The organism is Amycolatopsis vastitatis (assembly GCF_002234595.1).
Lineage (GTDB): Bacteria > Actinomycetota > Actinomycetes > Mycobacteriales > Pseudonocardiaceae > Amycolatopsis > Amycolatopsis vastitatis.
Map to the genome: position 1 here is coordinate 283,327 of NZ_NMUL01000016.1, position 52,496 is coordinate 335,822.

The 52,496-nt window shown below is 71.5% G+C and carries 54 protein-coding genes (1 of these 54 running past the window's edge); 14 read left to right on the forward strand and 40 right to left on the reverse strand.

Annotated elements, in window-relative coordinates:
- Together CF165_RS19455 and xrtP are read right to left on the reverse strand one after the other, a co-directional pair.
- Positions 1 to 202: the start of an XrtP-associated glycosyltransferase gene (locus CF165_RS19455; RefSeq protein WP_093948947.1), read on the reverse strand. 1,175 nt of this gene lie to the left of the window's left edge; 202 of the gene's 1,377 nt are visible here — the first part of the coding sequence; the start codon lies at positions 200 to 202; its stop codon lies off the left edge, out of view.
- Complete coding sequence (gene xrtP, locus CF165_RS19460) at positions 199 to 708, reverse strand: exosortase P (protein ID WP_143268615.1); 510 nt, start codon at positions 706 to 708, stop codon at positions 199 to 201. Before xrtP ends, CF165_RS19455 begins: the two co-directional genes overlap by 4 nt.
- A 361-nt stretch (positions 709 to 1,069) precedes the next feature.
- On the opposite strand from xrtP, the gene CF165_RS19465 reads away from it, so the two are divergent.
- From CF165_RS19465 to wecB, 3 genes are all read left to right on the forward strand, one after another.
- Positions 1,070 to 1,840, forward strand: coding sequence for a choice-of-anchor protein CoaP (locus CF165_RS19465; RefSeq protein ID WP_093948948.1), 771 nt, complete (start codon positions 1,070 to 1,072; stop codon positions 1,838 to 1,840).
- 11 nt (positions 1,841 to 1,851) lie between these two features.
- Positions 1,852 to 2,031: an LAXTG motif-containing small protein gene (locus CF165_RS19470; protein WP_093948949.1), complete on the forward strand. Its 180-nt coding sequence runs from the start codon at positions 1,852 to 1,854 to the stop codon at positions 2,029 to 2,031.
- A gap of 94 nt (positions 2,032 to 2,125) precedes the next feature.
- Positions 2,126 to 3,277 carry a non-hydrolyzing UDP-N-acetylglucosamine 2-epimerase gene (gene wecB / locus CF165_RS19475; RefSeq protein ID WP_093949017.1) on the forward strand — a complete coding sequence of 384 codons (1,152 nt, stop codon included), beginning with the start codon at positions 2,126 to 2,128 and terminating at the stop codon, positions 3,275 to 3,277.
- Between the two features lie 19 nt (positions 3,278 to 3,296).
- Here wecB and CF165_RS19480 read toward each other — a convergent pair whose 3' ends face one another.
- From CF165_RS19480 to tsaB, 4 genes are read right to left on the reverse strand one after another with little or no spacing between them, the layout of a single operon-like run.
- Positions 3,297 to 4,226: a glycoside hydrolase family 5 protein gene (locus CF165_RS19480; protein WP_093948950.1), complete on the reverse strand. Its 930-nt coding sequence runs from the start codon at positions 4,224 to 4,226 to the stop codon at positions 3,297 to 3,299.
- 1 nt (position 4,227) lies between these two features.
- Positions 4,228 to 5,274, reverse strand: coding sequence for a tRNA (adenosine(37)-N6)-threonylcarbamoyltransferase complex transferase subunit TsaD (gene tsaD, locus CF165_RS19485; RefSeq protein WP_093948951.1), 1,047 nt, complete (start codon positions 5,272 to 5,274; stop codon positions 4,228 to 4,230).
- Complete coding sequence (gene rimI / locus CF165_RS19490; RefSeq protein WP_093948952.1) at positions 5,274 to 5,753, reverse strand: ribosomal protein S18-alanine N-acetyltransferase; 480 nt, start codon at positions 5,751 to 5,753, stop codon at positions 5,274 to 5,276. The genes tsaD and rimI overlap by 1 nt, the downstream gene beginning before the upstream one ends.
- A complete protein-coding gene (gene tsaB, locus CF165_RS19495; RefSeq protein ID WP_093948953.1) occupies positions 5,750 to 6,430 on the reverse strand; it encodes a tRNA (adenosine(37)-N6)-threonylcarbamoyltransferase complex dimerization subunit type 1 TsaB in 681 nt (226 codons plus the stop codon). The genes rimI and tsaB overlap by 4 nt, the downstream gene beginning before the upstream one ends.
- A 99-nt stretch (positions 6,431 to 6,529) precedes the next feature.
- Between tsaB and CF165_RS19500 the strand changes: the two genes are divergently transcribed.
- Both CF165_RS19500 and CF165_RS19505 read left to right on the forward strand, forming a co-directional pair.
- On the forward strand, positions 6,530 to 7,954 hold the full coding sequence (locus CF165_RS19500; RefSeq protein ID WP_093948954.1) for an acyl-CoA synthetase: 1,425 nt from the start codon (positions 6,530 to 6,532) through the stop codon (positions 7,952 to 7,954).
- On the forward strand, positions 7,947 to 9,278 hold the full coding sequence (locus CF165_RS19505; protein ID WP_093948955.1) for a carboxyl transferase domain-containing protein: 1,332 nt from the start codon (positions 7,947 to 7,949) through the stop codon (positions 9,276 to 9,278). Before CF165_RS19500 ends, CF165_RS19505 begins: the two co-directional genes overlap by 8 nt.
- Before the next feature lie 15 nt (positions 9,279 to 9,293).
- Here the strand turns inward: CF165_RS19505 and tsaE are convergent, their stop codons facing one another.
- From tsaE to glmS, 8 genes are read right to left on the reverse strand one after another with little or no spacing between them, the layout of a single operon-like run.
- Entirely contained in the window at positions 9,294 to 9,758 is a 465-nt protein-coding gene (gene tsaE, locus CF165_RS19510) for a tRNA (adenosine(37)-N6)-threonylcarbamoyltransferase complex ATPase subunit type 1 TsaE (RefSeq protein WP_167441508.1), read from the reverse strand.
- Positions 9,755 to 10,852, reverse strand: coding sequence for an alpha/beta fold hydrolase (locus CF165_RS19515; protein WP_167441509.1), 1,098 nt, complete (start codon positions 10,850 to 10,852; stop codon positions 9,755 to 9,757). The genes tsaE and CF165_RS19515 overlap by 4 nt, the downstream gene beginning before the upstream one ends.
- On the reverse strand, positions 10,849 to 11,964 hold the full coding sequence (alr, locus tag CF165_RS19520) for an alanine racemase (protein ID WP_093948957.1): 1,116 nt from the start codon (positions 11,962 to 11,964) through the stop codon (positions 10,849 to 10,851). The genes CF165_RS19515 and alr overlap by 4 nt, the downstream gene beginning before the upstream one ends.
- Before the next feature lie 29 nt (positions 11,965 to 11,993).
- The gene (locus CF165_RS19525; protein ID WP_093948958.1) at positions 11,994 to 13,085 is read right to left on the reverse strand and encodes an ABC transporter ATP-binding protein; all 1,092 of its coding nucleotides are present in this window, start codon (positions 13,083 to 13,085) and stop codon (positions 11,994 to 11,996) included.
- A 3-nt stretch (positions 13,086 to 13,088) separates the two neighbouring features.
- Complete coding sequence (xylB, locus tag CF165_RS19530; RefSeq protein WP_093948959.1) at positions 13,089 to 14,519, reverse strand: xylulokinase; 1,431 nt, start codon at positions 14,517 to 14,519, stop codon at positions 13,089 to 13,091.
- Positions 14,509 to 15,345: a DeoR/GlpR family DNA-binding transcription regulator gene (locus tag CF165_RS19535; protein ID WP_093948960.1), complete on the reverse strand. Its 837-nt coding sequence runs from the start codon at positions 15,343 to 15,345 to the stop codon at positions 14,509 to 14,511. The genes xylB and CF165_RS19535 overlap by 11 nt, the downstream gene beginning before the upstream one ends.
- Positions 15,346 to 15,401: 56 nt before the next feature.
- Entirely contained in the window at positions 15,402 to 16,847 is a 1,446-nt protein-coding gene (locus CF165_RS19540; RefSeq protein ID WP_093948961.1) for an NAD(P)H-hydrate dehydratase, read from the reverse strand.
- Between the two features lie 16 nt (positions 16,848 to 16,863).
- On the reverse strand, positions 16,864 to 18,726 hold the full coding sequence (gene glmS / locus CF165_RS19545) for a glutamine--fructose-6-phosphate transaminase (isomerizing) (protein ID WP_093949019.1): 1,863 nt from the start codon (positions 18,724 to 18,726) through the stop codon (positions 16,864 to 16,866).
- A 273-nt stretch (positions 18,727 to 18,999) separates the two neighbouring features.
- On the opposite strand from glmS, the gene CF165_RS19550 reads away from it, so the two are divergent.
- The gene (locus CF165_RS19550; protein WP_093948962.1) at positions 19,000 to 19,824 is read left to right on the forward strand and encodes a dienelactone hydrolase family protein; all 825 of its coding nucleotides are present in this window, start codon (positions 19,000 to 19,002) and stop codon (positions 19,822 to 19,824) included.
- Between the two features lie 8 nt (positions 19,825 to 19,832).
- Here CF165_RS19550 and CF165_RS19555 read toward each other — a convergent pair whose 3' ends face one another.
- The 5 genes from CF165_RS19555 to CF165_RS19575 all read right to left on the reverse strand — a co-directional run bounded on the left by CF165_RS19555 (position 19,833) and on the right by CF165_RS19575 (position 25,179).
- On the reverse strand, positions 19,833 to 20,360 hold the full coding sequence (locus CF165_RS19555) for a hypothetical protein (RefSeq protein ID WP_093948963.1): 528 nt from the start codon (positions 20,358 to 20,360) through the stop codon (positions 19,833 to 19,835).
- Positions 20,361 to 20,374: 14 nt separating this feature from the next.
- Positions 20,375 to 22,777, reverse strand: coding sequence for a collagen-like domain-containing protein (locus CF165_RS51245; protein WP_093948964.1), 2,403 nt, complete (start codon positions 22,775 to 22,777; stop codon positions 20,375 to 20,377).
- On the reverse strand, positions 22,777 to 23,091 hold the full coding sequence (locus CF165_RS19565) for a hypothetical protein (RefSeq protein WP_093948965.1): 315 nt from the start codon (positions 23,089 to 23,091) through the stop codon (positions 22,777 to 22,779). Before CF165_RS19565 ends, CF165_RS51245 begins: the two co-directional genes overlap by 1 nt.
- 133 nt (positions 23,092 to 23,224) lie before the next feature.
- Entirely contained in the window at positions 23,225 to 23,503 is a 279-nt protein-coding gene (locus CF165_RS19570; RefSeq protein ID WP_093948966.1) for an acyl carrier protein, read from the reverse strand.
- A 26-nt stretch (positions 23,504 to 23,529) separates the two neighbouring features.
- Positions 23,530 to 25,179, reverse strand: a complete 1,650-nt coding sequence (locus tag CF165_RS19575; protein ID WP_093948967.1) for a fatty acyl-AMP ligase — start codon at positions 25,177 to 25,179, stop codon at positions 23,530 to 23,532.
- 14 nt (positions 25,180 to 25,193) lie between these two features.
- Between CF165_RS19575 and CF165_RS19580 the strand changes: the two genes are divergently transcribed.
- Complete coding sequence (locus tag CF165_RS19580) at positions 25,194 to 26,117, forward strand: cytochrome P450 family protein (protein WP_093948968.1); 924 nt, start codon at positions 25,194 to 25,196, stop codon at positions 26,115 to 26,117.
- Between the two features lie 34 nt (positions 26,118 to 26,151).
- Here the strand turns inward: CF165_RS19580 and glmM are convergent, their stop codons facing one another.
- The 3 genes from glmM to rplM form a co-directional block, all read right to left on the reverse strand.
- On the reverse strand, positions 26,152 to 27,486 hold the full coding sequence (gene glmM, locus CF165_RS19585) for a phosphoglucosamine mutase (RefSeq protein WP_093948969.1): 1,335 nt from the start codon (positions 27,484 to 27,486) through the stop codon (positions 26,152 to 26,154).
- Between the two features lie 195 nt (positions 27,487 to 27,681).
- Positions 27,682 to 28,266 (reverse strand): 30S ribosomal protein S9, encoded by a 585-nt coding sequence (gene rpsI, locus CF165_RS19590; protein ID WP_093948970.1) that lies wholly within the window; start codon positions 28,264 to 28,266, stop codon positions 27,682 to 27,684.
- A gap of 14 nt (positions 28,267 to 28,280) precedes the next feature.
- Entirely contained in the window at positions 28,281 to 28,733 is a 453-nt protein-coding gene (rplM, locus tag CF165_RS19595) for a 50S ribosomal protein L13 (RefSeq protein ID WP_004560141.1), read from the reverse strand.
- 260 nt (positions 28,734 to 28,993) lie between these two features.
- Between rplM and CF165_RS19600 the strand changes: the two genes are divergently transcribed.
- Positions 28,994 to 29,887 (forward strand): hypothetical protein, encoded by an 894-nt coding sequence (locus CF165_RS19600; protein WP_093948971.1) that lies wholly within the window; start codon positions 28,994 to 28,996, stop codon positions 29,885 to 29,887.
- 29 nt (positions 29,888 to 29,916) lie between these two features.
- Positions 29,917 to 30,600 (forward strand): DUF4333 domain-containing protein, encoded by a 684-nt coding sequence (locus CF165_RS19605; protein ID WP_093948972.1) that lies wholly within the window; start codon positions 29,917 to 29,919, stop codon positions 30,598 to 30,600.
- A gap of 78 nt (positions 30,601 to 30,678) precedes the next feature.
- Here CF165_RS19605 and CF165_RS19610 read toward each other — a convergent pair whose 3' ends face one another.
- The 5 genes from CF165_RS19610 to eccCa all read right to left on the reverse strand — a co-directional run bounded on the left by CF165_RS19610 (position 30,679) and on the right by eccCa (position 38,098).
- Positions 30,679 to 30,969 carry a WXG100 family type VII secretion target gene (locus CF165_RS19610; RefSeq protein WP_093948973.1) on the reverse strand — a complete coding sequence of 97 codons (291 nt, stop codon included), beginning with the start codon at positions 30,967 to 30,969 and terminating at the stop codon, positions 30,679 to 30,681.
- A gap of 57 nt (positions 30,970 to 31,026) precedes the next feature.
- Positions 31,027 to 31,356 (reverse strand): WXG100 family type VII secretion target, encoded by a 330-nt coding sequence (locus CF165_RS19615; RefSeq protein WP_093948974.1) that lies wholly within the window; start codon positions 31,354 to 31,356, stop codon positions 31,027 to 31,029.
- Positions 31,357 to 31,609: 253 nt separating this feature from the next.
- Positions 31,610 to 31,948: a hypothetical protein gene (locus CF165_RS19620; RefSeq protein WP_093948975.1), complete on the reverse strand. Its 339-nt coding sequence runs from the start codon at positions 31,946 to 31,948 to the stop codon at positions 31,610 to 31,612.
- 14 nt (positions 31,949 to 31,962) lie between these two features.
- Complete coding sequence (locus CF165_RS19625) at positions 31,963 to 33,969, reverse strand: type VII secretion-associated protein (protein WP_093949020.1); 2,007 nt, start codon at positions 33,967 to 33,969, stop codon at positions 31,963 to 31,965.
- Between the two features lie 112 nt (positions 33,970 to 34,081).
- Positions 34,082 to 38,098: a type VII secretion protein EccCa gene (gene eccCa, locus CF165_RS19630; RefSeq protein ID WP_093948976.1), complete on the reverse strand. Its 4,017-nt coding sequence runs from the start codon at positions 38,096 to 38,098 to the stop codon at positions 34,082 to 34,084.
- Between the two features lie 306 nt (positions 38,099 to 38,404).
- Here eccCa and eccD point away from each other — a divergent pair, with 306 nt between their 5' ends.
- Both eccD and CF165_RS19640 read left to right on the forward strand, forming a co-directional pair.
- Positions 38,405 to 39,769: a type VII secretion integral membrane protein EccD gene (gene eccD, locus CF165_RS19635; protein WP_093948977.1), complete on the forward strand. Its 1,365-nt coding sequence runs from the start codon at positions 38,405 to 38,407 to the stop codon at positions 39,767 to 39,769.
- 20 nt (positions 39,770 to 39,789) lie between these two features.
- Entirely contained in the window at positions 39,790 to 41,409 is a 1,620-nt protein-coding gene (locus CF165_RS19640; RefSeq protein WP_093948978.1) for a S8 family serine peptidase, read from the forward strand.
- A gap of 5 nt (positions 41,410 to 41,414) precedes the next feature.
- On the opposite strand, the gene CF165_RS19645 is transcribed toward CF165_RS19640, so the two are convergent.
- The 3 genes from CF165_RS19645 to eccB all read right to left on the reverse strand — a co-directional run bounded on the left by CF165_RS19645 (position 41,415) and on the right by eccB (position 44,500).
- Positions 41,415 to 42,485 carry a WXG100 family type VII secretion target gene (locus tag CF165_RS19645; protein ID WP_093948979.1) on the reverse strand — a complete coding sequence of 357 codons (1,071 nt, stop codon included), beginning with the start codon at positions 42,483 to 42,485 and terminating at the stop codon, positions 41,415 to 41,417.
- Positions 42,482 to 42,802: a hypothetical protein gene (locus CF165_RS19650; protein ID WP_240521666.1), complete on the reverse strand. Its 321-nt coding sequence runs from the start codon at positions 42,800 to 42,802 to the stop codon at positions 42,482 to 42,484. The genes CF165_RS19645 and CF165_RS19650 overlap by 4 nt, the downstream gene beginning before the upstream one ends.
- A gap of 63 nt (positions 42,803 to 42,865) precedes the next feature.
- Complete coding sequence (gene eccB / locus CF165_RS19655) at positions 42,866 to 44,500, reverse strand: type VII secretion protein EccB (RefSeq protein WP_093948981.1); 1,635 nt, start codon at positions 44,498 to 44,500, stop codon at positions 42,866 to 42,868.
- Between the two features lie 268 nt (positions 44,501 to 44,768).
- Between eccB and CF165_RS53425 the strand changes: the two genes are divergently transcribed.
- The 3 genes from CF165_RS53425 to CF165_RS19670 are packed head-to-tail and all read left to right on the forward strand — an operon-like array spanning position 44,769 to position 46,989.
- Positions 44,769 to 45,074 (forward strand): hypothetical protein, encoded by a 306-nt coding sequence (locus CF165_RS53425; RefSeq protein WP_167441511.1) that lies wholly within the window; start codon positions 44,769 to 44,771, stop codon positions 45,072 to 45,074.
- Positions 45,038 to 46,273 carry a type VII secretion protein EccE gene (gene eccE, locus CF165_RS19665; RefSeq protein ID WP_093949021.1) on the forward strand — a complete coding sequence of 412 codons (1,236 nt, stop codon included), beginning with the start codon at positions 45,038 to 45,040 and terminating at the stop codon, positions 46,271 to 46,273. The genes CF165_RS53425 and eccE overlap by 37 nt, the downstream gene beginning before the upstream one ends.
- Positions 46,270 to 46,989 carry a hypothetical protein gene (locus tag CF165_RS19670; protein ID WP_093948982.1) on the forward strand — a complete coding sequence of 240 codons (720 nt, stop codon included), beginning with the start codon at positions 46,270 to 46,272 and terminating at the stop codon, positions 46,987 to 46,989. The genes eccE and CF165_RS19670 overlap by 4 nt, the downstream gene beginning before the upstream one ends.
- A 52-nt stretch (positions 46,990 to 47,041) precedes the next feature.
- Here the strand turns inward: CF165_RS19670 and truA are convergent, their stop codons facing one another.
- From truA to CF165_RS19720, 10 genes are all read right to left on the reverse strand, one after another.
- Positions 47,042 to 47,983: a tRNA pseudouridine(38-40) synthase TruA gene (truA, locus tag CF165_RS19675; RefSeq protein ID WP_167441512.1), complete on the reverse strand. Its 942-nt coding sequence runs from the start codon at positions 47,981 to 47,983 to the stop codon at positions 47,042 to 47,044.
- Entirely contained in the window at positions 47,949 to 48,506 is a 558-nt protein-coding gene (rplQ, locus tag CF165_RS19680) for a 50S ribosomal protein L17 (protein WP_093948983.1), read from the reverse strand. The genes truA and rplQ overlap by 35 nt, the downstream gene beginning before the upstream one ends.
- A 44-nt stretch (positions 48,507 to 48,550) precedes the next feature.
- Entirely contained in the window at positions 48,551 to 49,621 is a 1,071-nt protein-coding gene (locus CF165_RS19685; protein WP_043781960.1) for a DNA-directed RNA polymerase subunit alpha, read from the reverse strand.
- A 105-nt stretch (positions 49,622 to 49,726) separates the two neighbouring features.
- Complete coding sequence (gene rpsD / locus CF165_RS19690; protein WP_093948984.1) at positions 49,727 to 50,332, reverse strand: 30S ribosomal protein S4; 606 nt, start codon at positions 50,330 to 50,332, stop codon at positions 49,727 to 49,729.
- A 23-nt stretch (positions 50,333 to 50,355) separates the two neighbouring features.
- On the reverse strand, positions 50,356 to 50,763 hold the full coding sequence (gene rpsK / locus CF165_RS19695) for a 30S ribosomal protein S11 (protein WP_004558885.1): 408 nt from the start codon (positions 50,761 to 50,763) through the stop codon (positions 50,356 to 50,358).
- 18 nt (positions 50,764 to 50,781) lie between these two features.
- Positions 50,782 to 50,967, reverse strand: coding sequence for a hypothetical protein (locus CF165_RS19700; RefSeq protein WP_093948985.1), 186 nt, complete (start codon positions 50,965 to 50,967; stop codon positions 50,782 to 50,784).
- Positions 50,964 to 51,344 (reverse strand): 30S ribosomal protein S13, encoded by a 381-nt coding sequence (rpsM, locus tag CF165_RS19705; RefSeq protein WP_034285908.1) that lies wholly within the window; start codon positions 51,342 to 51,344, stop codon positions 50,964 to 50,966. Before rpsM ends, CF165_RS19700 begins: the two co-directional genes overlap by 4 nt.
- 205 nt (positions 51,345 to 51,549) lie before the next feature.
- Positions 51,550 to 51,663, reverse strand: coding sequence for a 50S ribosomal protein L36 (gene rpmJ, locus CF165_RS19710; protein ID WP_004558882.1), 114 nt, complete (start codon positions 51,661 to 51,663; stop codon positions 51,550 to 51,552).
- Between the two features lie 37 nt (positions 51,664 to 51,700).
- A complete protein-coding gene (gene infA, locus CF165_RS19715) occupies positions 51,701 to 51,922 on the reverse strand; it encodes a translation initiation factor IF-1 (protein ID WP_004558881.1) in 222 nt (73 codons plus the stop codon).
- 270 nt (positions 51,923 to 52,192) lie between these two features.
- Positions 52,193 to 52,496: M24 family metallopeptidase (locus CF165_RS19720; RefSeq protein WP_143268612.1), on the reverse strand; the 304-nt coding region annotated here is incomplete at its 5' end.

The following is a 52,496-nucleotide window of genomic DNA, read 5'->3' on the forward strand; positions in this document are numbered from 1 at the left end:
GATAGCGGACGGTCTCGCGGATGACGGTCTGCTCGTCGCGGCACGGCACGAAGAAGTGCCAGGTGAAGCCGTCCGGGTCGCCGACCGGGGCGGGCTTGCGGCGCAGGTAGGGCACCACGATCACGACCACGTAGACGAGGAACGCCACGCTCATCGTGAGCGCGAACGCCTGCGTGATCGCCAGCAGGACCTTGACGCTCATGCGTTCTTCTTCCGGGTGGCCAGCCAGACGAACAGGACGATCGAGACGGCGCCGCCGAACACGCTGACCATCGAGCCGAGCAGCGTGTGGCCCCAGTAGTAACCCTCGTCGGTGCCGAACCAGTGCACGAGACCGACGATCGTGAGAATGCGCAACTGGTTCACCAGTACGACGACGACAGCGGAAATACCGAGCGAAAAGAAGAGCCGCCGCGCATTCGAAGGCCGGAAGTACATCATGACCATCGTCACAACGAACAGCGGGAGCAAAAGGAACGCCGAAGAACATTCCGGCGTCATTCTCAACCCGAATGGAGCAGCACTGGTCAACCCAAAGTAAACGGACTCCCGATCGGGGGCGACATAAACACCCGATGTAGTGAACAGATCGAGGATCGCCCCGGCGAGCCGCACTTCCAGTTCGCGGTAGAACCGCTCGGCCAGCACCACCACGACACCCGCGGCCGCCAGCGCACTCAACGCCACGACCAGCGGAAACCGTGCCATTCCTGAGTTCGGAGCGCTCGCTACGGCCACGACGTTCCTCTCGCTGTCGATTCTTCGATCAAGCTGCGGACCCCGGGCGAGCGTAGGACATGTGTGCCGCGCGTTTCCACTCGGCAGGGTGGAAACGCCGCCCCAATCGGCGGGAACTTCATCGAACTTGTTACGCCGTTCGAGTGACGTCGAACGCGACCTGCGAAAACGTCGGCAGGCCATACCCGATCCGGTGATTCGGGAAATATCGAGTGCTATTCGCGCCGCTCTTCGCGATAGTCGATCCGCGTGCCGAGTTCGAGGCAAAGCCGGTTCGATCCGCGCCGCCGTCACGCACCCCCCGATAAATCCAGCGAATTCGGAGGATCAGTTGAAGAAGAGCTCCCTCGTGCGCCGTGGCGGCTTGCTCGCCGCGGTCGTGGCGAGCGTCGTGCTCGCCGGCGCGGCCCCCGCGTCGGCGGCCCCCGGCGACGGGTCCGCGTACGGCGTCAAGGTCGACGTCAAGCTGCTCGGCCAGGAAGCGGTGCAGGCGGGCCCGTTCGCGGCCGCGAACACCGCCGGCCCGACCAGCAGCAGCCTCGCGAAGGTGGACCTGACCGGCATCCTCAAGGCCGGCGCGGTCAACACCGAGGCCAAGCGCGACGAGAACTCCGGTGCGGTGACGGCGAAGGCGAGCACCGCCGACGTCGGGCTGCCACTGCTCAAGCCGGCCCTCGGCGACGTCGGCATCAAGCTCGTCGAGGCGGTCTGCACCGCGACGCAGAAGGGCGTCGAAGGCAGCACGAAGCTGGTCGGCGCGAACCTCGGCAGCATCGGTGCCGTCGATGCCGCCCCGGCGCCGAACACGCTGATCAAGGTGGGCCTCGGCCCGGTCAACGTCGCGACGATCATCCTGAACGAGCAGATCGAGAACAAGGACGGCAGCCTCACGGTCAACGCCGTCCACGTGAAGCTGCTCGGCGCAGGCCTCAAGGCCCTCGGCTCGGGTGACGTGATCGTGTCGTCGGCGACCTGCGGGCCGGCCGCGCCGCCGATGCCGCTGGCGTCCGGCGCGGGCCTGTGGATCGGGCTCGGCCTGCTCGGCGCCGTCGCGGTGCCGGCGGGCACGCGCCTCCTCCGCCGTCGTTCCGCGCGAGCCTGAGCGAGGTCCGGATGTACAAGATGCCGGGCGCCGGAGTCGGCGTGGCCGGGGGCGGGGTCGGCACCCTCGCCGCCACCGGCGCCGACATCGGGTGGTGGCTGGCCGTCGGCGTGCTCCTGGTCCTGCTCGGGACCGGCGCGCTGATCGCCGTCCACCGCCGCAACCGCCGTCTCTCCCAGGCGCGGGATTGAGACACGGGCCGTCGGCGTGCGCCCCTCGCACGCCGGCGGCCCATCGGGGGACATTTCCTGGATACTCGACTATGTGGAGAAGGAGCACCGCACGGTGGATGTGATGGTGCTGGCCGGGACCCGGCCGGAAGCGCTCAAGCTCGCGCCGCTCGCGCTGGCGCTGGACAGGCATCCGGTGCTGCGGCCGGTCCTGGTGCACAGCGGCCAGCACGCGGGCATGGTCGAGCAGGCCCTGGAACCGTTCGGCCTGGCCGTGGACGAGTGGCTTGACGTGCCACCGCGCGTCACCGGCAGCCAGGCGGAGCTCGTGGCCGGCCAGCTGCCCGCGCTCGACGGCGTGCTGCGCCGGTACGCCCCGGCCGCACTGGTCGTCCAGGGCGACACCACGACGACGCTCGCGGGCGCGCTGGCCGCGTTCTGGCTGGGCGTCCCGGTGGTGCACCTGGAAGCCGGGCTCCGCACGCACGACCTCGCGGCGCCGTTCCCGGAGGAGGGCGCGCGGCAGATGGTGTCGCGGATCGCCGCCCTGCACCTGGCGCCGACCCTCGGCGCGGCGGCGGCACTGCGCACGGAAGGCGTTGCGCGGCAACGGATCGCCGTCACCGGCAACACCATCGTCGACGCGGTGCTGGAGGTCGCGGCCCGTGACGTCCCGGCGCGGGACACGGCGCTGGCGTTGCTGGAGATGGAGATCGCGGAGGCGGGTGAACGGCTGGTGCTCGTGACGTCGCACCGCCGCGAGTCCTGGGGCGAACCGCTCGAGCGGACGCTGGCCGCGGTGCAGCTGATCGTGGCCGAGCACCCGGACGTCCAGGTGCTGTTCCCGGCCCACCCGAACCCGCAGGTCCGCGGCCAGGTCGAGGCGACGCTGGGCGGGCTGCCGCGCGTGACGGTCACGGACCCGCTGGAGTACCCGGACCTGGTCCGCGCGTTGCGGCTGGCGTCGCTGGTGCTGACGGACTCGGGCGGCATCCAGGAGGAGGCCCCGACGTTCGGCACCCCGGTGCTGGTGCTGCGGGACGTCACCGAGCGGGCTGAGGTCGTCGAGGCCGGGTGCGCGTGGCTCGTCGGGACGGGCACCGCCCGCATCGCCGACACGGCGGCCCGGATCCTGAGTGGTGAGCTGCGTCCCGCGCAGGTCGGGAACCCTTACGGCGACGGCAATGCGGCGGTCCTGGCGGTGGCGGCGATCGAGGAGCTGCTCGGGGTGGCGTCCGCGGCCCGGCGCGAGGTCGCGGCTTCCTGAGTCCCCGGCCCGGCGCTCTTCAGCGCGGGGAATTCCCGTCGCCGAGCAGCGCCCGCCGCAGCGGCTCGCGCCAGGCGGCGAGGTCCAGGTCGAAGGCGCCGAAGTCCGTGCCGAACTCCCAGTAGGCCCAGCTCATCCCGAGCCGCTCGGCCTCGGCCCGGACGAAGGTCGTCCACCGCGCGCGAGAAGCCATGTCGGCCCCGGAGAAAGCACCGAACTCGCCGACGAACAGCGGAATCCGCCGGTCCCGGCTCCACGCCGCGACTTCGGCCAGCTCATCGCGTACGGCGTTCTCGTCTGCGGTGTTCCCCCAGGTACGGCCGAGCCATCGGTCCGCACCCTCGACCCATCCGGCGCCCTGGTGGGTGAACTCGAACGGGGCGTAGTAGTGGATCGTGGCGATCAGGTGGTCGTCGTCGGGTACGGACAGCTCGTTCAGCGCTTCGGGGCCGTTCATCTCGGCGGGCCCGATGATCACGGTGCGTTCCGGGTTCACCGCACGGACGACGGCGAGTGCCTCGGCCAGGACGACGTTCCACCGGGCCGCCGTGAGGTGTCCGCGCGGCTCGTTGAGCAGCTCGAAGCAGAGCCTGCCGGGGTGGTCGGCGTAGCGTGCCGCGATCTGCTGCCACAGCGCGAGAAAGCGTGGCCGGTGTTCCTCCGGCTCGGCGCAGAATTCGTGGTAGTGGTGGACGTTCACCACGACGTTCAGACCACGGCGGAGCGCCGCGTCCACACCGGCGTCGACGCGCTCGAAGAAGGCCGGATCGATCGAATACGGCGGGGCGGCCTCCGCGTGGGCCGACCACCGGACCGGCAGTCGGACGGTGTCGAAACCGGCCTCGGCCACTTCGTCGAAATACCGCTCGTCGAGCGGCAGCTCCGGACCGTCACCCAACGCGTCGAGCGCGTTGCCGAAGTTGATTCCCCGCCCCAGCCCCCGGTTCATGTCAGAGCGAGACCACCTCGACCGGCAACGCCGGGTTCGCGCTGAAGTCCAACGCCGCCGTCGGGCGCTTCGCCGCCACCACGTGCGCACCCAGTGCCGCGATCATCGCGCCGTTGTCCGTGCACAGCCGCGGGCGCGGGACGCGCAGCTCGATCCCCGCCGCCGCGCAGCGCTCGGCCGCCAGCTCCTTCAGCCGCGAGTTCGCCGCCACGCCACCGGAAATCACCATCGTGCCGATTCCCTGCTCCTTCGCCGCGCGGATCGCCTTCGCGGTCAGCACGTCCGCGACGGCCTCCTGGAACGACGCCGCGACGTCGTCCACCGGGATCTCCTCGCCGCGGCGAGCCGCGCCTTCGACCCAGCGGGCCACCGCCGTCTTCAAGCCGGAGAAGGAAAAGTCGAACTTCGCGTCGCGCGGGCCCGTCATGCCGCGGGGGAACGCGATCGCCGCCGGGTCGCCGTTCTTGGCCGCGTTGTCGATCGGCGGGCCGCCCGGGTAGGGCAGGCCGAGGACGCGCGCGACCTTGTCGTACGCCTCCCCCGCCGCGTCGTCCACTGTGGACCCCAGTTCGGTGATCGACGACGCGATGTCGTCGACGCGCAGCAGCTGCGTGTGGCCGCCCGAAACCAGCAGGGCCAGGCAGGGCGCAGGCAACGGGCCGTGCTGCAGCGTGTCCACCGCGATGTGCCCGGCCAGGTGGTTGACGCCGTACAGCGGCACGTCCAGCGCCGTCGCGTACGCCTTCGCCGCCGAGACGCCCACGAGCAGCGCGCCCGCCAGGCCCGGCCCGGCGGTCACCGCGATGGCGTCCACATCGGACAGGGTGAGCCCGGCCTTCTCGAAGGCGCGTTCCGTGGTCGGGACCATCGCCTCCAGGTGCGCGCGGCTGGCGACCTCGGGCACCACGCCGCCGAAGCGGGCGTGCTGCTCCACACTGGAGGCGACCTCGTCGGCCAGCAGCTCGACCGCGCCGTCGTCGTGCAGGCGGACCAGGCCGACGCCGGTCTCGTCGCACGAGCTCTCGATGCCCATGATGATGCGTGACATCAGCCTGCTACCTCGTCTCGCGCCCGCGCCGGGCGGACCATCGTGTACGCGTCGGCGCCGGAGGGCTGGTAGTAGCGCTTCCGGATGCCGAGCCGTTCGAAGCCGTGGCTCTCGTACAGCCCGAGAGCCGTCGTGTTGTCCGTGCGGACCTCGAGGAACACCGGTGCCTCGAACTCGTCGGCCCGCTCGAGCAGCGCCCGCAGCAGCGCCTTGCCGATGCCCTGGCCCTGGTACTCGGGCGCGACGCCGATGGTGTGCACGGTCGCCTCGTACTCGCCGCGGCGGCGCCCGACGACGGCCAGCCCGGCGTAGCCGAGGAGCTCGTCACCCTCGTCCGGGCGCGCGGCGAGGTAGAAGTTGCCCGCGTCCAGCTCGGAGTGGAAGGCGCGGGAGCTCCACGGGTCGTCGCCCGGGAAGAGGATCTGCTCGATCTCCACGCACCGGGCGATGTCCCTGCGGCGCAGCGGCTCGAGTCTCACGGGGCGGTCACCCGTTTCGGCGCCGCGGGCTCGGTGGCGTCGGGACGGCGCAGGTACAACGGCGTCAGCGGCGCGGGCGGTTCCTTCGCGAGCAAGGCGCTCCGAGCGGCCTTCACCAGCCCGGCGGGCGAGGGGAAGCGCGGCTCGATCGGCTGGACGTCGAGCACGGCGCCGTAGAGGAGGGCACCGTCCCCGGCCGCCACCTTCACGTCGGTCTCGACGTCGGCGGGGCGCTGGACGTGCGGGCCGTCGGTGCGCTGCCCATCGGCGTCGTAGGCGGCCCAGTAGACCTCGCGGCGGCGCGCGTCGGTCATGACGAGGAAAGCGCTGTCCTCGGCCGTGACGTCAGCGGAGGTGACATCGGCGGCCAGTGCGTCGAGGCTGCAGACCGGGTACACCGGGAGGCCGAGGGCGTGCCCGAGCGCGGCGGCGGTGGCCATCCCGGCGCGCAGGCCGGTGAAGGGCCCGGGACCGACACCGGCGACGATCGCGTCGAGGTCCTTCAGGGACACTCCGGCGGCTTCGGCGGCGGCCAGCGCGTGCGGGGTGATCAGCTCACCGTGGGCGCGGGCGTCGACCGTGACGCGCTCACCGCGTGTCTCGACCCGGTCGCCGTCCAGCGCGACGACACCCGCGGTCACCGCCGGGGTCGAAGTATCGATCGCCAGTACCAACACGGTGTCCCAGCCTACGACCAGCGCCTACGGCTGCTTGCTGCAGGGGATCGATCCGCGCGGTAACGTGCTGCTCGAGTCCGACACTGGGAGGTCCCCGCGGTGCCCGACCCCTTGTTCCCCAAGCTCGGCGACGGCGCCGCCAAAGAAGCCCTGCGCTTCGGCGACCACACGCTGACCTATGCCGAGCTGGCCGCGGTCGCCGGTGGTCTCGCCCGCGAGCTGCCGCGTGACCGCGTCGCGGTGTGGGCGACCCCGACCGTGCACACGAGCGTCGCGGTCGTCGCCGCCCTGCTCGCCGGGGTCGCGGCCGTGCCGCTCAACCCGAAGATCGGCGAACGCGAGCTCGCGCACATCCTGTCCGACTGCGAACCGGCCCTCGTCCTGGCCGAGCCGGGCGCCGAGCTGCCCGAGGGCCTGGCCGCGCTCCCCCGCCGTGACATCCCGCTGACCGGCGGCGACGCCGGGACGTGGGAAGAGCCGGACCCCGAGACGCCCGCGCTGATCGTCTACACCTCGGGCACCACCGGGCCGCCGAAGGGCGTGGTCCTTCCCCGCCGCGCGCTCGCGACCACTCTGGACGCCCTCGAGGACGCGTGGGGCTGGACCGGCGGCGACGTCCTGGTGCACGCGCTGCCGCTGTTCCACGTGCACGGGCTGATCCTCGGTATCCTCGGCCCGCTGCGCCGTGGCGGCTCGGTGCGTCACCTCGGCCGGTTCTCGACCGACGGCGTCGCGCGGGAGCTGGCGAACGGCGCCACGATGCTGTTCGGCGTGCCGACGATGTACCACCGCATCGCCGGCGAAGTCGGCGAAAACCCCGAACTCGCCGGCGCGCTGCGGGGCGCCCGCCTGCTGGTCTCCGGGTCCGCGGCACTGCCGGTGCGCGACCACCAGCGGATCACCGAGGCGACCGGTCAGCAGGTCGTCGAGCGCTACGGCATGACCGAGACGCTGATGAACACGAGCGTCCGCGCCGACGGCGAGCGCAAGCCCGGCACGGTCGGCGTGCCGCTGCGCGGGGTGGAACTCCGGCTCGTCGGCGACGCCGGTGAAGTGATCGACGACGTCGACGCGGTCGGCGAAATCCAGGTGCGCGGCCCCAACCTGTTCACCGAGTACCTCAACCGCCCGGACGCGACCGCGGCCGCGTTCGACGGCGGCTGGTTCCGCACCGGCGACATGGCGACGCGCGACGCCGACGGGTACATCCGGATCGTCGGGCGCAAGGCGACCGACCTGATCAAGAGCGGCGGCTACAAGATCGGCGCGGGCGAGATCGAGAACGCGCTGCTCGAACACCCGGGCGTCGCCGAGGCGGCCGTCACCGGCGAGCCGGACGACGACCTCGGCGAGCGGATCGTGGCGTGGATCGTGCCGTCCGGCGAGCCACCGGCCGCCGAGGAGCTCGCCGACCACGTCGCGAAGCTCCTCGCGCCGCACAAGCGCCCGCGGGTCGTCCGGTACCTGGACGCGTTGCCGCGCAACGACATGGGCAAGGTCATGAAGCGGGCGCTCGGTGCCTAGGCAGCCGGCCCGCGAGGTCCTCGCCGCGATTTCGAACGGCTTCGCGGAGTTCCCCACGCCGTTGCGCGAAGAACCGGCCGACGGCCCGATCCGCTGGCCGGGCTACCGCTCCGCCCGTGCCGCGGCGGAACAGCGCACCGGCGAGAAGGAGTCGGTCGTCTGCGGGACGGCGAAGATCGGCGACGTCGAAGCCGTGCTGATCGCCTTCGAGTTCGGGTTCCTCGGCGGGTCGTTCGGGCAGCGCACCGGCGACCGGATCGAAGCGGCGTTCGCCCACGCCCGCGACGCGCGGCTGCCGGTGGTGTCGCTGATCTCGACCGGCGGCAGCCGCATGCAGCAGGGCATGCGTGCCCTGATGCAGCTGCAGCGGGTGGCGCGGGCGTCGGCGCTGACGCGGGCGTCGGGCGTCCCCCGGATCTCGGTGCTGCGCGACCCGACGACCGGCGGCGGCTGGGCGACGCTGGGCGCGGGCGCCGACGTCATCCTGGCGCTGCCGGAGGCGCAGGTCGGGTTCGCCGGGTCACGCGTGCGGCCGCCGGAAGCGCCGGAGGCCTACACCGCGGAAGCGAAGCTCGAGTGGGGTCAGGTCGACGCGATCGTCTCTCCCGGCGAACTCGGCCCGGCACTGGAACGGTGGCTGCGGCTGCTGACGGCGCATTCGTCGGCCGCCGCTCCGCCGCCTTCCGCGCTACGACCCGTTTCGCCGCCTTCGACGGGCTGGGAGGCGGTCCAGGCGGCGCGGTCACCGTCGCGGGCCCGGGCGGCGGAGTACCTCGACGCGTACTTCGACTGGCGGGAGGACATCAGCGGCGACCGCGTCGGCGGGCTCGATCCCGGGGTCGCGTGCGGCTTCGGCTGGCGTGACGGGCGGACGATCGCCTACGCGGCACAGTGCGGCACACCGACGCTGCCGTCGGGATTCCGCACGGCCGCGCGGCTGGTCAAGCTGGCGTCACGGCTGGGGATCCCGGTGCTGACGCTGGTCGACACCCCGGGCGCGGCGAACGACGCGGCCGCCGAGCAGGCGGGCGCGGGCGGGGCGATCGCGGAGATGTTCGAGGCGGTCGCGACGGCTTCGGTCCCGGTGACGACGCTGGTGATCGGCGAAGGCGGTTCAGGCGGCGCGTTGGCGTTCGCCGCGGCGGAGTCGACGTGGGTCGCGCCGGACGCGTACTTCTCGGTGACGTCCCCGGAAGCCGCGGCGGCGATCCTGAAGCGCCCGGCTTCGGAGGTCCCCGCTATCGCCGACCAGCTGCACCTGCGGCCCCAGGACCTGGTGGACCTGGGGGTGGCGCGGGCGGTCGTGAGTGAGAAACAGGGTTAGAACACTGTTTCCCACTCACGACATCTCGACGAGGTCCGGGGTCCGGTCGGCCCAGGTGCCGTGCGGTTCGAGAGTCATCTCGCGGACGTCGTCCTCGCGGCGGTCCAGCCGCACCACGAGGTAGTCGTCCGACAGGCGCTCCGCCGAACCCTCGCCCCACTCGACCACGATCGCCGAGCGCTCCAGGTCCGTGTCGAGGTCGAGATCGTCCAATTGGGACAGATCGCCGCCGAGGCGGTACGCGTCCACGTGCACCAGCGGGACACCCGCCGGCCCCGCCGGGTGGACGCGGGCCAGGACGAACGTCGGCGAGCTGACGCGGCCGCCGACGCCGAGGCCGTCGGCGATGCCGCGCGTCAGCGTCGTCTTGCCCGCGCCGAGCGGGCCGGCCAGGAGCACCAGGTCGCCCGCGCGCAGCGCGCGGCCGAGCGCGCGCCCGAAGTCCATCGTGTCGTCGGGGGTCGGGAACACGAAACTCAACGCTGCCACCACCAGGTTCGCCGGGACGAGGTCACGCCGTCCACACCGGAACAGCGTTGCAGGAGATCGATCAGATGACTGTTCACCAGCTCGGGCTGCTCGAGCTGGACCATGTGGCCGGCGCCGCGGACGCGCACCAGCTCCGCGTCGGGCAGCTCGGCCGCGATCCGCTCGGCGTGCGCGATCGGCGTGAACCGGTCCGAATCGCCACCGATGACCAGCACTTCCGCGTGCTTCAGCCCGGCCAGCGCGGCGTAGCGGTTGTGGCTGCCGAGCGTGTCGACGAAGTTGACGAGCCCGCGCACCGGAGTCACTTCCAGCATCTCGAGCATGAAGTCGACGAGCCGCGGCGCGACGTCACGGCTGCCGAATGCCAGCCGGCGCACGGCTTGGCGCGTCAGCTGCCCGCCCGCCGCGCGGACGAACTCCACCAGTCCCGGCTGCCAGCCGGCGAGGCCGCCGGCGGCGCGCGTCAGCGGGTTGTACTTCGAGAGCAGTGAACGCGGCAACCCGCGTGCGCCGACTTCGCCCGCGGCCGTCGCGATGAAGGCGACTGCGCACACGCGGTCTTCGAAGATTTCCGGGAACTCGGCGGCCAGCTCCATGATCACCATGCCGCCCATCGAGTGCCCCATCAGCACGACGGGCCCTTCCGGCACCACGGACCGCAGCACGCAGTCGAGGTCCCGCGCCAGCTGTTCGATGGTCGACGTCTCGGCGGATGCCGCGCCGGACAGCCCGTGGCCGCGGTGGTCGTAGTACACCTGACGCACGCGAGGCAGGCGAAGCGACGCGAGGTCGCGACGCTGGAAATGCCAGCAGCGCCGCGAAAGCGCGAAGCCGTGTACCCCCACGACGGTCAGTTCGGGTTTCCCGCCGTCCTCCGGATCGATCTCCTCGACCGAGAGCGGTGTGCCGTCCTCGGCCGCGACCGTCGAAGTCCGGTCCGGCTTCAGTTCCCCCAGCGGCTCGTCCACGTACGGATCCTCACTGTGCCGCCGCTGCTGCGCGGCGACGGCGATGGCGGCGGCGGTCCCGGTGGCCAGGGCCCCGACCCCGCCGGCGATGGCCAGCAGTCGAGGTGAAGGTGTCACGAGCGTTCCCCCAGATACCGGCGCCGGACCCGCGGGCGGTACATCGACGTCACGATCTCGTAGTCGATGGTGCCCAGCTTGTCGGCCCATTCCCGGGCCGTCGGCTCGCCGTGCGTCCCGGCGCCGAACAGGACGACCTCGTCGCCGACGGCCGGTGCGTCGTCGCCGCAGTCGACCACCAGCTGGTCCATGCAGACCCGCCCGGCGACCGGCCGCCGCCGCCCGCCGAGGAAGACGTCCATGCGTCCGGACAGCGCTCGTGGCACGCCGTCGGCGTACCCGGCCGGGACGAGCGCGAGAGTGGTGTCGCGGGACGCGGTCCAGGTGTGCCCGTAGGACACCGATTCGCCGGCCGGGACCCGCTTGACCAGCGCGACGGCCGACCGGAAGGTCATGGCCGGGCGGAGGTCTTCGGGCTTCGGCACGGGGTTGAGCCCGTACATCGCGATGCCGGGCCGGACGACGTCGAAGTGCAGGTCCGGCCGGGTGAGCAGGGCCGCGGAGTTCGCCAGGTGCCGGATCGGGTCGAGCCCGGCGGCGCGGGCGACGTCGTAGGCGTCGGCGAAGCGCTTGGCCTGCAGGTCGATCGACGGGTGCCCCGGCTCGTCCGCGCACGCGAGGTGGGACCAGACCGCGACGACTTCGACCCGCGGTTCGGCGGCCGCCGCTTTGACCAGCCCGGCCCATTCGGCGGGCGGGCAGCCGTTGCGCGAGAGCCCGGTGTCGATTTTGAGGTGCACACGCGCCCGGGTACCCGGTCCGGTGGCGTCCGCGATGCGGCGTAGCTCACCCGGCGAGCTGACCCCGAGGTCGATGCCGGCTTCGATGCCCGGCGCGAAGTCGACCTCCGGAGTGTCCAGCCAGCTGAACAGCCGGGTCGTGATCCCGGCCTCGCGCAGCGCGAGGGCCTCGCCGAGTGAACAGGTGCCCAGCCAGCTCGCCCCGGCCTCGACCGCGGCGCGCGCCACCGGCAGCGCGCCGTGGCCGTAGGCGTCGGCCTTCACCACGGCCATCACCTCGGCGCCGGGCGCGCGGGCGCCCAGCAAGGTGAGGTTGTGGCGGATCGCGTCGAGGTCGATGTCAACCTGGGCGCGAAGGAAACTGGAGGACATGGCGCCCTCCAGTTTCCCATGACCCGAGGTCAGGGCAGGCGCGTCCCGGACGTGGCGGAGAACACGTGCAGTTCGTCGGGGCGGATCCGCAGGTGGAGCGTGTCGCCCATCGCCGGCGGCATGCGCGGGTCGACCCGGACGACGACGTTGGGCCGCGTGTCGTCGGCGTCGGTCTGGGCGAGCTTGCCGTAGACGAAGGCGTCCGAGCCGAGCTCCTCGACCAGGTCCACCTTGATCGGCAGGGCGCCGTCCTCGTTCGTCACGACCTCGAGGGCCTCGGGGCGGAAGCCCAGGGTCACCGTGTCGCCGTCGGCCGCGGCGATCGTCTCGCGGGTCAGCGGCACGCGCGCGCCACCTACCTCCGCGCCGTCCTGGGTCAGCTTCGCGGTGGCGAGGTTCATCGCGGGCGAGCCGATGAACCCGGCGACGAAAGCGTTTGCGGGCCGGTCGTACAGGGCGCGCGGGGTGTCGCACTGCTGCAGCAGGCCGTCCGACAGCACGGCGACGCGGTCACCCATCGTCATGGCCTCGACCTGGTCGTGCGTGACGTACACCGTCGTGACGCCGAGGCGGCGCTGCAGCGCGGCGATCTGCGTACGCGTCGACACGCGCAGCTTGGCGTCGAGGTTCGACAGCGGCTCGTCCATGAGGAAGACCTGCGGCTCGCGGACGATCGCGCGGCCCATCGCGACGCGCTGGCGCTGACCACCGGAGAGCGCCTTCGGCTTGCGGTCGAGGTAGTCCACGATGTCGAGCAGCTTCGCCGCCTCCAGGACCTTCTGCTTGATCTCGGACGCGGGGCGGCCGGCGATCTTCAGCGCGAAGCCCATGTTCTGCGCGACCGTCATGTGCGGGTACAGCGCGTAGTTCTGGAACACCATCGCGATGTCGCGCGAGCGCGGCGGCAGCTGGGTGACGTCGCGGTCGCCGATCCAGACGGCGCCGTCGTCGATGTCCTCGAGGCCGGCGAGCATGCGCAGGCTGGTCGACTTGCCGCAGCCGGACGGGCCGACCAGCACGAGGAACTCGCCGTCGGCGATCTCCAGGTCCAGCGCGTCGACCGCGGGACGCTCCGAACCCGGGTAGCGCCGGGTCGCCTTGTCGTAGGTGATGGAAGCCATCGGTCAGTCCTCTCCGAGATTCCGCCGGACCCCGTAAGCCGCTTCGCGGGCTTCGAGGTGGCGCTGCTGGATCCGGTGGCCCTCGGCGCGCTGCGCCTCGGTCGGCTCGTCCAGCTCGAGCCGAAGCTTCTGGTTCTCCTGCCAGGACGGGGGTTCCGCACTGGAAGCCAGTGCCCACGCCGCCTGCCGCGCCGCGCCGAGCGCGACGTACTCGGCGACTTCGGGCAGCTGCACGGGCACGCCGAACACCAGCGGCGCGACCGCGCAGACGGCCCGCGACTGCGCGCCCCCGCCGATCAGCAGCACGCGCTGGACGTCGAGGCCGTGCGCGCGCACCGCGTCGAGGCCGGCGGCGAGGCCGCAGAGCATGCCTTCGACTGCGCTGCGCGCCAGGTTCGCCGGCGTCATGTTCTCCCTGGTCAGACCGGCGAGGGAGCCGGTCGCGCCGGGCAGGTTCGGCGTGCGCTCGCCGTCCAGGTACGGCAGGAAGGTCAGGCCGCCCGCGCCGGGCTCGGCGGTCAGGGCCAGCCGGTCGAACTCGCTCAGCGTCGCCCCGAGCATCGCGGCCGTCGCGGTGAGGACGCGGGCGGCGTTGAGGGTGCAGGCGAGCGGGAGGAAGCGGCCTGTGGCGTCGGCGAACCCGGCGACCTCGCCGGACGCGTCGGCCGCGCCGGTCTCGGCGACGCCGAACACGGTGCCGCTGGTGCCGAGCGACACGACGACGTCACCAGGCCGCAGTTCGAGCCCGAGCGCGGCGGCCATGTTGTCGCCCGTGCCCGCCGAGACGAGCACGCCGTCCGGGGTGTGGCCGGCGGCGTCGGCCGGGCCGAGCACGGTCGGCAGCTCCGGCGTCCGGCCGCCGAAAGCGTGGCTCAGGACGTCGAGGCGGTAGGCGTTGTCGGACGGCGAGAAGTAGCCGGTGCCGGACGCGTCGCCGCGGTCGGTGACCGGGTCGCCGCCGGTGAGCTTCCAGGTCAGCCAGTCGTGCGGCAGCAGCACGCGCGCGACACGGTCGGCGAGCCGCGGCTCGTTCTCGGCCAGCCAGCGCAGCTTCGTCACGGTGAAGCTGGCGACCGGCACCGAGCCGACGGACTTCGCCCAGACCGACGGGCCGCCCAGCTCGTCGACGAGGTCGAGGGCAGCCTGGGCCGAGCGCGTGTCGTTCCAGAGCAGCGCCGGCCGGACCACGTCGTTGTTCTCATCCAGCGTGACCATGCCGTGCTGCTGGCCGCCGACGCCGATGGCCTTGACGTCGTCGAGCAGGCCCTTCGTCGCCTCGCCGAACGCCTCCCACCAGGCGTCGGGGTGCACCTCGGTGCCGTCGGGGTGCGGCGCGCGGCCGGTGCGGACGATCTCGCCGGTTTCGGCGTCGCACACGACGACCTTGGTCGACTGCGTGGACGAGTCGATGCCGGCGACCAGTTCAGCTGTCATAGGGCTGCCCCTCTGCGACGTGTTCGACGATCTCGATCGCGGTCCCCGCGTTCAGCGCGGCCTCGATCTCCTCGGTGGGCGTGGCCTGGCCCGTGATCAGCAGGTCGTAGTCGCCGACGTCGCCGTGCGCGTAGGTGGCGGTGCGGCCGAACTTCGAATGGTCGACGACGAGGACGTTGTGGTTCGCGATCCGCAGCGCGGCCTTCTTGAGCTCGGCGTAGTCGCGGTCGGGGTGGAAGAGCCGCCCGACGGCGACCGCGGTGACCGAGACGAACGAGACGTCGGCGCGGATCGAGTCGAGGAGGTTCAGCACCTCGGGCCCGGCGCACGAGTCGTACTCGTGGCTGTAGCGGCCGCCGGCGAGGACGACGTCGACCTGGGACCCGAGCAGGCGGGCGGCGTGCAGCGAGTTGGTGACGACGGTGAGGGCGTCGATCTCGGCCAGGCGCCTGACCAGCGGGAGGAGGGTCGTGGAGTCGTCGACGAAGACGGTCTGGCCCGGCTGGGCGTGCTTCGCGGCGGCTTCGCCGAGGGCTTCCTTCTCGCCGTGGTGGAGGGTGTCGCGGAAGCGGGCGGCGGTCTCGATCGTGAGGGCCGGGTAGGCCTCGACCTTGCCGCGGAGCTTGCGGAGGAGACGGCGTTCGGCCAGGTCGTCGAGGTCGCGGTGCATGGTCATCAGGCTGACCTTGAACCTCGACGTCAGGTCGTCGATGCGGGCTTCACCGTGCTCGATGACGTGGTCGAGGATGTCCTGCCGCCGCTGCTCGACGACAGCATCGGACGGCCGGGTCTTCCGGTCTCCGGATGCTGCTGTGCCGCCGCTCACACGGACTTCTTACCAGATTTATCCCGCGAAGTTAACAGAGAACTCGATAAGTCTTCTCAGGACGTTAGCGAGCGGATCGCGCGGATGGCCTCCGGGATGGCGTGGACCAGGCCGGATGCCGAGGTCGGGGCGTTCTGGGCCGCGATCGCTCCGGCCAGCGAGTGCACATCGGCCGCCGCGGCGGCGGCCAGCCAGGGGTCCGAACCGGCCGCCAGGAGGGCGCCCACCAGGCCCGACAGCACGTCACCCGAACCGGCCGTGGCCAGCCAGGCTCCTCGGGGACGGTTCACCGCGATCCGGCCGTCCGGGGCCGCGATCACCGTGCAGTGGCCCTTCAGCAGCACGACCGCGTTGTACTTCTTCGCCGCTTCGCGCGCCGCCGTCACCCGGTCCGGGCCCGGCTTGCGGCCCATCAACCGCTCGTACTCGCCCGCGTGGGGCGTCAGGACCAGCGGCGTGTCCGGGTCGCGCGCGTCGAGGACGTCCGGGGACTTCGCGATGATCGTCGTCGCGTCGGCGTCCGCGCAGACCGGGACGCCCTGGCCCAGGACGTACCGCAGCACATCCCGGCCGTCGGAGCCGGTGCCGATGCCCGGACCGACCACCCACGCCTGGACCCGGCCCGCGTCGGCCACCGTGCCGGTCGCGATGACCTCAGGCCACTGCGCGCGGACGATGTCCGCCGCGTGGCCCGCGTACCGCACGAGACCCGAGGTCGCCCGGACGGCCGAGCCCGCGGCCAGCACCGCCGCGCCCGGGTAGGTCGCCGAACCCGCCGCGATGCCCACCACGCCCTGGCTGTACTTGTCGTCTTCCGGGCCGGGCACCGGCCAGGCCGCCGCGACGTCCACGATGTCGAGGCGCCGCAGCTGCGGCTCCCCCAGTTCCGGCCGCAGCCCGATGTCGACCAGCACGACCTCGCCGCACCACGACGGCGCCAGCACGTGCACCGGCTTGAGGCCGCCGAACGTGACTGTGCGGGTCGCTCTGACGGCGGGCCCGTCGACCGCGCCGGTGTCCGGGTCGACGCCGCTGGGCAGGTCGACCGCCACGATCGGCGCCTCGACCAGGTCGACGAGCCGCGCGGCGTCCGGCCGCAGCGAGCCGCTGGCCGAGATGCCGACGATCCCGTCGACCACCACGTCGGCCCGGGCGATCCACTGTGGACCGTCCTCGGCGGACACCGCGCGGCCCCCGGCTCGCTTCAGCGCCTTGAGACCCGCGGGGTGCGCCTTCTCGGGCTTGAGCAGGATCGCCGTCACGGCCACCCCGCGGCGGCGCAGGAAGGCACCCGCCCACAGCGCGTCACCGCCGTTGTCGCCGGAGCCGACCAGGAGGACGACCCGGCGGCCGGACACGCCGCCGGTGTGGTCCTCGAGGAAGTCCGCGAGCTGCACCGAGAGCCCGAACGACGCCCGCCGCATCAGCTCGCCCTCGGGCGTGACGGCGAACAGCCGCCCCTCCGCTTCGCGAATCCGTTCCGTGGTCCAGATTCCCTGCACGGCGGCGACCCCCGGCTTACTCGACGGTGACGGACTTCGCCAGGTTACGCGGCTTGTCGACGTCGTACCCGCGGGCGCGGGCGATCTCCGCGGCCAGCACCTGCAGCGGCACGGTGGACACCAGCGGCTGCAGCAGCGTCGGCACCGCCGGGACCTCGATCAGCTCGTCGGCGAACGGCCGGACGGTCTCGTCGCCCTCTTCGGCGATGACGATCGTGCGGGCGCCGCGGGCCTGGATCTCGCTGATGTTCGACACGAGCTTCGAGTGCAGCACCGCGCGGCCCTTGGGCGACGGCATCACGACGACGACCGGCAGGCCTTCTTCGATCAGCGCGATCGGGCCGTGCTTGAGCTCGCCGGCGGCGAAGCCCTCGGCGTGCATGTACGCGAGTTCCTTGAGCTTCAGCGCGCCTTCGAGGGCGACCGGGAAGCCGACGTGGCGGCCGAGGAACAGGATCGCCTTCGAGTCGGCGATCCGGCGGCCGAGGTCCCGCACCTGCTCCACAGTGGACAGTACCTTTTGGACGGCCGCGGGCATGGCCTCCAGCTCGGCGTACTCGCGCGCGACCTCGTCCGGGTACTTCGTGCCGCGAGCCTGAGCAAGCGCCAGGCCGACCAGGTAGTTGGCCGCGATCTGGGCGAGGAACGCCTTGGTCGAGGCGACGCCGATCTCGGGCCCGGCGTGGGTGTAGAGGACGGCGTCGGACTCGCGTGGGATCTGGGCGCCGTTGGTGTTGCAGACGGCGAGGACGCGTGCCTTCTGCTCGCGCGCGTGCCGGACGGCTTCGAGCGTGTCCGCCGTCTCGCCGGACTGCGACACCGCGACGACCAGCGTGTCGCGGTCGAGGACCGGGTCGCGGTAGCGGAACTCCGACGCCAGCTCGACCTCGACCGGCAGCCGCGTCCAGTGCTCGATGGCGTACTTGGCGACCAGGCCGGAGTGGTAGGCCGAGCCGCAGGCGACGACGAAGACCTTGTCGACGTCGCGGAGGTCCTGGTCGGAGATGCGCTGCTCGTCGAGGATGATCCGGCCGGACTCGAAGTGCCCGCGCAGCGTGTTGGCCAGCGCCTCGGGCTGCTCCTCGATCTCCTTGAGCATGAAGTACTCGTGGCCGCCCTTTTCGGCGGCGGAGAGGTCCCAGTCGACGGTGAACGGCTTCGCCTGGGCGGCGTCGCCGTGGAAGTCCAGGACTTCGTAGCCCTCGCGGGTGATGACGACGAGCTGGTCCTGGCCGAGTTCGACGGCTTCGCGGGTGTGCTCGATGAACGCGGCGACGTCCGAGGCGACGAAGTGCTCGCCCTCGCCGACCCCGACGACCAGCGGCGACGACCGGCGCGCGGCCACGATCGTGTCGGGGTGGTCGGCGTGCGTCACGACCAGGGTGAACGCGCCTTCGAGGCGGCGGCAGACGGCGGCGACGCTGGCCGTGAGGTCGCCCTTGGTGTCGCCTTCGGTGTACGCGCGGGCCACCAGGTGGGCGGCGGTCTCGGTGTCGGTGTCGCTGGCCATCTCCACGCCGTCGGCTTCCAGCTCGGCGCGGAGGGCGGCGAAGTTTTCGATGATGCCGTTGTGCACGACGGCGACGCGCTGCGAGGCGTCCCGGTGCGGGTGCGAGTTGCGGTCGACGGGCGCGCCGTGGGTGGCCCAGCGGGTGTGCCCCATGCCGGCGGTGCCGCCGAAGTGGCCCCGGCCGACCTCGTCGAGCCGGGCTTCGAGGTTGGCCAGCCGGCCCGCCTTGCGCTCGACGGTCAGCGCGCCGGCACCGTCGAGGACCGCGACACCGGCCGAGTCGTAACCGCGGTACTCCATGCGCCGGAGCCCACCGAGGACGACGTCCAGAGCCGGGCGGTGCCCGACATATCCCACGATTCCACACACGCGCACCAGCCTAACGAGGGATATTCAGCGGGCCGACGGGGTCCGCAAACGCCCCTTGACCTGCATAGACGCGCACCGCCGTGGTCCGGACCAATGCGGGGTCACCCACACGAGTGCCGCGCGCCGAGCGCCCCAATGTGGCGTTGGTTGCGTTGGACGCACCCAATGTGGCGTTCGGTGCGTTGGACGCACCCAACGCCACATTGGGGCGTTTGAGACCTGCGGCGGGGCGGCGGCGAGCCACGGCAGGACGGGCACAGTAGGGTTCCCGCCATGGCCAGCAAGCCCAAGCAGCTGCTCGCGGAGTTGACGCACCCGGGTCCCCACGAGGTCCTGCGGGGCAACCTCGCCCTGGTCGGGCTGCCCGGTGTGGTGTTCACGCCGCGCGCCGGCCTCGGCCTGCCCGCCGTCGCCTTCGGGCACGGCTGGCTGCAGCCGCCCGATCGCTACCGGCAGCTGCTGCACCACCTGGCCAGCTGGGGCATCGTCGCCGCGGCGCCGGCGACGCAGCGCGGGCCGCTGCCTTCACACCGGCTGCTCGCCGCCGACCTGCTGACCACCCTCGACGTCGTCACGACGGTCCGGCTCGGCCCGGACGGCATCAGCGTCGACCCCGCCAAGCTCGGCCTCGCCGGGCATTCCTCCGGCGGCGGCTCCGCGGTCCTCGCCGCCGCGCAGGACGCGCGGTCCGAGAAACCGCGGATCAAGGCCGTCGCCACCATCACCGCCGCGCAGACGCTGCCGCCTGCCTCTGAGGCCGCGAAGGACATCACGGTCCCCGGCCTGCACCTCGCCGCGGAGGGCGACCTGGTCGCCCCGGCCGTCGCGCACGCCGAAGCGATCGCCGGCGCCTGGGGCGGCGACGACGTCCAGCTGCGTTTCCTCGGCAAGGCGTCCCACCTGGGCGTCACCGAGGGCAGGCACTGGTCCCAGGTGATCATGCACGGCAAGCCGCACCGCGGGACCCAGAAACTCACCCGCGCGCTGTTCACGGCGTTCTTCCTGACGCACCTGACCGGCACCGACAAGTACCGGCCCCTCCTCGACGCGGACGTCAAGCACGCGCCCATCGAGCGCGAAGAAGAGCCCGCCCACTGACGCTGCCGTCAGTCGACCAGCCAGGAGTTGTTCGAGAAGTCGTCGTCGTCGAAGGATTCAGTGCGGGCGTGCCGGGGACGGCGAGCCGGTGCGGGCTGCGCGGGCGGCGGCTCCGGCGTGGGCACCGGTGCGGCGTGCGCCGCGGGCGCCGGGTCCGGCACACCGGGCACGGACGGCGCGATCGGCGGCGGAGGCGGCGCGACGGCCTCGTGCCGCTGTTCCGGCCGCGAATAACGCGCGAACTCGTCGTCCGGGGCCACCGCTTCCTCGTCTTCGGGACCGAACGACATCGTGTGGTCGCGGTCGGCCAGCGCCTTCTCGGTCAGCCAGCCGCCGGACTGCTGGTGCCGCTTGTTCAGCTCCTGCATGCGCTCGATGTAGCGCGCGTGCACCGCCGCGTCGCGCTTCATCGTCTCCAGCGCCGCGGCCTTGCCCTCTTCGACGTGCCGCTCGCGCAGCCCGCGCTGTTCCTGCTGTTCCCGGGTGGCCGTGGCCAGCGCGTTCATCGCGGCCGCCAACCTGTCCGCAGCGCTCATCGGTGCCTACCCCCTCATCGCTCGTAGCTGATCGAACGGTCGCCGTCGTCGTCCAGCGACCCGCTGATCCGCCCGCCGGACCCGCTGGTCTCGAAGACCGCGCCTTCGACGCGGTACTGGCTCGGGCCGCGCTGCTGGTCGCCCCCACCGCCGCCGCCGGGCGACCCGCCCATCATGCCGCCCATCATGCCCATGCCGGGCATCGAGCCGGACGACGAGGCGCCGCCCATGGGCGCCGACGCCATCGCGTGGTCCATCCCGGTGGGTGCCACGCCGAGCCCGACGTCGGCCGAAGCCACCGGCGTGGTGGCCCCGGTGGTGGCGCCCGCTTCGAGCGCGGTGCCGTCACCGGTGATCGCGTTCCCGAACCCGGCCGTGGTGGTCGCGTCGGCTGTGGCGCCGACACCGACGTCGGCACCGCCTCCGGCCGATCCGCCACCGCCGACCGCGCCGCCGCCGTCGCCACCCGCGCTCGCGTCGACGGTCACGGCGCCGGCGTCCACGCCACCGGGGGCGCTGAACCCACCGGCCACGGCGGGGGTCGTCGGGACCGGCTGGCCGTCGGCGGACGCCGGCAGCGTGGTGACCTTCTCCGGCTTGCCGTCCGGGCCGGTCGCCTTGTCGCCGCCCTTGTCGCCGCCGGCGCCCTTGTCCTGGCCGTCGGCCTTGTCGGCCCCGTCGGCCTTGGCGTCGCCGCTCTTCTCGTCGTCCAGGGTGTAGGTGGTCGGCTCGCCCTTGCCGTCGTCGACCGTCACCACGGTGGGCCCGTCCGGGCCGTCCGGCTGCTCGGCGGTGATCTTGAGGTTGCCGTCCTGGATGTGGATCTTGCCGTCCGGGCCCGGGTGGTACGCGCCGTCCGGCCCCGGCTTGCCGTCCTTCGTGCCCTGCGGGCCGAAGTCGCCGGTCTTGCCGTCCTTGCCGTCGGCCCCGGCGGCGCCGTCCTTCGCCTCGCCGTCCTTCGGAGTGTCGAAGTCGAGCTTGTAGTCCTTCGGATGCCCCTTGCCGTCGTCGACCTTGACGTCCATCTTGCCGTCCTGGTCGGGCTCGGTCATCGAGATCTTGTTGTCGCCCTTCTGGACCGTGACGCTGTCGTGGTCGACGTCCTTGATCGTCTCGCCGGTCTTGGGGTCGATCGGGTAGGGCTGCCCGGTGTCCGGGTTGACCTCCAGCGGCTTGCCGGTGACGGGGTTCGTGCCGTCGCCGGGCTTGTGCTCCGGCTCGGCCGTCGGCGGCGGGGACGCCGACGGCGTCGTCGCGCCGCCGCCACCGGTCCCGCTGCCGCCGCCCGTGCCGCTCCCGCCGCCGGTGCCCGTCCCGGTTCCGGTGCCCGTGCCGGTACCGGTCCCGGTGCCGTTTCCGTTGCCCTCACTGGGCTTCGGCGCGGAAGCCGGGTCGGGGAACGGGTTCGTGTAGTCCGCCATGAACCGCGTCAGCGTGTGGAAGTGCTGGTTGATCGTGTCGGTGGTGTTCTTGCACAGCGCCTTGAAAGCGTCGTAACGCTTTCCGAAATCGGCCGCGAAGCTGCCCTTGAGCCACTGCTTCGCCGCGCCGATCGCGTATTCCTTGTTGTCGTCGTTCAGGTCCTTGCTGTCGTCGCGCAGCCGCTGCTCGAGGTTGTTGCCCGGGCACACCGAGTCCAGCCAGTGCGCGATGTCGAGCAGCTTGTCCTTCGAGTCGACCTTGCCGTTCGCGACCTCGACGACCTGCTTCGCGATGTACAGCGGCGCGGTGGCGACCTTGTCCGAACGCAGCTTCAGCACCTCGTCGACCTTCGTCTTCAACGAGGTGTAGATGTGCGTCATGGTCTCGGGCACGAGCTTCCCGACACCCTCCATCTGCGTCAGCAGCTCCTGCGCGTCAGGCTGGATGCGCTGCTCGTACTTGACCTTGGCCGCCTTGGCGCCGTCGCCCTTCCAGTCGTGGAACAGCGTGTTCAGCGAGTTCGTGGCGTCGGTGCGGGTCTGGTCGACGACCCCGTGCGACTTGGTCATGTCCTCGACCTCGTCGAGGAACTTCTGGAAGTCGATCTCCCGGTTCTCGTGGAACTTGTCCCAGACGTCCTTCTTGGAGTCGATGGCGCCCGGGCAGTCCGGCATCTTGTTCCAGACCTCGCCCGACCACTGCGAGAAGAAGTCGAGCGCGGGGTTGCCGAGGTCGAGCACCTCGTCGGACTTCGTGACGCCGACGCCGCCGACCCCGGGCGGCGTCTGGGCCTGCAGGTCCTGCTCCGCCTTCTTGGCGGCGTCGTTCTGCGCCTTGTCGGCCTGCGCGTTGGAGTCGTGCTCGGCCTTGGCCTTGGCGTAGGCCTGTTCCGGGTTCCCGAACAACATCGCGGTGAGGAGGGAGTCCTTCGTGCCCGCGGTGACGTACGGGTCGTCGAGCATGGCCTGGATCTCGGCCTTGGTGGGCTGTGCCATCAGTTCGCCCCCGCCTTCTTCGCGGTCGCCGCCTGCTGCTCGTCGGAGGTCGTGTACTTGGTCGCGGCCGTGCCGACGCCGCCGCCGAGCTGGGTCAGCTGGCCCGCGTACCCCTTCATCGCCGCGCCGATGCTGTCGATCCCGGTCTTGTAGTCGTTGAAGTACTGGCCGTGGACGCGGCCGAAGGACTGCTGGGCCAGCGGAGTGGGCGCCACCTTCGCCGCCTGGGTGGTGGTTTTCTCCGCGGCGCGTTCGAGCGCGGTCTGCGCCGTGAGCATCGCATCTGAACTCGCCTGGTAGCCGCCGTCCGGCATGACCAGCGCCCCCTCCTCGTAGGTGAAACCCTTCGCCCCGCAATATCCCGACTACGACGCACGCCGACGGCCTGCGGTGCCATCGCATATGCACACAGAATGTACCGAGCGGCTGTCCGGGCCGCCCGGGCCTTCACCCGGTCCGCTGCCCCAGGAGGACCACCGGCCGGTCGCCTTCGATCGTTTCCGCGAGCACCTCGGCGGCATTCCGGATGTCGACGAGCCGGTCGAGTTCGTCGAGGTCGATTTCGAGGCCGAATTCGACCTCGACCTCCACGAGCAGCCGGACCCGCTGCCGTGAGTCGACACCCATTTCGGCGAACGGGGTGTCCGTGCCGATCGTCGCGGGCTCGACGTCGAACACCCGGCACACGAGGGCGGTGATCCGGTCGAAGTAATCCGCGGCGGGCATGCACCGATTGTGACTCATGCCCGCACTCAGCGGGGCCGTTTGGCCCAAAAGCGGGTCCTGGCCGCCGACCGGGACACCTTCCCGCTCGACGTCCGCGGCAACGAGCCGGGCTTGACCAGCAGGAACGCGTGCACCCGGAGGTCGTGACCGGTGACGACGGCCCCCTTCGCCGCCCGCGCCACCTCGTCTTCGGACACTGCCGCGCCCGCGGCGCCGCGGGCGCGTTCGGCCACGACCACCAGCTTCTCCCCCGCCGGGTCGTCCACACCGAACGCGGCGATCCGGTCCGGCCCCAGCACCGGGTGGGCGGCGGCGACGGTCTCCTCGATGTCCTGGGGGTAGTGGTTGCGGCCGTCCACGATGATCAGGTCGCGGATCCGCCCGGTGACGTAGAGCCGCTCGCCGTCCCAGCGGCCCAGGTCGCCGGTGCGCAGCCAGCCGTCCTCGCCGTCGAGCCGTCGGCCGAACACCGCGGCGGTCAGCTCGGGACGTCGCCAGTAGCCGTCGGCGACGTTGGGCCCGTGCACCCAGATTTCGCCGGTCTCGCCGTCCGGTACGGCGATGCCGCGCCCGGGATCGACGATGCGCAACCGCTGACCGCGGGGCCGTCCGGCGGAGACCAGCTCGCGGCCGTCCACCTCCGTCACGAACGGACCTTTCGCGTCGCCGCCGGCGACGAAAACGGTCCCTTCGGCCAGCCCGTACGACGGCCGGTACGCCCCGCGCGGAAACCCATAGGGCTCGTACGCGTCGAGGAAGGCTTCGATGGTCTTCGCGCGCACGGGTTCGCTGCCGTTGAGCGCGACGTGCACCCCGGACAGGTCGAACTCGCGGCGCCGCGCCTCGGGCACGGCCTCCACCAGCAGGTCGTAGGCGAAGTTCGGCGCCGCGGTGAGCGTCTTCGGGTACGCCGACATCATGGTCAGCCAGCGGGCCGGGCGGCGGACGAACTCCAGCGGCGCCAGGAACACCGACCGGCCGCCGCTGTGCACCGGCCCGCAGACCAGCTGGATCAGCCCCATGTCGTGGAAGAACGGGATCCAGCCGACGCAGGTGACCGCGGAATCGACGGCGAAGGCGGCGCACACCTGCCAGCAGGCGGCGGCGAGCGCGCGGTGGCTGATCACGACACCTGCCGGGGACCGGGTGGTGCCGGAGGTGTACTGCAGGTAGGCCGGGTCCGCGGGACGAACCGGGGCCGGCGGGAACTCGCCGGCTTCGGCCAAAGTGTCCACCGCGACGACGGCGCGCGGCTGCGGCACGCCGGCCAGCTCGCGAACCTTCTCCAGCAGCGGCTCGGAGGTCAGCCAAACGGCGGCGTCGCAGTCGTTCAGCGCGCCGACGAGCCGCTCTCGCTGCGCTCGCAGGTCCGGCGCCGACAGCGGGACGGCCACGGCACCGGCGTAGAGCGCGCCGAAGAACGCCACGACGTACGAGAGGTCCTGCCGCGCGATGATCGCGACGCGCTCGCCGGGTTCCACCAGTTCGCGCAGCGCCGCGGCGACCGCGCGGACCCGCACCAGCAGCTCGGCCCAGGTCAGGGTGCGCTCGGCGAGTTCGGCGCCGCCGGAGCAGTCGAGCTGGGTGTAGGCCGGGCGGCCGTCGGCGGCGCGGCCGGCCAGGCGGTGCGTCAGCGGGGTCGCCAGTACGTCTTCGGGAACCTCGTCCGGCACCACGGCATCATACGGAGGTGGACGACTTCCTCGTACTGGACGCGCGAGCGGACCGGACCGCCGTGCTCCGCGACCCGCGGCTGAGCTCGAGCCCGGACACGTCGGTCCCCGCGAACCTGCTGTTCATGGACGGCGAGGAGCACCGGCGGCTGCGGGAGGTCGTCAAGGAGGTCATCGGCCTGAGCGAGCCACTGCCCGCCGAGGTCGGGGCCGGGATCGAAGAGATCGTGAGCGGGCTGGCGGGCCGGGCCGAGTTCGACCTGGTGGCCGACTTCGGCCGGCCGGTGGCCGCCCTGGTCGCCGCCGCGGTGCTGGGCGCGGGGCCGTTCGACGACCGGTTTCTCGCGGCGCTCTCGGAGACCACGGCGAACCTGAACGTCTGGTCGGGCGAACCATCACCCGCCGGCGACGTCGCGGCGCTGCGCGTGGCGATGTTCTTCCTGAAGGCAGCTGAAACTGAAGGTGGCGGGCTGGCTCTGCTGCGTCGAGCGTGCGCGGAGGGACGGATCAGCGAGGACGAACTGATGGTGACGCCGGTGATGCTCGCGCACGCGGCGTACGAGAACTCGATGAACTTCCTCGCGGTGGCCGGCCTGGGCTTGGTGTCGAGCCCGGGCACGTGCCCGGCTGAGGTGCGGGGGCAGGTCCAGGAGATCGCCCCGACCCGGTACGCGGCGCGGCGGGCGACGGGCGAATGCGTGGTCGCGGGCCGGACGCTGGCGCCGGGCGACAAGGTGGCGATCCCGCTGGGCGACGGCCTGGCGTTCGGCCTGGGCCGCCACGCCTGCCCGGGAGCGCGGGTGGCGGTGGCGGAAGGCGAGATCGCGCTGCGCGCGCTGGCGCGGATCCTCACCCCGGGCCACGCCGTCACCGACGTGACGTGGAAAACCCACCCGGTGTTCCACGGCCTGGCCTCGGCGCGAGTGGTCGTGAGTGAGTAACAGGGTTAGAACACTGTTACTCACTCACGAGGGGTCAGGAGACGGCCGAGACCACACCGGCCAGGCGATCCGCCGCGGCCTGCGCCGTCGACTGGGCCGGGGCTTCGACCATGACGCGCACCAGCTGCTCGGTGCCGGACGGGCGCAGCAGCACCCGGCCTTCCTCGCCCAGCTCGGCCTCGACCGCGCCGACGGCGTCGCGGACCTCGGACGAGCCCGCCACCGCCGCCTTGTCCGCGACCGGGACGTTCACCAGTACCTGCGGCAGCCGGTTCATCACCGCCGCCAGGTCGGCCAGGGACTTGCCCGTCGCGGCCATGCGGCTCATCAGGCGCAACGCCGTCAGCAGGCCGTCGCCGGTGGTCGCGTGGGCCGGCAGCACCACGTGACCGGACTGCTCGCCACCGAGGGCGAACCCGCCGGCGCGCAGCTCCTCCAGCACGTACCGGTCGCCCACCGCCGTGGTGACGACGGTGATGCCGTGGGCCTTCATCGCCAGGTGCAGGCCGAGGTTGCTCATCACCGTCGCGACCAGCGTGTCCTTGGTCAGCTCGCCGGACTCGGCCAGCGCGAGCGCCAGCACCGCCATGATCTGGTCGCCGTCCACCAGCTCGCCGGCGGAGTCGACGGCCACGCAACGGTCCGCGTCGCCGTCGTGGGCGATGCCGAGGTCGGCGCCGTGCGCGACGACCGCCTCGCGCAGCTGCTCGGGGTGGTTGGACCCGCAGTGCTGGTTGATGTTGACGCCGTCCGGGTCGGCGTGCAGCGCGACGACCTCGGCGCCGGCCCGGCGGTAGATCTCGGGCGCGGCCGCGGCGGAGGCGCCGTTGGCGCAGTCGACGACCACCTTGAGCCCGGCGAGCGGGTGGGGGATGGCGCCGAGCAGGTGGGCGGCGTAGCGGTCGAGCGCGTCTTCGACGTCCGTGACGCGCCCCACGCCCGCGCCGGTCGGGCGCACGGCGTCGGCGGCCAGGCCGGCTTCGATCTCGTCCTCGATGCCGTCGGGGAGCTTGTGCCCGCCCGCGGCGAAGAGCTTGATGCCGTTGTCGGGCATCGGGTTGTGCGACGCGGAGATCATCACGCCCAGATCGGCGTCGAGCGCGCCGACCAGGTAGGCCACGGCCGGCGTCGGCAGGACGCCGACGCGGCGCACGTCGGCCCCGGCGGACGTGAGGCCGGCCACGACGGCGGCTTCCAGCATCTCGCCGCTGGCGCGCGGGTCACGGCCGACGACCGCGACCGGCCGGTGCGAACGGTCGTGCGCGGCGAGCACGCGGGCGGCACTGGCCGCCAGCGCCATCGCGAGCTCCGGCGTCAGCTCGGCGTTGGCCAGGCCACGCACCCCGTCGGTACCGAACAGGCGTGCCATCCGTCGACCTCCTCTACGTGGTCACCCAGTGGGACCACCACGACAACCTAGCGATCCTGACGGACCGCGATTCCCCGCCCCCGGATATCGCTCCGTCCGACGGAAACGACACAGTGCCCATCGTTACCCGGAAACGCCGGAGCGCCCATCCGATGGACGGATGGGCGCTCCGGTGAGTTGCGCCGGGAGGCGCGATCAGCGCTTGCTGTACTGCGGGGCCTTGCGGGCCTTCTTGAGGCCGTACTTCTTCCGCTCCGTGGCGCGCGCGTCACGGGTCAGGAAGCCGGCCTTCTTGAGGGCCGGGCGGTCGTCCGCGTCGACCTCGACGAGCGCGCGGGCGATCGCCAGGCGCAGCGCGCCGGCCTGGCCGGAGACGCCGCCGCCGTGGAGGTTGGCGAAGATGTCGAAGGAGTCCGGCTTCTCGACCGTGACCAGCGGCTCACGGATGAGCTGCTGGTGCACCTTGTTCGGGAAGTACTCCTCGAGGGTGCGGCCGTTGAGCTTGAACTCACCGGTGCCCGGGACGACCCGCACGCGGACGACGGCTTCCTTGCGGCGGCCGACGGTCTGGGCGTTGCCACCCGCGGCCCGCGACGGGCGCGGCGCGGCGGCGGACTCGCTGGTGGCGACCGGGGTCTCGCTGGTGGCGACCGGGGTCTCGCTGGTCGCGGCCGGGGTCTCGCTGGTCGCGGCCGGGGTCTCGCTGGTCGCGACGGCGCCGGTCTCGGTCGCCTCGGTGGCCTCGACGACCTCGGGGGTCTCGGTCTCGGTGCTGGTCACAGACTGTTCCTCACTCACTGCGCGACCTGCGCGATCTTGGTGATCTCGCGCGCCTGCGGCTGCTGCGCGGCGTGCGGGTGCTGCGGGCCGGCGTACACCTTCAGCTTCTTCGCCTGAGCGCGGCCGAGCTTGTTCTTCGGCAGCATGCCCTTGACGACCTTCTCGACAAGGTGCTCGGGCTTGGTGTCGAGCAGCTCGCCGAACGAGCGCTTCCGCAGACCGCCCGGGTAACCGCTGTGCCGGTACGCGAACTTCTGCTCGCGCTTGTTACCGGTGAGCGCGACCTTCTCGGCGTTGACGATGATGACGAAGTCACCGGTGTCCACGTGCGGGGCGTAGGTCGGCTTGTGCTTGCCGCGCAGCAGCGTGGCGACCTCGGTCGCCAGCCTTCCGAGCACGACATCCTCGGCGTCGATCACGTGCCAGGCACGAGTGACGTCGCCGGGCTTGGGGCTGTACGTGGGCAAGGGTCTACCTCGTCGTCAACATTGCGTGTGGGTTCTGTGCGGGCCTAGCGCTTACGCGCCGCAGCGCACAACGACATATGAAGATACCCCCACGGTCACCGCACCCGCGCATGGGGGGTGGTGGAAGCGCCCATACTAGGCTCCGAGCGGCCCGGGCGCAGCCAGGGACTCTACCCGGTTTTCCGCGCGAAGTGCCTGCACGCACCGGCACGACACGCGAGGATGGGACGATCCGGGGCACAGTCGAGCAGGGGACGGCGATGCGGAAACGACCGAAGGCGATCTTCGTCCTGGGCGCCCTGCTGGTCCTGGTCAGCGCCTGCGGCCAGGCGAAGGCGGGCACCGCGCTGCCGAAGGGCGACGACGCGGCGGACTACGTCGGCGCCAAGTTCGAGCAGGTGATCGGCAAGCTCTCCGACGCCATCACCGACACGCGCGACGTCACCAACTCGCTGGACGCCTACTTCAAGTTCGACGACAAGTGGATCCACAGCGTCGTCACGTCGGCCCGCACCGGCAGCCCGGAGAGCCGGGTGGTGCGGCACCGCTCCCTGAAGAACCCCGACGAGATCATCGACACGTTCACCCCGGCGGACGGCGCGGTCGAGTACACCTACCTCGGCCCGGTGTACGTGCAGAAGGGCGTCTCCCCGACGGCGTGGGTGTCGATGCCGAAGCCCGAAGCGGGCACGCTCCTGCCGTGCGCTTGGGGCGGGGTGCTGACCCCGTGCCGGATGGCGGCGTCGGCCCTCGACGCCTACAAGGCCGACAAGCGCGCCGTGCGCGGGGCGAAGAGCCTCGGCGACGGCAAGACCGCGCTGACGGTGAACGTGCCGTTCGGGACCTTCGTCCAGAACCGGGTCGAGATCCTGCCGCAGAGCCTCGTCGACCAGATCGGGCCGGAGCTGAAGAAGGCCGCGGTCCCGGCCACGATCACGCTGAACCCGGACGGCAGCCTGGACTCCTTCGTGCTGGACGCCAAGTTCGCCGGCGACGGTCACCGGCTCGAGCTCAAGTACGACTTCAAGTTCACCGGCCCGGCGAGCCTGCAGGACATGCCGAAGCTGCCGGACGCCTCGCAGATCACGGTGCTGCCGGACCGGGCGGCGATGGACGACTTCTACCGGCGGCTCGGCGAAGCGCAGGGCAGCTGAGGCGTGACCACGACCCGAGGTGATCTCCGATGACACCACCGTCCCAGCCGCCCGGCCCGCAGCAGCCGCAGTGGTGGCAGCCCCCGGCCGACCCGCGGGGCACGCCGCCGCAGCCCGGCGCGTGGCAGCCCGACCAGCAGGCGACCGGCCCGCACGCCGGCCAGTGGCAGCCGAACGCGGACCCGGGTGCGGTCACCGGCTCCGCCAGCGGCCCGTGGCAGCCGGGAACGGGCTCGTTCTCGGGGCCGTGGCAGCCGCCCGCGCCGCCGCAGCAGCAGCCGGGTCCACCCGGCGGGTGGCCCGCGCCGCCGTCGCCGGCGGGCCCCCAGTACGGCGGCGGGTTCCAGCCGGCGCAGTACGGCGGCCTCGGCGCGTTCGCCGCGGCGCCGGAAAAGAAGCCGAAGTCGAAGAAACCGTTGCTGCTCGGCGGAATCGCCGTGCTGGTGCTCGTGGCGGGCGGCGGGGTCGCGTGGCTGCTCGGCGCGTTCCGCGGGGACGTCCTGGAGCAACAGTCCCTTCAGGACGGTGTGGTGAAGGTCCTGAACGAGAACTACGGCGAGCCCGACGTGAAGAACGCCCAGTGCCCGGCGAACGAAGCCGCCGCGAACGGGACGACCTTCGACTGCACGGTCACCATCGGCGGGCAGCCGAAGAAGGTCACCGTGCGGGTGCTCAACGACCGGCCGGAGTACGAGGTCGGCGCACCGCACTGATTTTTCCTTACCCCCCAACGGAAAACGGCGGGCCCCGCACCGGAGTGCGGGCCCGCCGTGGTTTCCGGGGTCACCGGCTCAGAACAGGCCTTCGACGGCCTTGTCGGTGGTCTGGTAGCCGTCGGAGATCTGCGGCAGGGCGGCGGCGATCTGCGCCAGAACCATCTTCAGGTCCTCGAACTTCTGGTCCCAGTTGCGCTGAGCCTGGTCGTACTGCTCCTTCGCGGAACCGGTCCAGGTGGTGATCAGCGGCTTGAGGTCGTCCTTCAGCTGGTCGAAGGCGGCCTGCAGCTCGCCACCGGTGGTCTTGCAGTCGTCAGCGGCCGCCTGGATGGTGGCGTAATTGACGAGAATGTGGCCGTCGGGCATGGTGCACTCCTCTTATGCGGGAAAGTTCGGTGTGGGCAAGGAAGTCGTGGCCGAAGCTCAGCCGAGGCGGTCGAAGCCCGCGTTGACCGCGCGCATGATCTCCTGCTGCTCCTGCTCGGACTTCTCGTACTTCGAGCCGGCTTCCTTGAGCAGTTCGGCGATCTTCTGCAGCGACTGGTTGATGCCGCGGGCGTCCTCGTCGAAGCGGTTCATGACGTTGTCGAACGCCTTCGCCGCCGCACCCTGCCAACCGGCGCGGGTGGCCTCGATGCGGTCGCGCAGCGTCGACAGGTTCATGTCCATCTGGGCGCGGACCTCGGTCACCTTCTGTTCGGACGAGGTGAACTGCTCGACTGTCCCCGTGAATCCAGATCCAGCTCCAGCCATGCTGAAACCCCCTTCATAAGAGTGGTTGTGTCCGTACCGAGCTTGTTCGTCGTACGGCCCTACGACGCAGACACTGCCACGTCCGGTTCCCCCTTGTCGTGGTTTGCCCGCAAGTAGTTGCTTGCGTGAACGCCCCCGCCGGGAACCGATCGCCCGCGGTATTCCGAGCACCCCCCGATTTGGCGACGCGTCACCCGGAAAAACCTTCCCGACCAGGGGAATTAACACACGCACAGCGAGCCCCGAGACGGCGTCAGCGATCTCGTTTCATGATTCGCATCTGGGAAAAGTCTTCTTCGTCGTCACCCGGTCGAGGGGCATCGGGGGGAAGTTGCGAACGCGAAGGAACCGGATCGGGAACCGCCAGCCCGCGGGCGCGGCGGAACCGTTCGGCCGCGGCGCGCAACGAGCCGGGCGTCGGGTCGGCGGACTTCGCCCCGCGTCCGCTGTTCTTGAGGAGCTCCGCGTTCTCGCTGTGCCGGCGCAGGCTGCGCGCCTTCGCGTTCCCGGCGACGCGCCGCGCGTGCGTCACCGCATCCTGCCCGATCCGCTTGAAGGACGCCGCGGCGCTTTCGAATTCCCGTGACGGCACCGCGGGCCCCTCTCTCAGCTGACGATCTCGACCGTGCGCACGGCCTGCGCGCAGGCCGTCGCGACGCGGTCCCGGAGCTGGGCCGTGGCGTACTGGCACCCGACGTGGACGCGGATGCGGCCCTTCGCGACGACGTACCAGTCGACCTGCAGATCGGGCCGGTCCGGCTTGCTCTCGTGGTACCCGATCACGGTCTTGCCGGCGTAGGACAGGTTCGGGTTGAACGCGCTCCAGCGCGCGGCGTCGGCGTCCGCGCTGCGCTTGAGCTCGTCGGCGAGCTTCTGCGGGTCGGCGGTCGCGTCGTAGTCCATGACGTACTCCTGCGCGACCAGGAGGTCGTTGCCGTCGCGGGCCTCCTGCGGGTGGATGACGACCTGCCGCTGGGCGACCCGGTCGTCGGTCTGGACCCAGTCTTCGGGCGCGACGAACTTGAAGTCGTACTGCGAGAGCGTCCGGCCGCTCTCGGCTTGGCCGCCGGCGCCGGATTTGCCGTAGACGAGGATCCCGCCGACGACCAGCGCCGCCACGACGAGCACGACGACGACGGCGATTCCCCACAGCCGGCCCCGCGACTTCGCGGGCACTTCGGCCGTCCCGGCAGGCCGCACACCCGGCGCGGCCTGCCCGGCCGGCGGCGTGGCCGGCGGCCAGGGGCGGGCCACCGGCTGCCCGTGCGGCGGGGACGGCGGCGGTGGCGCCGGCCGGTGCGCGTTCGGCGGGAACCCGCCCGGCGCGGGCGGGGTGCGCGGCGGGACCGGGCGCGGGGCGACGTCGCCGGGCCGGACGACCTCGGTGCGCTGCGCCGCCGGGCCGAGGGCGCCGCCCGGCGCCGCGGCGAGCCGCGCCATCGCTTCACCCGGGAGTGCGCCGGTGCGATCCGGGTCCACCAGCACCGCCCGCAGCGCGCCGCGCGCGACGACCGTCTCGGGCTGGTCGAGGCTCGTCGGCACGATGCCGGTGCGTTCGTGCACCAGCCGCGAGATCATCGGGATCCGGCTCGACCCGCCCACCAGGAAGATCGCCGTGAGCTGCTTCGGCCGCAGGCCCGCGTCGCCGATCGCCGCGACCGTCAGCTCCACCGCGCGGCCCAGCGGCGCCGCGATCAGCCGTTCCAGGTCTTCGCGGGTGACGTGCGCGTCGGCGAACGGCGGCGGCATCGGCACGTCGGTGTAGGCGTGCCGCGACAACGTCTCCTTCGCACCCCGCACGTCCTGCCGCAGCACCCGGCGACGGCGCCGGTCGGTCAGCTCCCGCCCTTCGACGAGCTGGCGCCACGCGTCCGGATCGGCCGCGGACACCAGCGAACCGACGTGCTCCAGCAGCGCCTGGTCGATGTCCGCGCCGCCGAACCCGGGGTCGCCGCGGGTGGCGAGCACCTGGAAGCCGCCGCGCTGCGGACGCCCGGCGCGGTCCCGCGCGGGGTCCGGCGGCAGCCGCCGCACCACGCTGACGTCGACCGTGCCGCCGCCCAGGTCCAGCACCGCCAGCGCGTCGCCCGGGCGGCCGCTGAACTCCACGGTGCGGTCGGTCGTCACGTCCTGCGGCGCGAACGTCGCCGCGTGGTAGACCGCCGCCGCGACCGGTTCCGGGACCAGCGCGACCTCGCGCGCCAGCCCGCCGGCGGCCTGCCGCAGCAGCCGGGTGCGGATCGCGCCCCAGTCCGCGGGGTGGGTCAGCACCAGCAGGTCGGCCTCGGAGTCCCCGGCCAGGCGGCGCGCCTCGGCCACCGCGCGCCCGAGCACGGCGTGCACGACGTCGGTCACCCGCAGGACGCTGTCGCCGAGCAGCAGCTCGCCTTCGTCGATCCGCCGCTTCGGGTTCGGCTCGTACCGCGACGGGTCGACGGCCGCCTGCCGCTCGGCCTCCTGGCCGACGAACAGCGTGCCGTCCGCCGCCGCGTACACCGCTGAGGACATCAGCGGCTGGCCGTCGATCACCACGACCTGCGGCTCGCGCCCGTTCACCGAGGCGACGACGCAGGTGCTCGATGTCCCGAAGTCCACCGCAACCCGGACCGTCACCAGCAGCTCCCGCACATTTCGTCGCGATCCCCCGCGCCCGGCCGACCAGGTCGGCGGGGCGCACCCTCGGGGAGGAACCTACCCTTCGCCCACGCGTGCCCCGCCGCCGTACTCAGTCCGGCTGGATCCACGAGACCTGGATCAGCTGCTTGCCGTTCTTCCGGGTCAGCAGGTTGCCCCGGCCCGGCGGCATCGCGCTCGGCTTGATGTTGCCGACCAGCATGCCTTCGTCCCGGGAACCGTTCATGACCATGCCCGGTGCCGCGATCTCCTTGAGCTTGCCGATGATCGGGTCGTACATGGCCTTGCTCGCGCCACCGGTGCGCCGGACGACCACCAGGTGCAGGCCGACGTCCTTGGCCTGGGCCAGGAAGTCGGAGATCTTCCGCAGCGGGTTGGTCGTCGACGTCGCCACCAGGTCGTAGTCGTCGACCAGGACGAACAGCTCCGGCCCCTTCCACCAGGACCGGGTCTTCAGCTGCTCCTGCGTGACGTCCGGGCCGGGCAGGCGCCGCGTCATCGAGTTGAAGACGTCGTTGATCATGCTTTCCAGCTGGTTCGCCGACACCGCGTAGCCGAGCAGCGAGTCGCCCTGGACGAAGCCGAGCATCGTGCGCCGGTAGTCGACGAGCAGGATGAGCGCTTCCTGGGCGGTGTAGCGCTCCGAGATGCCCCGGGCGATCTGCCGCAGCAGGTTGGTCTTCCCCGACTCGCCGTCCGCGAACGCGTAGAAGTGCGGCTCGGCGTTGAAGTCGAGGTAGATCGGCTGCAGGTCCTCCTCGTTGACCCCGATCGGGATCAGCTTGGAGTCGCGGGCGCTGTCGATCTTGAGCACCTCTTCGTAGGTGATCAGCTCCGGCAGCAGGCGGACCTGCGGCGCCACGCGGCCGCGCCACGCGGCCCGGATCTTCGCGACGGCGTCGGCCACGCCGGCGGCGACCGTCTCCGGGTCGCTGGACCCGTCGATCCGCGGCAGGCCGCCGAGCATGTGCAGCTTTTCGCGGGTCAGGCCGCGGCCCGGCCGCCCGGCCGGGATGTTGACCGCGATGCGCCGGTCGATGTCCGACTCGGTCGGGTCACCCAGGCGCAGCTCGAACCGGGTGCCCAGCATGTCCTTGATCGCCGGGCGGATGTCGGCCCACCGGTTGGCGGCGATGATCACGTGCACGCCGTAGGACAGACCCTGCGTGGCGAGCCGGGTGATCGTGGTCTCGAGCTCTTCGAAGTCGTCCCGCAGGGCCCGCCAGTTGTCGACGACCAGGAACGCGTCGCCGAACGGGTCCTGGTCCGGCCGGATCTCGCCGCGGCGCTTGCGGTTGCGGAACTCGGTCATCGAGTCGATGCCCATCGCCCCGAACCGGCCTTCCCGCTCGGTGAGCAGGGTGGTCAGCTCGGCCACGATCCGGCGGGCCTTGTCCGGCTCCCGCCGGGCGACCGCGACACCGCCGACGTGCGGCAGGTCGGCCAGCCCCGCCAGGGTGCCACCACCGAGGTCGAGGCAGTAGAACTGCGCCTCTTCCGGCGTGTGCGTCAGCGCCATCGACATGATCAGCGTCCGCAGCATCGTCGACTTGCCGGTCTGCGGGCCGCCGACGATCACGCCGTGCCCGGCCGCACCGGAGAAGTCCGCCCACAGCGGGTCACGGCGCTGCTCGTACGGCCGGTCGATGATGCCCAGCGGCACCTGCAGCCGCCCGTTGCCGAAGAAGCCGACCGGGGACAGGCCGCGGTCGTCGGTCGGGTTCAGGTTCGGCAGCAGCGTGTCGAGCGAGTTCGGGTCCTTCAGCGGCGGCAGCCACACCTCGTGCGCCGGCGGGCCCTGGCCCACCAGCCGCGACACGATGACGTCGAGTTCGCTGGGCTCGACCGCCTCCTCGGGCTGCCGCTGCTCTTCCTGCTTCGGTGCCTCGATCAGCTGCGGCTCCGGCTCCTTCGGCAGCTCGACGAAGTCCGGGACGAACAGCTGCGGCCGCTTGTCCGCGCGGACCACGGTCGCCGCCGGGCCCGCCGCCTTGATGCCGGCCGGCCGGTAGGGACCCGAGACGTAGGCCGCCTTGAACCGCACCAGCGTCGACGTGTCGTACTTGAGGTAGCCGCCACCGGGGACCGACGGCAGCTCGAACGCGTCCGGCACGCCGATCGCGGCGCGGGACTCCGCCGCCGAGAACGTCTTGAGGCCGATCCGGTACGACAGGTGCGAGTCGAGACCGCGCAGCTTGCCTTCTTCGAGGCGCTGCGAGGCGAGCAGCATGTGCATCTGCAGCGACCGGCCCAGCCGGCCGATGGCGACGAACAGGTCGATGAAGTCCGGCTTCGCGCTCAGCAGCTCGGAGAACTCGTCGCAGACGATGAACAGCGCGGGCAGGGGGTCGAGGTCCGCGCCGTTCTCACGCGCTTTCTCGTATTCCCAGACGTTCTTGAAGTTGCCGCCGTTCTTCAGCGCTTCCTGGCGCCGGTTCATCTCGCCGGCCAGCGCGTCCTTCATACGGTCGACCAGCGTGACCTCGTCCGCGAGGTTGGTGATGACCGCGGAGACGTGCGGGGCCTTGTCCAGGCCCATGAACGTCGCGCCACCCTTGAAGTCGACGAGGACGAAGTTCAGCGTGCTCGACGAGTGCGTGGACAGCAGGCCCAGCACCAGGGTGCGGAGGAACTCCGACTTGCCGGAACCGGTGGCGCCGATGCAGAGGCCGTGCGGGCCCATGCCTTCGGCGGCGGCTTCCTTGATGTCCAGCTCGACCGGCTGGCCGTATTCGCCGACACCGAAGGGTACGCGGTAGCGGTCGCGGATCGGCCGCGGCCGCCACGCCTGCTGGACGTCGAAGGTCATCGGGTCGCCCGGGATGCCGAGCAGCTCCAGCAGCGACGGGTTGGACAGCAGCGGCTCTTCGTCGCCCACGTCCTGACCGGCGGCGCCGCCGACGCGGTACGGCGAGATGAGCCGGGCCAGCGACTCGGTCTCGACCAGGCTGAGGGTGTCCGGGCGGCCGAACCACTCGACGCCGCCGGCGCTGCGCGCGCCCAGCCTGTCGGGCTCCACGACCAGGCGGAGACCGCGGCGGGCGGCGAGGTTGCCGAGGGAGTCGGAGAGGTCGATCAGCGTGACGCCGACCAGGCCCTCCTCGAGCACGATCTGCTCTTCCCGGGTGACTTCGGCGTCGTCGATGATGATCACGACGTGCGGCTGGTCCGGCGCCGGGGTGGCGTTGCGGGAGAAGCGCTGGCGGTCACGCAGCTCTTCGTCGAGCCAGTTTTCGATCTGGGCCAGCGAACCGGCCATCATGCGGAGCTGGCCGATGCCGTCCGCCAGCGTGGGGTGCTGGGCGTGCGGCAGCCACTTCGCCCACTCCCACTCCTCCTTCGCGCGGCCCGCGGTGGCGACCGCGATCAACACGTCGTCGGGGCTGTGGAAGGAAACCAGCTGCGCGAGCATCGCGCGGGTGAGGCCGCGGGTCAGCGCCCGGTCGCCCTGCATGCTCACCGCGGCGAACCCGCGGAGGGTGATCTGGGTCGGCAGGTCCGGCACGATCGAGTGCGCGCGCACGAACCTGCGCAGCGCGAGGGTGGCGATCGGCTCCAGCTCGTCGACCGGCCCGGTCTGCGGCGGGACCAGCCGCGTCGCGAGGCGGTGCGAGCTGCGCCCGACGCGCAGGTGCAGGAAGTCCTGGTCGTTCTGGCGGCGTTCCCACATGCGGCGGCTGGCCGCCAGGGACCACAGCGACTGGGGGTCGGGGTGCACCCATTCCAGGGCGGCGCGCTGGTCGACCATCGCCTCGCGGGCGCGGTCGCGCATCTGGCCCAGGTAACGGAGGTAGTCCTTGCGGTCTTCGTCCATCTCGGCGCGCTTGGCGCCCCCGCCCTTGCCGCCACCGCCGCCCGCCATCATCCCGAGCGTCCCGACGACCATCATGCCGCCCATGGCCATCATCATCGGGTTCCGGTTGCTGGCCTGGAACATGAAGACCATCATCCCGAGCGACGCGACGATCATCACGACCGGAAGCGCCTTCATGACGACGTTGCCGGGGATGACCCGGGGCACCTCGGGCGGCGGCTCGAGGTGCACCTCGCCGCCCGGCGGCCGCGGTGCCGCCAGCCGCGGCGACTTCTTGAACTGCAGCGTGCTCATCGAAGGACCCCTCATTCAAACTCGGGCGATGGCGGCCACCGCTAGGTGCGCGAACAACCTATCGAACGCCTCGTGGGAATTCCGCCGGATGCCGGAACCCTCCGTGAACGCTGCCCTGCCCTCGTCGCACGAGTGTACGGCCCGCCACCGACAGTAATGCCGGGTTCGGACCCGTGACCTGCCGTTGCCGGTGATTTTCAGACGTTCGATGATGCCGGGGCGGAGGTTCGGTATAAGTTCCCCCGGGAGACGTCTCATCAGAGCGGGGGCAGTGCAGTGGCTACGGGCACGACAGTATTCAGCAGGGTGACGGTCGTCGCGCCCTCCACCCGGATCGACGTGGCCCTGCCCGCCGACGTCGCGGTGGCCGACCTCCTGCCGATGCTCCTGGAGATGGCCAAGGAGTCGTCGCCGGACGGCGGCGCCCGCCACGGCGGCTGGGCGCTGGCGAAGCTCGGCGACGCCCCGCTCGACCCGAGCCGCACGCTGGCCTCGCTCGGCGTCGTCGACGGCGAGCTGCTGCAGCTGCGCAAGCGCAACGAAAACCCGCCGCCGCCGCTGTACGACGACGTCGTCGACGCGATCGCGGAGTCGACCCCGGACAGCTTCCGGCCGTGGACAAAGGAGACGGCGAACCGCTTCGGGCACGTCGCGGGCGGGCTGGCGCTGGTCGCCGCCGCCATCGCGCTGTTCATGAGCGGTTCGTTCTACGGCGGCAGCGCGCTCGGCGCGGCCATCGCGGGCGGCATCGGCGCGGTCGCGTGCGTCGCGGTCGGCGCCACGCTGGCCAAGGCGTACCAGGCGGAGTCGACCGGGGTGCTGATCGCCGCGGCCGGTGGCCTGCCGCTGGCGTTCGTCAGCGGCTTCTACATCGTGCCGGGGCTGTCCCTGCGGGCGAACCTGCTGCTCGGCGCGGTCCTGGTGATCATCGTCGCGTCGGTCTGCATCATGGTCATCGGCGCCGGCATCACGACGTTCATCGCCGCGGCCACCGCGGGCACCTTCGGCGGGCTGGCCTTCCTGTTCGGCACGCTCGTCGCGCACCCGGCGGCCGGCATCGCGGCCGGCACGGTCGCCGTCGCCCTCGCCTGCATCTCGATCCTGCCGCGCGCGACGATCTGGCTCGCGAAGCTGCCGCTGCCGCACGTGCCGAGCAACGCCGAAGAGCTGAAGGAAGACTCCGGCTTCCCCGACTACCGGGCGATCGAGCGCCGCACGGCGGTCGCGCACAACTACATGACCGGCCTCATGGTCGGCTGCGGCGCCACGGTCGCGGTCTCCGCGGTCATCGCCGCGACCGCGCCGGGGGCGTTCGGGATCATCCTCGGCGTCGTCGCGACGCTCGTCCTGCTCCTGCGCGCCCGCGCGTACGCCAACGGCAGCCAGGCGATCGCCCTGCTCACCACGGGCCTGGTCTCGGCGACCGGGATCGCCGCCGGCTGGCTGGTGTCGTCGAGCGCGCAGAACCGCCTGCTCTACGTGTTCGGCGTGCTGGTCCTGCTCGCGGCGGGCGCGCTCGTCGTCGGCGTGATCTTCCCGAACCAGCGGTTCTCGCCGCCGCTGCGGCGCACCGTGGAGATCATCGAAGCGATCTGCATCGCCTCCGTGCTCCCGCTCGCCCTGGGTGTGATGGACCTCTACACCACCCTGCGGCACCTGAACTTCAAGTGACCGGATCGGGTGAATCTCGGATGGCAGTGGCACGGCGTTTCGGCACCACCCGGCGGACCACGACGGCCCTGCTGGCCGGCACGATCGGCCTGCTGTCCCCGCTGGCCCTGACCGTCCCGGCAGGGGCGCAGGAGGCGCCCGCCGACGGCTACTTCGCGGCCCCACCGCCGGTCGACATGGACAAGCTGATCCCGGACGAGCGCCGGCCGGACAAGAAGTACAAGCCGTCGAAAGCGTGCGTGCAGCGCAGCACCCTCGGCCAGAACATCGTGCTCAAGAACCGGCCGTGGGGCCAGGAGTACCTGCAGATCTCGAAGGCGCAGGAGATCGTCAAGGCGGCCACCGGCAGCGTCGGCGGCGGGGTCCGGGTGGCCGTGATCGACACCGGCGTCACGCGGCACCCGTGGTTTCAGAACCGGCTCGAGTCCGGCGGCGAGTACGTCGCGACGCCGTCGAAGGGCCAGCCCGACGGGCTCGAGGACTGCGACGGCCACGGCACCGAGGTCGCCGGGATCATCGGGGCGAAGCCGGACAACCCGGAGGTCGGGTTCATCGGCGTCGCGCCGGATGTGACGATCCGGTCCTACCGGCAGCTGAGCGAGAACTACGAGCCCGACACCTCGACCGCCACCCCGCCGGCGAGCAGCACCACGGGCGGCGCGCCGTCGTCGAGCACCACCCCGCCGAGCGGGTCGAACACGCCGCCACCCAGCGGTGGCGGCAACGGCAGCGAAGGTGACGGGACGTCGCCCGGGCAGTCCAACGGCGGCCGCCAACTGGAGAAGGCCGGCACGGCGGGCACGCTGAGGACGCTGGCGGAGATCATCCGCGGCATCGCCGACCGCAACGAGGCCGACGTCATCAACATGTCGGTCGACAACTGCCGGCCCGCCAACGGCTCGATCACCACCGGCGAACAGCAAGTCCAAGCGGCTGTCCACTACGCGGCGTCGAAGAACATCGTGATCGTCGCGGCCGCGGGGAACGCCACCGACACCTGCCCCCAGAACGACCAGCCGGACGCGCGCAAGCCCAAGACGATCGTGACGCCGCCCTGGTTCGCGGACGACGTGCTCTCCGTGGGTGCGATCGAGGGTGAGACCGGCAGTGTCGCGCCGTTCAGCGTGCACGGCCCGTGGGTCGGTGTCGCGGCGCCGGGCACGAAGATCATCTCGCTGGATCCCGCCGAAGGCTCCGACAGCCTCGCGAACCTGACGTTCGAAAACGGCGACAAGGCCAGCGAAATCCAGGGCACGAGCTTCGCGGCGCCGTACGTCGCGGGCCTGGCGGCACTGGTCAAGGCGAAGTACTCGCAGCTCGACGCGAAGGGCATCATCAACCGGATCAAGGAGACGGCCCAGCACCCGGCCGCTCCGGGCGGCCGCGACAACTTCGTCGGTTACGGGGTCATCGACCCGGTGGCGGCGCTGACGCAGGTCCTGCCGTCGGAGGTGGGGATCCAGGCCCCGATGCCGGCTCCGCAGCTGGCCCAGCTCCCGCCGGCGAACGACCACAGCTCCACACCGATGATCGTGGCACTGGCCGGCACGGCGGGCGGCGTGCTCGCGCTGCTGATCACGTTGTTCGTCATGCACACGATCCGCCGCAACCGCCCCGAAGGCAGCGCTCCCCGCCGCTGAGCCCGTTACTTCGCCGGGGGTTTCTTCTGCTTCGGCGGGGTTTCGTCCTCGCCGATCACCGGGGGTGCCACCAGGCCGGGCTCGCCCAGCAGCTCCGACGGCTTCGTGACCGGGCGCGTCTTCGACGGGCGCCGGGCTTGGCCGCCGCCCATGCCGAAGGCGCCGAAGCCCATCATCGGCATCATCGGGACTCCGCCCGACGTGGTCTGGTGGTCCGGCGCGGGCGCCTGCGGGGCGGGGGTGGCGGCGGGCTGTCCGTCGTCGACGCTGCCCGCGCCCGTGTGACGGCCCTCCGCCGGGTCGCTCGCCGCCGACGGTGTCATGACTTCGTCGGCCGGGCCGGAGGCGGAAGCCGCAGCCGTAGCGTCCGTGGCCTGCTCGCCCGCTTCGTTCAGGGCTCCGTCGTGCAGCTTGAACCGCTCCTGCGGGTACCGGTGCCGGATCTCGATGGTCCGGGAAGCCGCGTCGGGGTCGTCGACGCCGTCGCACAGCCGGTCGAACGCCTCCATGACGTCGCGCGCGGTTTCGTGCAGCGCCTTCGCCGAGTCCTGCGTCTCCTGCAGCTGCGCCCGCGTCCGCTTGGTCCCGCCGCTCGGGAGCAGCATCGTCTCCGACGTCAGCTCCGCCGCGTCCACCAGCACCTCGACGAGGTCGACGACCACGTGGCGGACCGTCGTCACCATCTCGTCCAGAGCGCCGGCGAGGGTGTCGAGCGCTTCACGGAGGTCGCCGCCCGCCGCGCCGACCTCACGGATGTACTCGATGAACGAGTCCGCGTCACGCCCCTCCCAGCCCGCGTCGAGCCGGCCGAGCTCGCCGTCCAGGCGCGCCGAAACGTCGGCCGCGACCGAGGCCGCTTGGCGGAGACGGTCGGCTTCGGCACCGAGATCGGCCCAGCGGCCGACCAGCGGGCGGAAGTACGTCTCGACGGGGTCGATCACGCCCAGCTGCCGCGAGAGGTCCGTGAGGTACGCCAGGTACGGCTCGGCCGCCGCCGTGATGTCCTCGCCCGCGGGCACGGGCACCGGGGTCGCCAGCGGGTGCGCAATCGACTCGGTGGAGCTTTCGGCGATCATCCGTCGAGCCTCCCGGCCCGCTCGATCAGTTCCGCGGCGTCCGCGTCCTGCCCGTCGTGCCGGACCGTCACCTGCCGCAGCGCCTCCGCGGCCGAGCGCAGTGCCTCCGCGCCGTCGGTCAGCTGGCGCCGCAACGCACCCGCCGCGCGGCCGTACGACTCACCGAGCCCGAGACGGGCCCCCAGCGCGCCGTAGGACTCGGAGGTGACGCCCTCACCTCCGACGTCCGCGGCCGCCGCGTCCAAGTCGCCGGCGGCCGCTTCGGCCGTCTTGGCGTACTCGCCCACGACGACGCCGTCCATCCTCAAGCCGGCCACGGCAACCTCCGCTCACCCGGAACCCTCGAGCGTGAGACGCCCGCGGCGGGTTTCCGGTTCCGGTCAGTTCCCCGGCTGACGGCCCGGGGTCGGGTACGTGCCGGCGTTCGGGTCGATCGGCACCGAGTCGAACTGCCGCAGGACGTCCTGCGTGTTCAGCGACGCCCCGGTCGGCAGCAGCCCGATGATCGACTCCGGCGCGGGCTGCCGGTTGTTCATGCCGATCGCGTCCGCGGTCTGGGCGTCCGGGACGCTGTAGCGGATGCCGCGGTCGGAGATCAGCTGGATCTGGCCCTTGCCGAAGCTGGCCTTGCCGGTGGCGGACTGGACCACCGCGGCGAACCCGGGCTTGAGGTAGAAGCCGTTGATCGGCACCCGGTTCGGGCCCGGTGTGGTCATCGCCATCGCGGCGAACTTGTCCCCGCTGCTCTTCTGCCCGGGCAGCTGCGTGTCGACGTACACCGAGGTGTGGCCGTCCTGGTCGGGCCCGGACCCGGTCAGCGACCAGCCCAGGCACGCGACCGACGAGTTCTTCGTGGCGTCGAGGACCGTCGGGACCGAGCGCGGGAAGTCGTCGACCTGGATGTAGTCCGGGTCGGTGGGCTGCAACGTGTGCGCGCCGGCGAGCCGGTCGAGGCCGAGCGTCTGGATGCTGCCGGAGCTGCCGTTCTTCGCGACGCGGATGATGTCGGCGACCGCGTTGGACACCTGCTGGATGCCGGACCGGGTGATCGCGTAGTAGTTCGGCGCCGCGCCGGCCGGCTGCGTGGCGAAGACGTCGCCCGCGGTCAGGCCGTCGAAGTTGCCGGGGGCCGGGCCGCTCGCGATCTTCGGCGGGGTCAGCCTCGCGACCTCCGGGATCGCGTTCAGCAGCCCCTGCGTGATCTTCCGCGGCGACTGGGACAGCCGCAGGGCGGTCTCGACGGCGTCGTTGGGGTTGTCGACGTCGATCTCGGCCCGCACGGTGTTCGCGTTCGGCCGGTTGCGCGAGCTCGGCAGCCGGTAGATCAGGTACGTCTTGCCGTTGTCGGCCTTCGCCAGCAACGCGTCGTTCTCGCCCAGCTCGCTGCCGAGGCTGCTCGGCGCGACACCGCCGTAAACGTAGGTATTGGTCTTGCCGGTGTCGGGGTTGGGCAGGGAAGGATCGAGCTGAACCTGGTCGCAGACTGCCCAATTGGGGGAAATTCGCTGGGAATCCGACGGGATCAGCTGCGGACCGTCCGGAATTCCGGTCAGTTTGTCGCGCGGAATGGACTGCAGCTGGGTGTCGGAAACGACCGTGGGATTCTTCACACTCGGCGCGCTCGCCGCGGGCGCGGCCGGTCCCGCGGCCGCGCCGCCGGTGCCGCCGCTCGACTGCTTCTGCTGGGCCAGCAGAAGCAGCCGCGCCGACGCGAGGTTGAACGTCGGGATCAGCTTCTTCGGGTTCCCCGTGACGACGTAGACCGTGCCGGACTGCTCGCCGATCACGATGTTCCCGGCGTCGGGCACCGACGGCGCCGGGCTGAGCAGCCCCCAGACGACGAAGACGATCATGCCGAGTGCCCCCAGCACGACCCCCACGATGGTGGCCCGCGTGTGGGTGCGCATCGGGTCGTGCAACATCACGGCGTCCCGCCGGACCAGCGCCGACTGCATCCGCCGGAGGACGAACTGATACGCCTGGACCTGAGACTTAGTCGTGGGTGTTGATGGCATTCTCGACCTACAGCTCTCCCCGTCGCGGTACGGTTCCGCAGGATAGCCGTACGGGGACCGTCTGGTGTGGGGTTTCTACCAACTCAAGCTAGTGTCGGACACCCCGGGACCCGGCTTCCGGGTACGCAGCAAGCACGAGGGGAAGAGAAAGCGCGGATGTCCGTCACCAACCCTCCACGTCCGCCTGGCCCGCCCGGGCCTCCGCCGCCCGGCCGCCAGCCGGGCCCGCCGCCGCGGCCGGTGAGACCCGGCGTCCCGGGCGGACCGGTTGGCGTTCCCGGTGGACCTGGCGGACCCGGACCCGGTGGCGGCCCCGGCGTTCCCGGACGGCCCGCTGTCCCCCCGCGCGGCCCCGGTGGTCCTGGCGGTCCCGCTGGCCCGGTCGGGCGTCCCGGCGGACCTGGCGGACCCGGCGGTCCCGGCGGTCCGGGTGGTCCCGGCGGCCCTGGCGGCGGTGGGCCCGGCGGTCCCGGCGGTCCGAGCGGCCCCCAGGGACCCGACGACAGCGGCGCTCCCACTCCCCTGCCTCCCGTGCGGATGGCCCCGCCGGCACGGCGTCGCTCCTCCGGCGTGAACCTCGGCCCGCTCCCGGTGGCCAACCTCGTCGTGCTCGAAGTCGGTCTCGCGATCGGGCTCGTGCTCCTCGCGATCGACATGTCGATGAAGTACGTCGGGATCGGCATCCTCGGCTTCGCCCTCATCGTCGCGCTGCTGCGCTGGCGCGGCCGCTGGTTCACCCAGTGGGTCGGGCTGACGCTGCGCTACTCCTTCCGCTCCCACGACCGGGTCGCGAACCCGCTGCCGCCGAGCACCGTCGAGGAGCTGGCCGCCGAGGAGACCACGGTCACCGGCGCGGACGACGCCCGCGTGAACCTGCTCCGCATCGCCGTGCCGGACCTCGTGGTGGCGCACGGCGTCGACCACGAAGTCCAGCAGGTCGGCCTCGCGTGGAACGACGGCACCTGGACGGCGGTGCTGCTCGTAGAGCCGACGCCGGCGTTGATCACCCAGGCCGACGGCGCCCCGAGCCTGCCGCTGTCGGCGCTCGCGCCGTGCCTCGAAGACCGCGGCGTGGTCCTCGACTCGATTCAGACGATCTGGCACTGCTACCCCGGCAGCGCGGCGCTGCCGTCGGATTCGCCGGCGCTGAGCTCCTACATGGAGGTGCTCGGGCCGCTGCCCGCGGCGGCGCGGCGGACGACGTGGGTAGCCATCCGGCTGGACCCGAAGCGCTGCCCGGCGGCGATCCGCGAGCGCGGCGGCGGCGTCGTCGGCGCCCACCGCGCGCTGATCGGCGCGCTTTCGCGGGTGCGCAACGCACTGGAGTCGCAGGGCGTGCCGACGCGGCCGCTGGACCCGGACGAGCTGCTGCGCGCGAGCATCTCCGCCGCGGAGCTGACGTCGGTCGCCGGTTCGCCGAACAAGGTGACGTTGCAGGAACGGTGGTCGGGCGTGACCGCGGCCGGCATCGGGCACGCGAGCTACGCGATCACCGGCTGGCCGAAGGGCAAGATCACCGGCAGCCTGAACGCGCTGACGAGCGTCCGGGCGCTGTCGGCGACGCTCGCGATGTCGATCTCCCCGGCGTCCGACGAAGGCAAGATCGGGCTGCGCGGCGTGGTCCGGCTGAGCGCGCGGAACCCGCGTGAGCTCGACGCCGCGGACCAGCGGCTGCAGGGGCTGGCCGAGCGGCTCGACGTGACCCTGACGCCGTTGCGCGGGCTGCAGGTTTCCGCGTTCGCCGCGACGCTGCCGATCGGAGGTACGGCATGACTTCCCGCGTCCGTGACGCCGGGCAGAACACCGGTGTGGCGCCGGAGTTCACCGTGGACCCCGCGATGCTCGACGCGGTCAGCCCGTCGGGTGACCGCGGCGGCATCGTGCTCGGCTCGGGGCTGAAGGGCGAGCCGCTGACGATCTCGGCGCTGCGCTCGACCCCGACCCGCATCGTGCTGGTGGGCGGGCTGTACCTGGCCCGCCAGGTGGCCATGCGCGCGATGGCCGTCGGCGCGTGGGTCGTGGTCGCGACCGGCCGCCCGACCGAGTGGCAGATGCTCTCCCGTGCGGCCGGCAGCCGCGACGGGCGGCCGTCGCCGCTGGTGCAGATCCGCCGGCTGTCGCCGGTCGAGCTGCCGCGGCCGTCGGAAGACGCGCCGCTGCTGGTGGTCACCGACGGCGGCCCGACCCCGCAGGACCTGTTCCCGCCGAGGTCGCCCTGGCAGACGACGATCTACGTCCTCCCGTACCTGCACCCGCAGGCGGGCGCGACGGCCAACGCGGCGGACCTGGTGCTGATGCAGCGCCTCCCGGCCGGCCAGGCCGAGCTGGCGGCCCGCATCTGGCGGCTCCCGCCGCAGATGATGCGTCAGCTGACGACGTTGAAGGACGACCAGGTGGTGGCATTGGGCCGCAACCTCTGGCGCCCGTTGCGCCTGGTCACGACGAGCAAGGAGCAGCAACTCCTCGGCCCGGTCCGCCGCGGCGACTGACCCGGCCCCGGCGGTCGTGAGTGAGAAACAGGGTTAGAACACTGTTTCTCACTCACGACGGCGAGGTGCGGACGTTGCGGGTCTGGGCCGCGCGGGCGGCGAGTTCGGCGTCGGGCGGGTAGTCGACGGCGGTGAGCGTGAGGCCGTGAGCCGGGGCCACCGCACTGTCGCGGATGCCGCTCTCCAGCACCTTCGACGGCCACGCGTCGCTGCGGCGGCCGTCGCCCACCAGCAGGAGGACGCCGACCAGGCTGCGGACCATCGAGTGGCAGAACGCGTCCGCCGAGACCCGGACCTCCAGCAGGTGCTCGTCCACCCGCGCCCACTCCAGGCGCTGCAGCTCGCGGATCGTCGTGCCCGTGTCACGCTGCTTGCAGTACGCCGCGAAGTCGTGCAACCCCAGCAGTTCCGCGGCGGCGGCGTTCATCGCGTCCGTCGACAGTGGACGGTTCCACGCCAGGGTGTCGTGGCGGCGCAACGGGTCCACGCCCCACGGCGCGTCCGAGACGCGGTAGCGGTAGTGACGGCGGATAGCCGAGAACCGCGCGTCGAACCCGTCGGGCGCGATCCGGGCACCCAGCACGCGGACGTCACCCGGCAGGAGACGGTTCCAGCGGCCGGCCATGCGGGTCAGGTCGGGGATGCCCTCGGGAGAGACCGGAATCCGGCCCTCCGCGGAAGGCGGAAGCGGGACAACGTCGACGTGGACCACCTGGCCGGTCGCGTGCACCCCGGCGTCCGTACGCCCCGCCACCACCACGGACTTGGGCACCGAAGCCCCGGGCGGCTGGCGCTCCAGGGCCTCCTCCAGGAGCCCCTGGACCGTCCGGCGGCCCGGCTGGCGGGCCCAGCCCGAGAAGTCCGTGCCGTCGTAGGAGACGTCCAGGCGCAGACGAACGAGCCCGCCCTCCCCGGGGGGAGTGGCGGGCTCGTCCGGTGTCGAAGCGGCCGTCAGGACGTCAGTCCTTCTTGGCGTCCGCGTCGGCAGCCGCATCGTCCTGAGCCGGGGCCTCGGTCTCGGCGGCAGCGGTGTCCTCGGCGGCCGGAGCCTCCTCGGCGGCGGGCGCCTCGGTGGTGGTCTCCTCGGCAGCCGGGGCGGCCTTCGTCTCGTCCTTGGCGAACTTCGTCTTCCGAGCGCGCTCGGCTTCCGAAGTCACGGTCTTCTCGGCCACCAGCTCGATGACGGCCATGGCGGCGTTGTCGCCCTTGCGCGCCATCGTCTTGGTGATCCGGGTGTAGCCGCCCGGACGCTCCGCGAAGTGCGGACCGATCTCGGCGAACAGCTTGTGCACGACGTCCTTGTCACGGACGACCTTCTGCACCTGACGGCGGTTGTGCAGGTCGCCCCGCTTCGCCTTCGTGATCAGCTTCTCGGCCAGCGGGCGGACCCGGCGGGCCTTCGCCTCGGTGGTCGTGATCTTGCCGTGCTCGAACAGCTGCGTGGCCAAGTTGGCCAGGATCAGCCGCTCGTGCGCGGACGACCCGCCGAGCCGGGCTCCCTTGGTAGGGGTGGGCATTGGTTCTCCTACTAGTTCAGCTCGCAGCGTCCAGGCACAGAGCCCTAGAGCTGCTCGGTCTCTGCGTAGTCCTGGCCATCGTCGTGGCCGTCCGAAATCCCGTCGGCGATGCCACCGACACCCTCCGACCAGCCTTCACCGTCGTAGCTGGCGGCCGCCGCGGTCGGGTCGAACCCGGGCGGGCTGTCCTTCAGCGCGAGACCGAGGCCGACGAGCTTGAGCTTGACCTCGTCGATCGACTTGGCGCCGAAGTTGCGGATGTCGAGCAGGTCCGCCTCGCTGCGCGAGACGAGCTCGCCCACCGTGTGGATGCCTTCGCGCTTGAGGCAGTTGTACGACCGGACGGTGAGGTCCAGGTCCTCGATCGGCATCGCGTAGGCGGCGATGGTGTCCGCTTCCTGCGGCGACGGGCCGATCTCGATGCCTTCGGCGTCGACGTTCAGCTCGCGGGCGAGACCGAACAGCTCCACCAGCGTCTTGCCGGCCGACGCGACCGCGTCGCGCGGCGTGATCGACGGCTTGGTCTCGACGTCCAGGATCAGCTTGTCGAAGTCGGTGCGCTGCTCGACACGGGTGGCCTCGACCTTGTAGGTCACCTTGAGCACCGGCGAGTAGATCGAGTCGACCGGGATCCGGCCGATCTCCGCGCCCGCCTGCTTGTTCTGCAGGGCCGGGACGTACCCACGGCCGCGCTCGACGACGAGCTCGATCTCGAGCTTGCCCTTGCCGTTCAGCGACGCGATGTGCAGGTCCTGGTTGTGCACGGTGACACCCGCCGGCGGCACGATGTCGGCCGCCGTGACCTCACCGGGGCCCTGCTTGCGCAGGTACATGGTGACCGGCTCGTCCTCTTCCGAGGACACCACGAGCTCCTTGAGGTTCAGGATGATGTCGGTGACGTCTTCCTTCACCCCGGGAACGGTGGTGAACTCGTGCAGCACGCCGTCGATGCGGATGCTCGTCACGGCCGCGCCCGGGATGGACGACAGCAGCGTACGACGCAGCGAGTTGCCGAGCGTGTAGCCGAAGCCGGGCTCCAGCGGTTCGATGGTGAACCGGGAGCGGGTCTCGTTGACCGTCTCTTCGCCGAGAGCCGGCCGCTGGGAAATCAGCATTTCTTCCTAATTCCTTTCCAGACGACGCCCGCCATATGACGTCGAAGGGATGGCGCGGCGGCGGTGCACCTGTTGCACCGCCGCCCGGGTCCGACCGGGGCCGGACTACTTCGAGTAGAGCTCGACGATCAGCTGTTCCTGGACCGGAACGTCGATCTGCGCACGCTCCGGGAGCTGGTGGACCAGCACGCGGAGGTTGGACTGGACGACCTGCAGCCACGCCGGGATCGGGCGGTCGCCGAAGGACTCCTTGGCCACGACGAAGGGCAGCATCGAGAACGACTTCGGCCGCACGTCGATGATGTCCCACTTCGAGACCTGGAACGACGGGACGTTGACCTTCTTGCCGTTGACCACGAAGTGGCCGTGGCTCACCAGCTGACGCGCCTGACGGCGGGTGCGGGCGATGCCGGCGCGGTAGATCACGTTGTCCAGGCGGGACTCGAGGATCTGCAGCAGGTTCTCACCGGTCTTGCCGGGACGCCGGACGGCTTCCTTGTAGTACCGGACGAACTGACGCTCGAGAACGCCGTAGGTGTAGCGAGCCTTCTGCTTCTCCTGCGACTGCAGGAGGTACTCGGACTCCTTGATGCGCCCGCGGCCGTGCTGGCCCGGCGGGTAGGGGCGACGCTCGAAAGCCTGGTCGCCGCCGATGAGGTCAACCTTGAGGCGACGCGAAATACGCGTCGCGGGGCCGGTGTAACGAGCCATTTCTTCTTACTCCTCCCCGTTCCTCAGACCCGGCGCCGCTTGGGCGGGCGGCAGCCGTTGTGAGGCTGCGGGGTCACGTCCTGGATGGTGCCGACCTCGAGGCCGGCCGCCTGCAGCGAGCGGATCGCCGTCTCGCGGCCCGAACCCGGGCCCTTCACGAAGACGTCGACCTTCTTCATGCCGTGCTCGGCGGCCTTGCGGGCAGCGTTCTCGGCGGCCATCTGCGCGGCGAACGGGGTGGACTTGCGCGAGCCCTTGAAGCCCACGTGCCCACTCGACGCCCACGCGATCACGGCACCGGTCGGGTCCGTGATCGAGACGATGGTGTTGTTGAAGGTGCTCTTGATGTGCGCGTGACCGTGCGCGACATTCTTCTTTTCCTTGCGGCGGACCTTCTTGGCCCCGGCCGCAGTACGAGACTTCGGTGGCATGTTGTGAGGGATCTCCTGTTAGCGCGCGTTCTCTTGGTGAGCGGCGACCGCTTCGGCCTGGCCGCGCCGGATGATCGAACCGGCGTCGGTGTACAGGTTGCGGAGCGCCATCGGGCGGGCGTAGAGCGCCTTGGGCGAGACACAAGCCGCGCCGCGGCGGTGAACGCCACCCATCTGCACGACCTTCTTGCCCTGGACGCTCACTTCTTGCCAGCCTTCTTCTTGCCGGCGACCGTCTTCTTCGGACCCTTGCGGGTACGGGCGTTGGTCTTCGTGCGCTGCCCACGGACGGGAAGTCCGCGGCGCCAGCGAAGGCCCTCGTAGCACCCGATCTCGATCTTCCGACGGATGTCGGCGTTCACCTCACGGCGAAGGTCACCCTCGACCTTGAAGTTCTCTTCGATGTACACACGCAGCTTCGCGAGGTCGTCATCGCTGAGGTCTTTGACGCGGGTGTCCGCGTTGAGCTCGGCAGCCTTGATGAGCTGCTTCGAGCGGGTACGGCCGATGCCGTAGATGTAGGTAAGCGCGATCTCCAACCGCTTTTCGCGGGGGAGGTCTACGCCAGCGAGTCGTGCCATTGGCGTTGATGCTCCTTCTTCGGTTTCATCTTCAGGTCTGCTCCCCGTCCGGTTCCGGGACCGACTCGCCTGTCGTGCCCTCGGCTTGCGCTTCGGGTGTCCCGGCCCCGGCCTGAAGCCCGGGGGTGAACCGGACCACTCGCGTGGCCCGGCAGGTGCGGGGAGGTTGTGTAGCCGTCAATCCACTCTGCTCGAGTGCGAGTGATCAGCCCTGCCGCTGCTTGTGCCGCAGGTTTTCGCAGATCACCATGATCCGGCCGTGACGGCGGATCACCTTGCACTTGTCGCAGATCTTCTTGACGCTCGGCTGGACCTTCACGTCTTCTGCTCTCCTGCTGTTGAGCTGCTCTTCGTGATCACTTGTAGCGGTAGACGATGCGACCACGAGAGAGGTCGTAGGGCGAGAGCTCCACGACAACCCTGTCCTCCGGCAGGATGCGGATGTAGTGCTGCCGCATCTTGCCGCTGATGTGTGCCAGGACCTTGTGACCGTTCTCCAACTCGACGCGGAACATCGCGTTGGGGAGCGGCTCGACTACGCGGCCTTCGACCTCGATGGCCCCGTCTTTCTTCGCCATGTCCTCCGCATTTCCTTAGTCGGCACTGCCTGTCGCTACATACTGTGACCAACCGGAGCACTAGTGCCGGGTTGGGCGGTACGTCGGCACACCGGTGCCCGAGTCCCAGTAGACCGTGAGTTCACGAACGCGCAGGATCCGGGCGCGATAAGTGCGCCGACTTGACAGTGTACGCAACTCGTGTCGCGACCCCCAAACCGGGGGTGACCATGCTAAAGGAACGCGCAGGTGGACGTGATCGCGATCACCTCTTGTGGGTGAATGCGCAGGTCAGGAGTCTTCCGCAGCGGTGAGCACCCAGGGGCCGTCTTCGGTGATCGCGACGGTGTGCTCCCAGTGGGCCGCGCGGGAGCCGTCGGCCGTGACGACCGTCCAGCCGTCGTCCAGCTCGCGGGTCTCCCCGCCACCGCCGGTGAGCATCGGCTCGATCGCCAGCGCCATGCCGGGCTTCAGCCGCGGGCCCTTGCCGGGCTTGCCGACGTTGGGCAGGAACGGGTCCATGTGCATCTGGCGGCCGATGCCGTGGCCGCCGTACTCGACGATCATCCCGTACTCGACGCCGTCGTCGCGGCCC

Excerpts from the sequence above, each read along its gene's own strand:
- xrtP (WP_143268615.1), bottom strand. The coding sequence starts at position 708 with ATGGCACGGTTTCCGCTGGTCGTGGCGTTGAGTGCGCTGGCGGCCGCG.
- CF165_RS19470 (WP_093948949.1), top strand. The coding sequence starts at position 1,852 with ATGTACAAGATGCCGGGCGCCGGAGTCGGCGTGGCCGGGGGCGGGGTC.
- CF165_RS19480 (WP_093948950.1), bottom strand. The coding sequence starts at position 4,226 with ATGAACCGGGGGCTGGGGCGGGGAATCAACTTCGGCAACGCGCTCGAC.
- tsaD (WP_093948951.1), bottom strand. The coding sequence starts at position 5,274 with ATGTCACGCATCATCATGGGCATCGAGAGCTCGTGCGACGAGACCGGC.
- alr (WP_093948957.1), bottom strand. The coding sequence starts at position 11,964 with ATGTCCTCCAGTTTCCTTCGCGCCCAGGTTGACATCGACCTCGACGCG.
- CF165_RS19525 (WP_093948958.1), bottom strand. The coding sequence starts at position 13,085 with ATGGCTTCCATCACCTACGACAAGGCGACCCGGCGCTACCCGGGTTCG.
- xylB (WP_093948959.1), bottom strand. The coding sequence starts at position 14,519 with ATGACAGCTGAACTGGTCGCCGGCATCGACTCGTCCACGCAGTCGACC.
- CF165_RS19550 (WP_093948962.1), top strand. The coding sequence starts at position 19,000 with ATGGCCAGCAAGCCCAAGCAGCTGCTCGCGGAGTTGACGCACCCGGGT.
- CF165_RS19555 (WP_093948963.1), bottom strand. The coding sequence starts at position 20,360 with ATGAGCGCTGCGGACAGGTTGGCGGCCGCGATGAACGCGCTGGCCACG.
- CF165_RS51245 (WP_093948964.1), bottom strand. The coding sequence starts at position 22,777 with ATGGCACAGCCCACCAAGGCCGAGATCCAGGCCATGCTCGACGACCCG.
- CF165_RS19565 (WP_093948965.1), bottom strand. The coding sequence starts at position 23,091 with ATGCCGGACGGCGGCTACCAGGCGAGTTCAGATGCGATGCTCACGGCG.
- CF165_RS19570 (WP_093948966.1), bottom strand. The coding sequence starts at position 23,503 with ATGCCCGCCGCGGATTACTTCGACCGGATCACCGCCCTCGTGTGCCGG.
- glmM (WP_093948969.1), bottom strand. The coding sequence starts at position 27,486 with ATGGCACGCCTGTTCGGTACCGACGGGGTGCGTGGCCTGGCCAACGCC.
- CF165_RS19600 (WP_093948971.1), top strand. The coding sequence starts at position 28,994 with ATGCGGAAACGACCGAAGGCGATCTTCGTCCTGGGCGCCCTGCTGGTC.
- CF165_RS19605 (WP_093948972.1), top strand. The coding sequence starts at position 29,917 with ATGACACCACCGTCCCAGCCGCCCGGCCCGCAGCAGCCGCAGTGGTGG.
- CF165_RS19610 (WP_093948973.1), bottom strand. The coding sequence starts at position 30,969 with ATGCCCGACGGCCACATTCTCGTCAATTACGCCACCATCCAGGCGGCC.
- CF165_RS19615 (WP_093948974.1), bottom strand. The coding sequence starts at position 31,356 with ATGGCTGGAGCTGGATCTGGATTCACGGGGACAGTCGAGCAGTTCACC.
- eccCa (WP_093948976.1), bottom strand. The coding sequence starts at position 38,098 with ATGAGCACGCTGCAGTTCAAGAAGTCGCCGCGGCTGGCGGCACCGCGG.
- CF165_RS19640 (WP_093948978.1), top strand. The coding sequence starts at position 39,790 with ATGGCAGTGGCACGGCGTTTCGGCACCACCCGGCGGACCACGACGGCC.
- CF165_RS19645 (WP_093948979.1), bottom strand. The coding sequence starts at position 42,485 with ATGATCGCCGAAAGCTCCACCGAGTCGATTGCGCACCCGCTGGCGACC.
- eccB (WP_093948981.1), bottom strand. The coding sequence starts at position 44,500 with ATGCCATCAACACCCACGACTAAGTCTCAGGTCCAGGCGTATCAGTTC.
- eccE (WP_093949021.1), top strand. The coding sequence starts at position 45,038 with ATGGCCCCGCCGGCACGGCGTCGCTCCTCCGGCGTGAACCTCGGCCCG.
- CF165_RS19670 (WP_093948982.1), top strand. The coding sequence starts at position 46,270 with ATGACTTCCCGCGTCCGTGACGCCGGGCAGAACACCGGTGTGGCGCCG.
- truA (WP_167441512.1), bottom strand. The coding sequence starts at position 47,983 with ATGCGGCTGCCGACGCGGACGCCAAGAAGGACTGACGTCCTGACGGCC.
- rplQ (WP_093948983.1), bottom strand. The coding sequence starts at position 48,506 with ATGCCCACCCCTACCAAGGGAGCCCGGCTCGGCGGGTCGTCCGCGCAC.
- CF165_RS19685 (WP_043781960.1), bottom strand. The coding sequence starts at position 49,621 with ATGCTGATTTCCCAGCGGCCGGCTCTCGGCGAAGAGACGGTCAACGAG.
- rpsD (WP_093948984.1), bottom strand. The coding sequence starts at position 50,332 with ATGGCTCGTTACACCGGCCCCGCGACGCGTATTTCGCGTCGCCTCAAG.
- rpsK (WP_004558885.1), bottom strand. The coding sequence starts at position 50,763 with ATGCCACCGAAGTCTCGTACTGCGGCCGGGGCCAAGAAGGTCCGCCGC.
- rpsM (WP_034285908.1), bottom strand. The coding sequence starts at position 51,344 with ATGGCACGACTCGCTGGCGTAGACCTCCCCCGCGAAAAGCGGTTGGAG.
- infA (WP_004558881.1), bottom strand. The coding sequence starts at position 51,922 with ATGGCGAAGAAAGACGGGGCCATCGAGGTCGAAGGCCGCGTAGTCGAG.